This is a genomic window from Elioraea rosea (assembly GCF_007644105.1).
In the GTDB taxonomy this organism is placed as follows: domain Bacteria; phylum Pseudomonadota; class Alphaproteobacteria; order Acetobacterales; family Acetobacteraceae; genus Elioraea_A; species Elioraea_A rosea.
In genome coordinates, this window is sequence record NZ_VFAC01000001.1 from 220,269 (window position 1) to 275,386 (window position 55,118).

At 70.8% G+C, this 55,118-nt stretch carries 54 protein-coding genes (2 of these 54 cut by a window edge); 23 read left to right on the forward strand and 31 right to left on the reverse strand.

Features of this window, described 5'->3' with window-relative positions; all coding sequences use genetic code 11:
• The 5 genes in view from FIF60_RS01075 to FIF60_RS01095 are tightly spaced (at most 2 nt apart) and all read left to right on the forward strand, a layout consistent with a single transcriptional unit that may run on beyond the window.
• Positions 1–1,000 carry the 3' portion of an SAM-dependent methyltransferase gene (locus FIF60_RS01075; protein WP_144182899.1) on the forward strand. The gene continues 218 nt to the left of window position 1, outside the view, so the window shows 1,000 of its 1,218 coding nt (coding positions 219–1,218); its start codon lies beyond the left edge, outside the window; the stop codon is at positions 998–1,000.
• A gap of 2 nt (positions 1,001–1,002) precedes the next feature.
• Positions 1,003–2,325 (forward strand): MFS transporter, encoded by a 1,323-nt coding sequence (locus FIF60_RS01080; protein ID WP_239451431.1) that lies wholly within the window; start codon positions 1,003–1,005, stop codon positions 2,323–2,325.
• Positions 2,322–3,056, forward strand: a complete 735-nt coding sequence (locus FIF60_RS01085; protein WP_144182901.1) for a metallophosphoesterase — start codon at positions 2,322–2,324, stop codon at positions 3,054–3,056. The genes FIF60_RS01080 and FIF60_RS01085 overlap by 4 nt, the downstream gene beginning before the upstream one ends.
• Positions 3,053–3,613, forward strand: a complete 561-nt coding sequence (locus FIF60_RS01090; RefSeq protein WP_239451432.1) for a DUF3833 domain-containing protein — start codon at positions 3,053–3,055, stop codon at positions 3,611–3,613. Before FIF60_RS01085 ends, FIF60_RS01090 begins: the two co-directional genes overlap by 4 nt.
• Positions 3,613–4,077, forward strand: a complete 465-nt coding sequence (locus FIF60_RS01095; protein WP_144182903.1) for a GNAT family N-acetyltransferase — start codon at positions 3,613–3,615, stop codon at positions 4,075–4,077. The genes FIF60_RS01090 and FIF60_RS01095 overlap by 1 nt, the downstream gene beginning before the upstream one ends.
• Here FIF60_RS01095 and FIF60_RS01100 read toward each other — a convergent pair.
• Positions 4,028–4,564 carry an RrF2 family transcriptional regulator gene (locus FIF60_RS01100; protein WP_456305137.1) on the reverse strand — a complete coding sequence of 179 codons (537 nt, stop codon included), beginning with the start codon at positions 4,562–4,564 and terminating at the stop codon, positions 4,028–4,030. The two genes, FIF60_RS01095 and FIF60_RS01100, sit on opposite strands and share 50 nt — an antisense overlap.
• Positions 4,565–4,594: 30 nt before the next feature.
• Here FIF60_RS01100 and FIF60_RS01105 point away from each other — a divergent pair, with 30 nt between their 5' ends.
• The 3 genes from FIF60_RS01105 to FIF60_RS21455 all read left to right on the forward strand — a co-directional run bounded on the left by FIF60_RS01105 (position 4,595) and on the right by FIF60_RS21455 (position 7,296).
• On the forward strand, positions 4,595–5,140 hold the full coding sequence (locus tag FIF60_RS01105; RefSeq protein ID WP_144182907.1) for a hemerythrin domain-containing protein: 546 nt from the start codon (positions 4,595–4,597) through the stop codon (positions 5,138–5,140).
• A 13-nt stretch (positions 5,141–5,153) separates the two neighbouring features.
• Positions 5,154–6,365, forward strand: coding sequence for an NnrS family protein (locus FIF60_RS01110; protein ID WP_144182909.1), 1,212 nt, complete (start codon positions 5,154–5,156; stop codon positions 6,363–6,365).
• Between the two features lie 307 nt (positions 6,366–6,672).
• Positions 6,673–7,296, forward strand: coding sequence for a PEP-CTERM sorting domain-containing protein (locus FIF60_RS21455; protein ID WP_158639013.1), 624 nt, complete (start codon positions 6,673–6,675; stop codon positions 7,294–7,296).
• A gap of 311 nt (positions 7,297–7,607) precedes the next feature.
• Here the strand turns inward: FIF60_RS21455 and FIF60_RS01120 are convergent, their stop codons facing one another.
• The 5 genes from FIF60_RS01120 to FIF60_RS01140 are packed head-to-tail and all read right to left on the reverse strand — an operon-like array spanning position 7,608 to position 11,787.
• Complete coding sequence (locus FIF60_RS01120) at positions 7,608–8,054, reverse strand: nuclear transport factor 2 family protein (protein WP_144182913.1); 447 nt, start codon at positions 8,052–8,054, stop codon at positions 7,608–7,610.
• Between the two features lie 4 nt (positions 8,055–8,058).
• Complete coding sequence (locus tag FIF60_RS01125) at positions 8,059–8,838, reverse strand: SDR family NAD(P)-dependent oxidoreductase (RefSeq protein ID WP_144182915.1); 780 nt, start codon at positions 8,836–8,838, stop codon at positions 8,059–8,061.
• Entirely contained in the window at positions 8,835–10,388 is a 1,554-nt protein-coding gene (locus tag FIF60_RS01130; RefSeq protein ID WP_144182917.1) for a cryptochrome/photolyase family protein, read from the reverse strand. Before FIF60_RS01130 ends, FIF60_RS01125 begins: the two co-directional genes overlap by 4 nt.
• Before the next feature lie 5 nt (positions 10,389–10,393).
• A complete protein-coding gene (locus tag FIF60_RS01135) occupies positions 10,394–11,038 on the reverse strand; it encodes a DUF6134 family protein (RefSeq protein WP_144182919.1) in 645 nt (214 codons plus the stop codon).
• A 14-nt stretch (positions 11,039–11,052) separates the two neighbouring features.
• Positions 11,053–11,787 (reverse strand): SDR family NAD(P)-dependent oxidoreductase, encoded by a 735-nt coding sequence (locus tag FIF60_RS01140; protein WP_144182921.1) that lies wholly within the window; start codon positions 11,785–11,787, stop codon positions 11,053–11,055.
• A 149-nt stretch (positions 11,788–11,936) separates the two neighbouring features.
• Between FIF60_RS01140 and FIF60_RS01145 the strand changes: the two genes are divergently transcribed.
• A complete protein-coding gene (locus tag FIF60_RS01145) occupies positions 11,937–12,482 on the forward strand; it encodes a SixA phosphatase family protein (protein WP_239451434.1) in 546 nt (181 codons plus the stop codon).
• On the forward strand, positions 12,475–13,935 hold the full coding sequence (locus FIF60_RS01150) for a CHAD domain-containing protein (RefSeq protein WP_144182923.1): 1,461 nt from the start codon (positions 12,475–12,477) through the stop codon (positions 13,933–13,935). The genes FIF60_RS01145 and FIF60_RS01150 overlap by 8 nt, the downstream gene beginning before the upstream one ends.
• Before the next feature lie 7 nt (positions 13,936–13,942).
• Here the strand turns inward: FIF60_RS01150 and FIF60_RS01155 are convergent, their stop codons facing one another.
• Entirely contained in the window at positions 13,943–14,755 is an 813-nt protein-coding gene (locus FIF60_RS01155; protein WP_144182925.1) for a sulfite exporter TauE/SafE family protein, read from the reverse strand.
• 131 nt (positions 14,756–14,886) lie between these two features.
• Here FIF60_RS01155 and FIF60_RS01160 point away from each other — a divergent pair, with 131 nt between their 5' ends.
• Complete coding sequence (locus FIF60_RS01160) at positions 14,887–15,717, forward strand: sulfite exporter TauE/SafE family protein (protein ID WP_144182927.1); 831 nt, start codon at positions 14,887–14,889, stop codon at positions 15,715–15,717.
• Positions 15,718–15,724: 7 nt separating this feature from the next.
• On the opposite strand, the gene FIF60_RS01165 is transcribed toward FIF60_RS01160, so the two are convergent.
• Both FIF60_RS01165 and FIF60_RS01170 read right to left on the reverse strand, forming a co-directional pair.
• Positions 15,725–17,401, reverse strand: coding sequence for an ABC transporter permease (locus FIF60_RS01165; RefSeq protein ID WP_144182929.1), 1,677 nt, complete (start codon positions 17,399–17,401; stop codon positions 15,725–15,727).
• A 12-nt stretch (positions 17,402–17,413) separates the two neighbouring features.
• On the reverse strand, positions 17,414–18,409 hold the full coding sequence (locus FIF60_RS01170; RefSeq protein WP_144182931.1) for an ABC transporter substrate-binding protein: 996 nt from the start codon (positions 18,407–18,409) through the stop codon (positions 17,414–17,416).
• Positions 18,410–18,496: 87 nt separating this feature from the next.
• Between FIF60_RS01170 and FIF60_RS01175 the strand changes: the two genes are divergently transcribed.
• On the forward strand, positions 18,497–19,510 hold the full coding sequence (locus FIF60_RS01175) for a glycerophosphodiester phosphodiesterase (RefSeq protein WP_239451435.1): 1,014 nt from the start codon (positions 18,497–18,499) through the stop codon (positions 19,508–19,510).
• A gap of 16 nt (positions 19,511–19,526) precedes the next feature.
• Here the strand turns inward: FIF60_RS01175 and FIF60_RS01180 are convergent, their stop codons facing one another.
• From FIF60_RS01180 to FIF60_RS01190, 3 genes are all read right to left on the reverse strand, one after another.
• Positions 19,527–20,162 carry a hypothetical protein gene (locus FIF60_RS01180; protein WP_144182933.1) on the reverse strand — a complete coding sequence of 212 codons (636 nt, stop codon included), beginning with the start codon at positions 20,160–20,162 and terminating at the stop codon, positions 19,527–19,529.
• 439 nt (positions 20,163–20,601) lie between these two features.
• Positions 20,602–21,945 carry a citrate synthase gene (gene gltA / locus FIF60_RS01185; RefSeq protein WP_144182935.1) on the reverse strand — a complete coding sequence of 448 codons (1,344 nt, stop codon included), beginning with the start codon at positions 21,943–21,945 and terminating at the stop codon, positions 20,602–20,604.
• Positions 21,946–22,130: 185 nt separating this feature from the next.
• Entirely contained in the window at positions 22,131–22,649 is a 519-nt protein-coding gene (locus FIF60_RS01190; RefSeq protein WP_144182937.1) for a thermonuclease family protein, read from the reverse strand.
• A gap of 202 nt (positions 22,650–22,851) precedes the next feature.
• Between FIF60_RS01190 and FIF60_RS01195 the strand changes: the two genes are divergently transcribed.
• Together FIF60_RS01195 and cuyB are read left to right on the forward strand one after the other, a co-directional pair.
• On the forward strand, positions 22,852–23,811 hold the full coding sequence (locus FIF60_RS01195; RefSeq protein WP_144182939.1) for a 3-hydroxyacyl-CoA dehydrogenase NAD-binding domain-containing protein: 960 nt from the start codon (positions 22,852–22,854) through the stop codon (positions 23,809–23,811).
• Positions 23,804–24,535: a cysteate racemase gene (cuyB, locus tag FIF60_RS01200; RefSeq protein WP_144182941.1), complete on the forward strand. Its 732-nt coding sequence runs from the start codon at positions 23,804–23,806 to the stop codon at positions 24,533–24,535. Before FIF60_RS01195 ends, cuyB begins: the two co-directional genes overlap by 8 nt.
• Before the next feature lie 18 nt (positions 24,536–24,553).
• Here the strand turns inward: cuyB and FIF60_RS01205 are convergent, their stop codons facing one another.
• The 7 genes from FIF60_RS01205 to FIF60_RS01235 all read right to left on the reverse strand — a co-directional run bounded on the left by FIF60_RS01205 (position 24,554) and on the right by FIF60_RS01235 (position 30,049).
• Complete coding sequence (locus tag FIF60_RS01205) at positions 24,554–25,069, reverse strand: GNAT family N-acetyltransferase (protein ID WP_144182943.1); 516 nt, start codon at positions 25,067–25,069, stop codon at positions 24,554–24,556.
• Between the two features lie 40 nt (positions 25,070–25,109).
• Complete coding sequence (locus tag FIF60_RS01210) at positions 25,110–25,358, reverse strand: hypothetical protein (protein WP_144182945.1); 249 nt, start codon at positions 25,356–25,358, stop codon at positions 25,110–25,112.
• Positions 25,359–25,477: 119 nt separating this feature from the next.
• Positions 25,478–25,717, reverse strand: coding sequence for a hypothetical protein (locus FIF60_RS01215; RefSeq protein ID WP_144182947.1), 240 nt, complete (start codon positions 25,715–25,717; stop codon positions 25,478–25,480).
• A 174-nt stretch (positions 25,718–25,891) separates the two neighbouring features.
• Positions 25,892–26,962, reverse strand: coding sequence for a tartrate dehydrogenase (locus FIF60_RS01220; RefSeq protein WP_144182949.1), 1,071 nt, complete (start codon positions 26,960–26,962; stop codon positions 25,892–25,894).
• Positions 26,963–27,083: 121 nt separating this feature from the next.
• The gene (locus tag FIF60_RS01225) at positions 27,084–27,491 is read right to left on the reverse strand and encodes a hypothetical protein (protein ID WP_158639014.1); all 408 of its coding nucleotides are present in this window, start codon (positions 27,489–27,491) and stop codon (positions 27,084–27,086) included.
• A gap of 81 nt (positions 27,492–27,572) precedes the next feature.
• Positions 27,573–29,003 carry an amidase gene (locus FIF60_RS01230; protein ID WP_144182953.1) on the reverse strand — a complete coding sequence of 477 codons (1,431 nt, stop codon included), beginning with the start codon at positions 29,001–29,003 and terminating at the stop codon, positions 27,573–27,575.
• Positions 29,004–29,053: 50 nt separating this feature from the next.
• Positions 29,054–30,049 carry a mitochondrial fission ELM1 family protein gene (locus tag FIF60_RS01235; RefSeq protein ID WP_144182955.1) on the reverse strand — a complete coding sequence of 332 codons (996 nt, stop codon included), beginning with the start codon at positions 30,047–30,049 and terminating at the stop codon, positions 29,054–29,056.
• A gap of 42 nt (positions 30,050–30,091) precedes the next feature.
• On the opposite strand from FIF60_RS01235, the gene FIF60_RS01240 reads away from it, so the two are divergent.
• The 5 genes from FIF60_RS01240 (at position 30,092) to FIF60_RS01260 (ending at position 36,551) form a co-directional block, all read left to right on the forward strand.
• Positions 30,092–30,805, forward strand: a complete 714-nt coding sequence (locus FIF60_RS01240) for an orotate phosphoribosyltransferase (protein ID WP_144182957.1) — start codon at positions 30,092–30,094, stop codon at positions 30,803–30,805.
• Positions 30,802–32,484 carry a peptide ABC transporter substrate-binding protein gene (locus FIF60_RS01245; RefSeq protein WP_239451436.1) on the forward strand — a complete coding sequence of 561 codons (1,683 nt, stop codon included), beginning with the start codon at positions 30,802–30,804 and terminating at the stop codon, positions 32,482–32,484. Before FIF60_RS01240 ends, FIF60_RS01245 begins: the two co-directional genes overlap by 4 nt.
• Before the next feature lie 70 nt (positions 32,485–32,554).
• Entirely contained in the window at positions 32,555–33,499 is a 945-nt protein-coding gene (locus tag FIF60_RS01250; protein WP_144182959.1) for an ABC transporter permease, read from the forward strand.
• A 10-nt stretch (positions 33,500–33,509) separates the two neighbouring features.
• Positions 33,510–34,394, forward strand: coding sequence for an ABC transporter permease (locus tag FIF60_RS01255; protein WP_144182961.1), 885 nt, complete (start codon positions 33,510–33,512; stop codon positions 34,392–34,394).
• 105 nt (positions 34,395–34,499) lie between these two features.
• Positions 34,500–36,551: a PhoX family protein gene (locus FIF60_RS01260; protein ID WP_144182964.1), complete on the forward strand. Its 2,052-nt coding sequence runs from the start codon at positions 34,500–34,502 to the stop codon at positions 36,549–36,551.
• 69 nt (positions 36,552–36,620) lie between these two features.
• Here FIF60_RS01260 and FIF60_RS01265 read toward each other — a convergent pair whose 3' ends face one another.
• Positions 36,621–38,288, reverse strand: coding sequence for a PhoX family protein (locus FIF60_RS01265; protein WP_239451450.1), 1,668 nt, complete (start codon positions 38,286–38,288; stop codon positions 36,621–36,623).
• Positions 38,288–40,594, reverse strand: coding sequence for a molybdopterin-dependent oxidoreductase (locus FIF60_RS01270; protein ID WP_144182968.1), 2,307 nt, complete (start codon positions 40,592–40,594; stop codon positions 38,288–38,290). Before FIF60_RS01270 ends, FIF60_RS01265 begins: the two co-directional genes overlap by 1 nt.
• A 177-nt stretch (positions 40,595–40,771) precedes the next feature.
• Between FIF60_RS01270 and FIF60_RS01275 the strand changes: the two genes are divergently transcribed.
• Positions 40,772–42,187: an aspartate aminotransferase family protein gene (locus FIF60_RS01275; RefSeq protein ID WP_144182970.1), complete on the forward strand. Its 1,416-nt coding sequence runs from the start codon at positions 40,772–40,774 to the stop codon at positions 42,185–42,187.
• A 52-nt stretch (positions 42,188–42,239) separates the two neighbouring features.
• Here the strand turns inward: FIF60_RS01275 and FIF60_RS01280 are convergent, their stop codons facing one another.
• From FIF60_RS01280 to FIF60_RS01290, 3 genes are read right to left on the reverse strand one after another with little or no spacing between them, the layout of a single operon-like run.
• A complete protein-coding gene (locus FIF60_RS01280; protein WP_144182972.1) occupies positions 42,240–43,175 on the reverse strand; it encodes a DUF697 domain-containing protein in 936 nt (311 codons plus the stop codon).
• Positions 43,172–44,575 carry a YcjX family protein gene (locus tag FIF60_RS01285; RefSeq protein WP_239451437.1) on the reverse strand — a complete coding sequence of 468 codons (1,404 nt, stop codon included), beginning with the start codon at positions 44,573–44,575 and terminating at the stop codon, positions 43,172–43,174. The genes FIF60_RS01280 and FIF60_RS01285 overlap by 4 nt, the downstream gene beginning before the upstream one ends.
• A gap of 5 nt (positions 44,576–44,580) precedes the next feature.
• The gene (locus tag FIF60_RS01290; protein ID WP_239451438.1) at positions 44,581–45,594 is read right to left on the reverse strand and encodes a polyprenyl synthetase family protein; all 1,014 of its coding nucleotides are present in this window, start codon (positions 45,592–45,594) and stop codon (positions 44,581–44,583) included.
• Between the two features lie 110 nt (positions 45,595–45,704).
• Between FIF60_RS01290 and FIF60_RS01295 the strand changes: the two genes are divergently transcribed.
• The 3 genes from FIF60_RS01295 to FIF60_RS01305 all read left to right on the forward strand — a co-directional run bounded on the left by FIF60_RS01295 (position 45,705) and on the right by FIF60_RS01305 (position 47,114).
• The gene (locus FIF60_RS01295) at positions 45,705–45,926 is read left to right on the forward strand and encodes a putative signal transducing protein (protein WP_144182975.1); all 222 of its coding nucleotides are present in this window, start codon (positions 45,705–45,707) and stop codon (positions 45,924–45,926) included.
• The gene (locus FIF60_RS01300; protein ID WP_144182977.1) at positions 45,923–46,666 is read left to right on the forward strand and encodes a tRNA1(Val) (adenine(37)-N6)-methyltransferase; all 744 of its coding nucleotides are present in this window, start codon (positions 45,923–45,925) and stop codon (positions 46,664–46,666) included. Before FIF60_RS01295 ends, FIF60_RS01300 begins: the two co-directional genes overlap by 4 nt.
• Before the next feature lie 121 nt (positions 46,667–46,787).
• Entirely contained in the window at positions 46,788–47,114 is a 327-nt protein-coding gene (locus tag FIF60_RS01305) for a hypothetical protein (RefSeq protein WP_144182979.1), read from the forward strand.
• A gap of 39 nt (positions 47,115–47,153) precedes the next feature.
• Here the strand turns inward: FIF60_RS01305 and FIF60_RS01310 are convergent, their stop codons facing one another.
• From FIF60_RS01310 to FIF60_RS01340, 7 genes are all read right to left on the reverse strand, one after another.
• Positions 47,154–47,435: a hypothetical protein gene (locus FIF60_RS01310; protein ID WP_144182981.1), complete on the reverse strand. Its 282-nt coding sequence runs from the start codon at positions 47,433–47,435 to the stop codon at positions 47,154–47,156.
• A gap of 174 nt (positions 47,436–47,609) precedes the next feature.
• Entirely contained in the window at positions 47,610–48,692 is a 1,083-nt protein-coding gene (locus tag FIF60_RS01315) for a ribonucleotide-diphosphate reductase subunit beta (RefSeq protein WP_239451439.1), read from the reverse strand.
• Positions 48,693–48,773: 81 nt separating this feature from the next.
• Positions 48,774–50,648 carry a ribonucleoside-diphosphate reductase subunit alpha gene (locus FIF60_RS01320; RefSeq protein ID WP_144182983.1) on the reverse strand — a complete coding sequence of 625 codons (1,875 nt, stop codon included), beginning with the start codon at positions 50,646–50,648 and terminating at the stop codon, positions 48,774–48,776.
• A gap of 310 nt (positions 50,649–50,958) precedes the next feature.
• Complete coding sequence (locus tag FIF60_RS01325; RefSeq protein ID WP_144182985.1) at positions 50,959–51,927, reverse strand: D-2-hydroxyacid dehydrogenase; 969 nt, start codon at positions 51,925–51,927, stop codon at positions 50,959–50,961.
• Positions 51,924–53,150 (reverse strand): M24 family metallopeptidase, encoded by a 1,227-nt coding sequence (locus tag FIF60_RS01330; RefSeq protein WP_144182987.1) that lies wholly within the window; start codon positions 53,148–53,150, stop codon positions 51,924–51,926. The genes FIF60_RS01325 and FIF60_RS01330 overlap by 4 nt, the downstream gene beginning before the upstream one ends.
• Before the next feature lie 90 nt (positions 53,151–53,240).
• A complete protein-coding gene (hemN, locus tag FIF60_RS01335) occupies positions 53,241–54,605 on the reverse strand; it encodes an oxygen-independent coproporphyrinogen III oxidase (RefSeq protein WP_144182989.1) in 1,365 nt (454 codons plus the stop codon).
• Between the two features lie 58 nt (positions 54,606–54,663).
• Positions 54,664–55,118: the final stretch of a LysR substrate-binding domain-containing protein gene (locus tag FIF60_RS01340; RefSeq protein WP_144182990.1), read on the reverse strand. 490 nt of this gene lie beyond the right edge of the window; only the last 455 of its 945 coding nucleotides appear in the window; its start codon lies off the right edge, out of view; its stop codon occupies positions 54,664–54,666.

A 55,118-nucleotide genomic window follows, 5' to 3' on the forward strand; every position in this document is an offset into this window, starting at 1 on the left:
CAGCCTCGGCTGGGCCGAGGCCTATCTCGACGGCGACTGGTCGAGCCCCGACATCCGCGCGGTGATGGCGCTCGCCGCGGCGAACGAAGCGGAATGGGACGAGGTGCTGCGCGGCAGCGTCCTGGTCCGCACGCTGTCGCGGCTCTACCACGCCTTCCGGCCGAACACGCGGCGTGGCGCGCGGCGCAACATCGCCGCCCATTACGACCTCGGCAACGAGTTCTACGCCGCCTGGCTCGACCCGACGATGACCTACTCCTCGGCTGAGTTCGCCGAAGCGGGTGAGACGCTCGAGGCCGCGCAGGCGCGCAAGGTGCGAAATCTCCTCGCCGCGATCGACCTTCGTCCGGGACAGACACTCCTCGAGATCGGCTGCGGCTGGGGTTACCTCGCGGAAACAGCGGCGCGCGACTTCGGCGCGCGCGTCGTCGCGCTGACGCTCTCGCGCGAGCAGCACGCCTTCGCCTCCGCCCGGATCGCGACGGCGGGATTGTCCGACCGTGTCGAGATCCGGCTGCAGGACTATCGCGACGTCCCCGAGCGGTTCGACCGCATCGCGTCGGTCGAGATGTTCGAGGCGGTTGGCGAGGCCTACTGGCCGGCATTCTTCGCCGCCGTGCACGGAAGGCTGGTGCCCGGTGGGCTTGCGGGGCTGCAGATCATCACGATCGCTGACCGATTCTTTCCCGCCTATCGGACCAGCGCCGACTTCATCCAGCGCTACGTCTTTCCCGGCGGGATGCTTCCCTCGCCTTCACGGCTGCGCGAGGAGGTGGCCCGCGCCGGGCTCGCCTGGGCAAGGGAGGAATGGTTCGGAAATTCCTATGCCGAAACGCTGCGGATCTGGAACGACCACTTCCAGCGTGCCTGGCCCGGGATCACGCCGCTCGGCTACGATGACCGCTTCAAGCGCCTGTGGGAGTACTACCTCGCCTATTGCGAGACCGGGTTCCGCGCGGGCTGGACCGATGTCGGGCGCATCGTGCTCGCCCGGCCCTGACGGTGCCGAGCGCGCGCCGAGGCGCCCTGCCGGCGGGGCTGCTAGCCTGCTACGCCGCGCCCGCCTTTCCGCTCGCCATCCTTGGCCTGCCACTGAACGTCTACCTCCCGACCTTCTGGGGTGAGACGCTCGGGCTCGGGCTGACCACGGTCGGCCTCGTGCTCCTCGCGACACGGCTTCTCGACGTGGTGACGGACCCGCTCATCGGCCTGCTGTCGGATCGCTCGCGCGGCCGGCTCGGACGCCGCCGCCCCTGGGTCGCGGCAGCGCTTCCGGTCGCCGCGCCTGCCGTGTGGCTTCTGTTCGTTCCGCCCGAAGGCGCAGGTGCGGGGCACCTCTTCGTGACAGCGAGCCTCGTCTATCTCGGCTGGACGATGCTCAACATCGCCCACACGGCCTGGGGCGCGGAGCTGTCGGGCGAGTATCACCAGCGCACGCGCGTCACCGCCTGGCGCGAGGCGGCGACGCTCGGCGGCATCATCGCCTCCGCGCTCGTGCCTGCACTGATGCCCGGCGGGATCGCTGCCGACCTGCGCGCGCTCGCGTTCGCCACGCTCGCGCTTGCGATCCCGGCCTTCGCGATGCTGTTCCTCGCGGTGCCCGACACAGCGGCCGCGCCGGCGCCACTGCAAAGGCAGAGCCTCGGCGCCCTGTTCGCGCCGCTTCTCGCTAACCGCGCGTTCCGGCGGCTGATCTCCGCCTGGGTGGTGAACGGCATCGCCAACGGTCTGCCGGCGGCGCTGTTCCTTCTGGTGGTGACGCATCTCCTCGTGGCGGAGGACAAGGCGGGACTGCTGCTGCTTGCCTATTTCCTTGCCGCCATCCTCGCCGTTCCCGGCTGGACGGCGGTCGCCGCGCGTATGGGCAAGCACCGCACCTGGTGCACGGCGATGCTGTGGGCGTCGGTCGTGTTCGGCTTCGTGCCGCTTCTCGGGGCGGGAGACTGGCTTGCCTTCCTCGTCATCTCCATCCTTTCCGGCGCAGCACTCGGGGCCGATCTCGCGCTGCCGCCGGCGATCCAGGCCGATGTGGTCGATCTCGATCGGCTCGAGACGGGCGAGGGTCGGGCGGGCCTGCTGTTCGCGCTCGCCTCGATGGCGCAGAAGCTTGGAAACGCCCTCGCGGTCGGGCTCGGCCTGCCGCTTCTCGAGCTTTTGGGCTTCCGCACCGACGGCGGCGTGCAGGGGCTCGGCGCGCTGGTCGCCCTCTACTGCGGCGCGCCGATCCTGCTGAAGCTCATTGCCGTCGCCATCATGTGGCACTTCCCGATCGACCGGGCGGAACAGGAGAGACTGCGCGCGCGCATCGAGGCGGCGGCGCAATGAGGCTTTCGCTTCCCGGGGGATACCGCGGCGTTCGCGTGATCGGCGACGTCCACGGCGAGGCCGTGCCGTTCCGCGCCGCGCTCGTTGGCGCGGCGGCGGAGCGGCTCTTCGTCGTCCAGCTCGGCGACCTGACCGACCATGGGCCAGACAGCCCCGGCGCGCTCGCTGCCATGTTCGACACGCTCGATCGCGGCGCCGGGCTGTTCCTTCTCGGCAACCATGACCACAAGCTCCGCCGCGCGCTGCTCGGCAATGCCGTGTCGGCCGAACCCGACGGGCTCGGCGCGACGCTCGCGCAGCTTGCCGCGCACCCGGACGGGCAAGCCCTCTCTTCCCGCGCCATCGCCGAGATCGCCGCAGCCCCCGCCTGGGTCGCGTGGGGGCGCACGCGGCTCTTCGTCCATGGCGGGTTCCACCCCGCGATGCTCGCCGCACCGCCACCGGCCGAGGCCGGCGCGCGCAAGCCGGACCCGGTGCTCGCGCGCGCGCTCTACGGCCAGGCTGTGCGCGGCGCGGTCACCGCGACCGGCTACCCCGTGCGCGTGCTGGAGTGGGTCGATGCGATCCCGCGCGGGCTCACGGTCTATTGCGGGCACGACATCCGCACGACCGACGGCCGCCCCCATGTGAGGGCGGGGCGCGGCGGCGGCAGCGCCGTGTTCATGGATACGGGCGCCGGCAAAGGTGGGCACCTCTCGTGGTGCGACCTCGAGCCGGAGAAGGAGGGATGACCGGACAGATGATGCGCAAGGCCTGGAGCCGCATGGCCGTCGCCATGCTTGCTGTGCTCGTTCTCGCTGGATGCGGAGGGGGAATGAAGATCGAGGATTTCGCCGGGCGCACGCCCGAGCTCCGTCTCGAGGAGTACTTCGCCGGGCGCACCCGCGCCGCCGGCCTGTTCGAGGACCGGTTCGGCACGGTGCGCCGCACCTTCGTCGTCGACATCGACGGCACCTGGGACGGCACGACGCTGACGCTCGACGAGGACTTCACCTACAACGACGGCGAGAAGCAGCGCCGCATCTGGCGGCTGACGCGCACCGGCGACCGCATGTGGGAAGGCCGGGCGGACGACGTGATCGGCGTTGCGCAGGGGCGCGAGGCGGGCAACGCCTTCCAGTTCGGCTACCGGATCAACCTGAAGGTCGGCGACAGCACCTGGGAGGTGCGCTTCGACGACTGGATGTTCCGCATCGACGAGGAGACGGTGTTGAATACGGCGAAGGTCTACCGCTGGGGCATCTGGATCGGGACGGTTCAGCTCGCCTTCCGCAGGACGCCAGCCTGATGGCACTCGCACTCGCGACGATCGCCGAGCGGCCGGAGCTCGCGCCGGTCGTCGCGCCCTGGCTCTGGGAGGAATGGGGCCGCGGCAAGGGCCGCACGCTCGATCAGGTTCTCGCGCGCATCGCGTCGCGCACTGCGCGGGTTGGGCTCGAGCAGACCGTCGTGGCGCTCGAGGACGGCGTTGCGGTGGCCACCGCGAGCCTCACCGCCGCCGATGCCGACAGCCGCCCCGAACTCACGCCTTGGCTCGCCTCCGTGTTCGTCGCACCCGAGGCACGCGGGCGGGGCTATGCGCGCGTCGTCGTCACCGCGGTCGAGAGCGCGGCGCGGCGCGGCGGGTTCGAGACGCTCTGGCTCTTCACCAACTCCGCGCCAGCGCTCTACGCCGGGCTCGGCTGGCAGGACGCGGGCACGATCACCGAGGGCGGGAAGCCCTATGCACTGATGCGGCGCCGGCTGGGTTGAGTACGGCGGCGTCGCCGAGGCAGTCGGCGAGCGTCACCGCATCGAGGGTCGTGAGGAAGGCATCGCGGGCGCGCGCCAGCGCATTGCGAAGCCGGCAGCCGGGCATGAGGCGGCACGCGCCGCCGTCCTCGCGAAAGCACTCGACGAGCGCCTGGCCGGCCTCAAGCTGCCGCACCACGCCACCGATGCTGATCCTCTCCGCCGGACGGCCGAGCTGAACCCCGCCGCGCGCCCCACGCACCGTGCGAACGAGACCAAGCGCTGCGAGCGCCTGGACGAGCTTGTGCACATGGTTGCGCGGCACGCCGATCTCGGTCGCGAGCGCCTCGGTGCTGCGGATCTCCCCCGGCTCGGCGCCGAGGCAGAGCAGCACGCGGAGAGCGAAATCGGTGGACGCGAGAAGTCGCAGGACCTGCCTCCCGGCTGTTGCTGGAAACTGGTATTGACAATACCAGATTTCGGCGCAAGAGTAATTGGTATCACAAATACCAGTTCGTGACCGGCCAGGAACCCAGCCATGTCAGACGCCTCCCTCCACCACCACTCCCCCGGCTGCGGCTGCAACACCCGCACGGCGGCGACCGCCGATGACGGCGAGATCAGTCCGTTGCCTGAGGAGACCGGCGCGCTCATCGAGCATGTGCTGGCCCGCTACCACGCCGCGCACCGGCGCGAGCTGCCCGAACTCATTGCGCTGGCGAGGCGCGTCGAGCGTGTGCACGCCGATGTCGATGACGCCCCGCTCGGCCTCGCGACGCTGCTCGAAGCAATTGCCCAGGACCTGACCGACCACATGGCCAAGGAGGAGGCGGTCCTCTTCCCGATGATGCGAAGAGGAGGGCACGCGATTATCGACGGGCCGATCGCGGTGATGCGCCACGAGCACGCAGGGCATGGCGAGGCGCTGCGCGCACTTGCCCAGCTGACCAACGGGCATGTTCCGCCCGACGGGGCCTGCGGCTCCTGGCGGGCGCTCTATGCCGGAACGCGCAAGCTCGCGGAGGATCTCGAGACACACATGCACATCGAGAACGACATCCTCTTCCCCCGTTTCAGGACATGAGGGAGGCCACTCGATGAATGCGATCACGGGGGTGGGCGCGGCTGGGGAGCGCAGGGGCTTCGCCCTGTTCGCGCATGGGTTCCGGCCGTTCTTCCTGATGGCCGGGCTCGTCGCGCCCGCCTCCGTGGCGGCCTGGCTTCTGGTGGTCGCCGGTGTGGCGGTGCCGGAGGGCCCGCTGCCGATGCTGCGCTGGCATGCGCACGAGCTGCTTGGGGGTTTCGTGGCTGCGGCGATGATCGGCTTCGTGATGACGGCCGTGCCGAACTGGACGGGGCGGCGCGGCTATTCCGGCCCGCCGCTCATCCTGATCGCCACGCTGTTCCTCGCGGCACGGCTGGCCCTCCTGCCCGGATCGCCCGTGCCGATCGGCCTTGCCGCGCCGCTCGCGCTGCTGCCCATTCCGGCGACCGTGCTTCTGGTCCTGCCGGCGCTCGTCCAGTCGAAGGCGCCGAAGCTGTTCCTGCCCCCCGCCATCATCCTCGCGTTCTGGTCCGGCCAGGTGCTGATGCTCGGCGAGGCGGCGTCATGGTGGGAAGCCGACACCTGGGCCACCGGCCAGATGCTGATGGCGAATGTCGCGCTGCTTCTCGTCGGGCTGATCGGCGGACGGATCGTTCCGGCCTTCACGCTCAACGCACTCCGCCGCGAGGGGATGCCGCGCGAGGCGCGCCCGATCCGCGGCCTCGACCAGGCGGCGATGCTGTCTCTCGCCGCCGTTGTGGCGTCCGACCTCGCCGCCCCCGGCTCGACGACCGCCGGCGCGGTCGCCGCGGTCGCTGCCGCGCTCGTGCTGCTTCGCCTCTCGCTCTGGCATGGCCTCGCGACCTGGCGCTGGCCGATCCTCTGGGTGCTGCACCTCGCCTATGCCTTCGTCCCGGCCGCGCTCGCGCTCAAGGCCGCAGCACTTCTGCTCGATGCCGGATGGGCGTCTGCCTGGCTGCACCTGCAGACGATCGGCGCGCTCGGGCTGATGATCCTCGCGGTGATGACGCGCGCCACGCTCGGCCATACCGGGCGCGATCTCGTCGCCGCGCCGGCGACCGTCGGGGCCTATCTCTGCATCGCCTCGGCAGCGCTTCTGCGGTGCTTCGGCGGCCTCGTCGCGGATGACAGGATGGTGGCGACTGCCGCGGCCGGCGCGCTCTGGATCCTAGGTTTCGCGCTGTTCCTCGCCGTGCATGCGCCGATGCTCATCGGGTCGCGGGCGGACGGAAAACCCGGCTGAAGCGCTCAGCCGCCGCCGACGCGGCGCGCGAGAAGCCGCATCACAGGTGGGCGGTGACGGGATGCGTCGTCAGTGCCGGGAAGCGCCTGCGCGTGCCGGCGTCAAACGACACGGTCGCGCAGGCGCATTCGGGCGGGCGGCGGGCTGGCGCGCATGGTCGGTGAGCTGCCCGGGCGAGCGCGCATGGCGACAGGCATCGCTGGTTGCGCTGCCGGTCGGCAGATGTGTTCGCGCTCCGTTGCGCCCCCCCCTCCCCCGTGCAACGGTGCTGGAGCAACGCCGAGGGCGGCGTGACGAAGGGGACCACATGCGCGAGAGACGTACGACTTATCTTCTGCGTGCAACCGCCATCGCCGCCGGCTTGGCGCTGGCTGCGCCCGCCGAGGCAGCGGTGATCACCTATGTCGAGGGGACGGATATCGCCAACAGCCTCCCCGGAACGCTGCTCGGCGCGCTGGATGTCGGCCTGAACACCGTCACCGGCAGCATTGCATGCAGCGGCGCCTTCTGTTCTCGCGACGATGACCTCGACGTCTTCAACGTGACCCTGGCGTCCACGCTCCGCATCACCGGCATCACGATCGCGGTCAGCAACTACGTCACGGACGGGAATGGGGTCGGCGGTGGCTTTCTCGGAGCGCTTGACGGAACGCTGCGCGGGCAGGTCAATTTCGCCCGGTCGTTCGTGGGCGATCTGCCAACGACCAGCGTGTTCAGCGGGGCAACTGTCGGGGCGGGCGACCTGACGCTCACCATGCAGTCATTCTTCCTGGACGGCGTAGGCTCCCGGAGCTGGGACTACGTCGTCGCGATCACGGTCGAGGCGATTCCGACAGCGCCTGTGCCGGTGCCGGAGCCGGCAAGCCTCGCGCTGCTCGGCGCCGGCCTGCTGGGCCTGCGCGTGGCGCGCCGCAGCCCCCGCGCGGGCTGAGATCCGATCCGGAAAGAGGTCGGGTTGGCGCAAATCGTATGCGAGTCACTGCCCCTGCCGACGATTCCCACGCAGCGGGCGATCGTATCGTCTTACGAACATCTCGACTGGCGAACATCGGCGTGCGGCGAACCGATGCGGTCGATGCGCGCGAGATGGTGAACCGGTGATCCACGCGCTGTCCACCGGCTGCCGCAGGCATGCGCTGCAGCGGGTCCTGCGGCCTTCGTCCGAATTGCCATGATCCGCACACTCATTCGAAGCCTCGCGGCAAAGCCGTCAAGCTGGGTCGGATCCTTCCGGATCGGCTCTCAGCCGCCGCCGACGCGGCGGGCGAGAAGCCGCATCATCCCGCCGAGCACGGGAAGCCGGGCGTAGAGCTGGCTAGCGCTGTCCCAATGGTCGAGATGGGCGGTGACCAGCCCGTCCGCGCCGAGATGGACCTCGCTCAACCCCTCGATGCGCCCGCCCTTCTCTCCCTCGCCCCAGGCGAAGCTCCAGCGGATGTAGCCGGCCTCGATGCCGAAGGCGCGGTCGGTCACGGCGAAGCGGGGGTTCGGCACACGCTCGAGCATGCGCGAGAGGATACGCCGGAGTGCTTCGCGGCCGCGCACGTCATGGAACGGGTCACGAAAATGGATGTCGGCCGCGGCGAGCGACAGCAGACGCTCGATCGTTCCGGGTCGAAGCTCCTCCCACGCCGCCCCCCAGGCAGCGAGCGCTGCAGCGCGGGGGTTGAGCGTGGTGGTCGCCGCCATCGCTTCAGCGCGCGCCGGTCGAACGGCCCACGAGGGGGAAGTAGAGGGCGTAGGGAAGGATGCGCATGACCTTGAGGATATACGCGAAGCGGCGCGGGAAGCACACCTCGAACCGCCCGCGTGACAGTCCCGTGACGATGCGGCGGGATGCCTCCTCGACGCTCATCAGGAACGGCATGGGGAACTCGTTCCGGTCGGTCAGCGGCGTCTTCACGAAGCCGGGATTCACGAGGTTGACCATCACGCCGGCGCGGTCGAGGTCGAACTTCAGGCTCTCCGCCATCGCGATCAGCCCGGCCTTGGTCGTCGAATAGGCGATGGCCCGGGGCAGTCCGCGATAGCCGGCGACGGACGAGACAATCGCGATCTGGCCGGAGCGGCGCGCGATCATCGCCGGCATCACGGCATTCACCGCATTGGCGGTGCCGATCACGTTGACGTTCACCTGGTTGGTGAAGGCGGCGAGGTCGAAGCGCTGCGCGCTGTCGGTGACATAGGTGCCGGCGGACAGGATGGCGAGCGCAATCGGCCGCCCAGCGGTCACCTCGGCCGCCTTCGCCGCCTTCGCCACCGCGTCTGCGTCCGTCACGTCCGCCGCGGCGACGAGGATCGTGTTCGGGGGGGCCTCCGCCGCGAGCTTCGCGAGCTCCTCCTCGCGGCGGGCGGTGACGGCGACGGTCCAGCCCGCGCGGGCGAGGTCGAGCGCGACCTGCCTGCCGATGCCGCTCGAGGCGCCGGTGACCCAGGCAAGCCCGTCCTGCGGCGTGGCGGGGCGCGGGCTCATGCGGCCCTCCCGGCCCGGCGCGGCGCGACGCGGTCGAGGAAGGCCTCGGCCTGCCTCCGCATCGCCGCGACCTTGCCTGCATCCATCCGGTCCATCGTCCGGTACATCTGCGCCATGCGTGGATTACCCTCGAAACGGTCGCGGTGCCGCGCCAGGAAGTTCCAGTAGAGTGCGTTGAACGGGCAGGCTTGCGGGCCGGTTGCCTGGCGCACATCGTGGCGGCAGGAGCGGCAGTGGTCGCTCATCCGGTCGATGTACTTACCCGAGGCCGCGTAGGGCTTCGAGGCCATGATGCCGCCATCGGCGTGGATGGCCATGCCGTGCGTGTTCGGCAGTTCGACCCATTCGAACGCATCGGCGTAGACGGCGAGATACCAGGCGTTGATCTCGTCCGGGTCGATGCCCGCGAGCAGGGCGAAATTGCCCGTCACCATCAGGCGCTGGATGTGATGGGCGTAGGCATGGTCACGTGTCTGGGAGACGACCGCGTCGATGCACGCCATGCCGCTGTCCGCCGTCCAGTAGAACCCGGGAAGCGCACGATCCGCCCCGAGGGCGTTGAGCGTGGCGTAGCGCGGCATCAGGTGCCAGTAGAGGCCGCGCACGTATTCGCGCCAGCCGATGATCTGGCGGATGAAGCCCTCGACGGCGTTGAGCGGCGCCCGCCCCTCGCGCCACGCCGCTTCGGCCGCGCGGCAGACCTCAAGCGGATCGAGCAGGCCGAGATTGAGGCTCGTCGAGAGAAGCGAGTGGAAGAGGAACGCCTCTCCTTCGGCCATCGCGTCCTGGTAGTCACCGAATGAGGGAAGGCGGTCGCGGATGAACGCGTCGCGTGCCGCCTGCGCCTCTCCGATGGACACGGGAAAGTTGAACGCCTCCAGCGCGCCGAAGTTGCCGCCGAAGCGTTCGGAAACGAGCGCGATCACATTGCGCGTGATCGCGTCGGGTTCGAATCGCGGCGGGGCGGGAACGCGCAGCCCTTTCGGCAGGGGCTTGCGGTTCTCCGCATCGAAGTTCCAGGCGCCGCCCGCCGGCTCGCCATCGACCATCAGGAGCCCGGTGCGGCGCCGCATCTCGCGGTAGAAGAATTCCATCCTGAGGCTCTTCCGCCCCTTGGCCCAGGAGGCGAAGTCCTCCCGGGAGGCGATGAAGCGCCGGTCGGGGCGGATCTCGACGGCGGTCCCCGTCTCACATTCCCAGCCGCGCATTGCCTCGAGCACGCGCCACTCGCCGGGCTCTGTCGCGACGATCCGATCCGGACGGTGCCCGCGCACGGCACGCGCGACCTCGCCGGAGAGCGAGCCGGAATTTGCGGGATCGTCGAGCCGAACGTAGTCGACCCGCACGCCCTCCGCCTCGAGAGCGGCGGCATGATGGCGCATCGCCGAGAGGACGAGCGCGATCTTGGCCTTGTGGTGCGGCACGTAGGTGCACTCGCCCATCACCTCGGCCATCAGTACCGTGTCGGAAGCCGGGTCGAGGCCGTCGAGCGCGGAGAGGCCGCGCGTGAGCTGGTCGCCGAGGACGACGCGGAGGGTGCCCCCGGCCATGCGCCTCAGGCGGTGCGCGTGTAGGAGATGACCGAGCCGTCGCTGCGCGTGAAGCGGAGCGCGCACCAGCTTCCCGCGCGGTCGTACCAGATGTCGAGGGAGAGATCCCCGCTGATGCGCCAGCGCGTCGTCTGCGTCGGCCGGCCGGCGACCGGCACCTCCTCCTCGCCGAGGCGCTCGATCGTCGTCGCGAGAAGCTTGCCGCCCTGGGTGTCGATCTTCTGCTCGCGCAGGAAGGCGGCATGCCAGTAGCTCGTCGAAATCGCCTCGCGCGGCGCGACATAGGCACCCGACTGCGTTCCCTCGACGGCGATGCCGCGCCCGTCGGCCACCGCCTTCACCGCCAAGGGGGTGCCGTTGTTGTCGGTCGTGCTCTCGATCGACATCAGCCTGTCGCCGCGCCACAGCTCGGCGTTGCGGTGCACGTAGCGGAACGCGGTGATGCCGAGGAACCGCACGGCGAAGTCGATCGCGATCGAGACGCGCACATCGCCGCCGTCGCGCGCGAAGTTCAGCACATGCGTGCCGATCGGGCTGTCGTTGCGAAACACGTCGAACGCGATGCGGTTGCCGGACGGGACCGCCGCGAGAAGCGCGCGCGGTGCGAGAAGGGCGGGCGCGGCAAGCAGAAGCGACCGACGGGCGGGCATCGTTCCTCCTTATCCTATCCCTTGGTGCGCAGGCTCGACCGCCCGCCATCGACGGCGAAGACCTGGCCGGTGATCCACCCCGCCTCGGGGCCGAGCAGGAACCGCGCGAGCGCTGCGGCATCCTCCGCCTCGCCGAGCCGCGGAATGGGGTGCTGCGCGGCGATCGCCTTGGCCATCGCCTCGTTGCCTGTCAGCGGCGTGGCGATCCCTGTGCGGGTCAGGCTCGGCGCGATGCAGTTGACGCGAATGGCCGGCGCAAGCTCGGCCGCGAGCGCGACGGCGAGGCCCTCGACCGCCGCCTTGGCAGGGCCGATCACCGAGTGGTTGGCAAAGCCCGATCGCGCGGCGACGGAGGAGAACAGCACCACCGAGCCCTGCCCCGCCTTCAGCGCGCCTTCCGCAGCGGCGATCGCCTCGGCGGCGGCCACGACATTCAGGCGGTAGGCGGAGAGATGGTCCTCCGCCGTCGCGCGCTTGAGCGGCTTGAGGACGATCGAGCCGACCGCGAAAACGAGCCCGCTCAGGGCGCCGCCATGCGGGATCGCGGCTTCGGCCACCGTGCGTGCGATGGCACCCGGCTCGAGAACGTCGCAGACGCTCGCGGGCGCGCCGAGCCGGCGGCTCAGCTCGCCAAGGCGATCCTGGTCGCGCCCGGCGAGGTGCACCGCGCGGCCGGACGCAGCAAGGCCCGAGGCGATGGCCCCGCCGATCCCACCCGTCGCACCGAAAACCAGAACCGCGCCCTGCATCACCGCTCCCTGTCGCAATCCGCAACAGATGGTGGGGTCGAGCGAGGCCACATCAACCGTTGACGTGAGCGTGAAACCCAGCCCCGCCGGGGATGGGCGCGGGGCGGCGTCCGTGGCATGGTCGCGCGCAAGCCAACCGACGGAGCCCCGTGCCCGCCGCCATGCGACAGCTTCTGTTGCTGCGCCACGCAAAATCCGCCTGGGACGATGCCAGGCTGCCGGACCATGACCGACCGCTCGATGCGCGCGGCCAGCGCGACGCGGCGGCGATGGGCGAGGCGATGCGGAAACTCGGCCTCTCGCCCGACATCGTGCTCGTCTCCTCCGCGCGAAGGACGCGCGAAACGCTCGCTGCCATCGAGCCGTTCGACGCCTCGCCGCTGGTCGACGAGGACGAGGGCCTCTACCTCGCCCCGGCCGAGCGTATGCTCGAGATGCTGCACGCGGTGCCGGAAACCGCGCGCTCGGTGCTCCTGATCGGCCACAACCCCGGCATGCACAACCTGGCGCTGACCCTGGCGGGGCCGGGCGGGCTCGCCCGCGGCGGGCGGGAGGCCGAGAAGCTGGGCGAGCGCTATCCGACGGGCGGGCTCGCCGAGTTCGCCGTCGCGAGCCCCTGGTGGGGTCTCGAGGCTGGCGGCGGGCGGCTCGTACGCTTCCTCTGCCCGCGCGATCTCCTGCCGAAGGATGGTTGAGCACGCGGCGCCGTTCGCGCTGGAGCTCACGCTTGAGCCCGGCGCGGCCGCCAAGGCATTCCGGCGCCCGGCGATCGCGTCGCGGGTACGGGGCAGCGGCGTCTCCCTCGTCTGGTACTGCGCCGCCGACGGTTCGCTCGGCGAGGAAGGGCTCGCGCTTGTGGTCGAGGCACGCCGGCGCGGTGCGGTCCAACGTCTGGTGCGCTGCCGACCCGAGGCGGGCGAGACCTGGCTCCCGGGCCGGCCCATGCCGGTACTCGCCGAAGCCCCGCTTCCCGATCGCCAGCCACGCCCGGGGCTGATCGCTGCGCTGGCGGAGCACCTCGTGCCGCAGAGCCTCGCCGCCTTCGAGGGCCGTCGGTCGGTCGCTCAGGCGGCTGGGGTTACGGTCACCCTTCTCGCCGGAACGCTTCGCGCCGTCACGGCGGAGCGGCCGGTCGCCCGCCTCACCCTCGAGGGCGAGCGCGAGGCGGTGTTCGCCCTCGCCGCTTCGCTGGCGGCCGATCTTCCCCTAGCCATCCCGGCGACGACCATCGCCGAGGAGGCGCGCGCGCTCGCGCGCGGGGCGCCCCCGCGCCCGCTCCGGCTCGGCGCCCCCGCCATCGCGCGCGGGGCGACCACGGAACAGGCCTTCTCGGCGATCGTCGCGCATCTTTGCCTCGCGATCCTCGCCAACGCCCCGGCCGCGGACGCGGGAGAGACGCCAGAGGGCGTGCATCAGACCAGGGTGGCGCTTCGCCGGCTCCGCTCGGCGCTGTCACTGTTCCGCGATGTCGGCGGCGCCGAGGGCGAACGCGCCTCGGCCGGGCTGAAGGGGCTCGCCGCGACGCTCGGCCCCGCGCGGGACTGGGACGTGTTCATCACCGGCAGGCTCGCCGCCGTGCGCGCGGCCTTTCCCGAGGAGGAGCGCATCGCCGCGCTCGCGAGGCGGGCCGAGGCGGTGCGCGAGGCGGCCTATGCCGCGCTGCGCGCATCGCTTGACAGCCCGGGCTTCCGGCTGCTCGGCCTCGCACTCGCCGAGCTCGCGGCAGCGCCAGGCGCCGCGCCCGAGCCCGTCGAAGGCTTCGCCGCACGCGCACTCAACAAGCGGCTCAAGCGCGTGCTGCGCCATGGCGAGGACCTCTCCGGCCTGCCGATCGCCGAGCTTCACCGCCTCCGCCTCGACTGCAAGCGCCTGCGCTATGCGGGCGAGATGTTCGCGCCGCTGTTCGGGCAGAAGAAGGCGCGCCGGTTCCTGAAGTCGCTCGCCGCGGTGCAGGAGGAGCTTGGCCACCTGAACGACGCGGAGGTGGGCGCGGTGCTTCTCGAGGAGGTGGGCGAGCCGGGAGAGGCGTCGGCCTTCGCCTCGGGCGTGGTCGAGGGCTGGATCGCCGCCAAGGCGGATGGTGCGCGCGAGGCAGCCTTCGAGGCCTGGGAGGAGTTCCTCGGCCGCGACGTCTTCTGGGACGGGTGAGCCGGGCTCAGCCGGCGAGGCCGTCGTAGAGGAGCTTGAGGCCGGTCGCGAACAGGAGCGCGAAGACGATCCTGTAGAACAGCGCGTCCGGCACGCGGCGCGAGAGCCATAAGCCGAGCAGCACGCCAGCCGGCGCGGTCGGAAGCAGCACCGCCGAGGTCGAGAGGTTGGTGACGTTGAGCTGCCCCAGCATCGCGTAGGGCACGAGCTTCACGTAGTTCACGAAGGCGAAGAACATCACCGTCGTCGCGTTGAGCAGCGCGCGCGGATAGCGTCGTGGCAGCAGGTACACGGCAAGCGGCGGCCCGCCCGCATGCGCGAGCGTGGAGGTGAAGCCGGAGGCGAGGCTCGCGGCGAAGGCCGCGGGGCGGTTCTCGCCCGGCGGCTCGCTTCGCTGACCGCGCGCGAGCCACGCCTTGCCCCAGGCATGCAGGGTGAACAGGACCGCGACCGCGCCGATCAGCGTCTTCACCGCCCTGTCGGAGAGCTCGCCGAACGCGAGCGCGCCGAGCACGATTCCCGCGATCGCCCCGGGCAGCAGGATCAGCATCAGGCGCCTGTCCCACGACCGCCGGTAGGCCCAGATGCCGACGATGTCCATCACGCAGAGGATGGGCAGCACGATGCCGGCTGCCTGCGCTGCGGGGATGGTCAGCGCCATCGCCGGCACGGCGAGGTTGCCGCCGCCCGAGGCGAAGCCGCCCTTGCTGATGCCCGTGACCAGGAGCGTCGGAATCGCGACCGCGTAGAACCAGGGCTCGGAGATCGGCGCGGCGAGTAGCGCAGGCAGGGCTTCGGTCAAGCGCGCGAGGGACGGCATCTGCCTTGCTCGGAGGGTGACGGACGGGGCGCTGACGGGCCGGCCCCGGCGCTGTATGCCACGACACGTCCCACGCGTCGTGCCCCTGCCCGCACCGCCTGCCATGAGCCCGTTGCGATGAGTTTGCGCCAATGAACGTCGTTCTGCCCGATCCGTCCTGGCTCCTCGTGCTCATCCCCGCCATGGCGCTGACGGGGATCGCGGCCGGCTTCCTCGCGGGCCTGTTCGGTGTCGGCGGCGGCATCGTCATCGTGCCGGTTCTCTCCTACGTGCTGCCGCTTCTGGGCGTCGAGGAGGTGGTGCGGCAGAAGCTCGCCGTCGCGACCTCCCTCGCGACGATGATCCCGACCTCCTGGATCAGCGCGCGACGGCACTACGCCAAGGGCGCCCTCGACCTCGCGCTGGTGAAGTCGCTCGCGCCGGGGATGATCCTCGGCACGCTCGTCGGTGCGGCGCTGGTCGTGGCGCTGCGCGGCGAGGCGCTCAGCCTCGTCTTCGCCGCCGTGGCCCTTCTCGTCGCCATCAATCTCGGCTTCACCGGGGTGGACTGGCGGTTGCGCGACACGTTCCCCGCCGGCGCAGCCAGACAGGCGATCGGCGCAGGGCTCGGCCTCGTCTCGGCGCTGATGGGCATCGGCGGCGGCACGGTCGGCGTGCCGGTGCTGACGATGCTCGGGATGCCAATGATCCGCGCCGTCGCCACCGCCTCCGCCTTCGGGCTGCTGATCGCGATCCCTGCGACCATCCTCGTGCTGTTCGCGCCAGGGCACCCGGCGATGCCGCCCTTCTCGGTCGGCTATATCAGCCTGATCGGCGTGGCGCTGATCGCGCCGTTCTCGATGCTGGCCACCCCTTATGGCGTTAAGGTCGCGCACGGCATCCCGCAGATCGTGCTCAAGCGGGCCTTCGCGATCTTCCTCGCCATCACCGCTGCGCGGATGTTCCACACCTCCCTGACGTGACCAACGCTCACGCGCTCCAGGGAAGCGTTCCGGGCGGCAGGCGGCGGGCAAGCTGGCCGGCCGCTACCATGAGCGCGAGCACGAGCAGAAGCCCCACGAGCGAAACGGCTGCCGCCTGGCCCGTCGCCCCGGCATCGTGCAGCCCGAACACGACGACGCCGAGCGTCTGGCTCCCCGCCGCGTAGAGCAGGATCGACAGCGTGATCTCGTTCAGCGCCATCAGGGCGACGAGTATCCCTCCCGCGGCGGCCGACGGCGCGAGAAGCGGCAGGGCGATGCCGGCAAGCCGCTTCAGCGGCCCGGCACCCGCCATGCGCGCTGCTTCCTCGAGCGCGGGGTCGAGCCGCGCCGCGGCACCCGCGACGGGGCGGAGCGCAAGCGCCTGGAACCGCGCGAGATAGGCGATGAGGATCAGCCCGAGCCCGCCATAGAGCGAGACGCCGAGAAGCGGCAGCGGGCGGAGATGGACGAGGATCACCGCAACCGCGACGCAGACGCCCGGCAGCGCATAGGGAAGCTCGATCGCAAGCCGGAACGCTGGCGGAAGCCGCACGCGCACGATGAGAAGCGCGAGGCAGACGAGGATCGCCGCCGCAGCGACGGAGAGGAAGAGGCTGTTGCGGAAGGCGAGCGCGGTGTTCTGCTGCACGAACAGCACCGCCTCGAGATGCCGAAGCGTCGCCGTCTCCGCCGTGAGCGGCACGCCGATCGCCGGCGTCAGCGCCGTCGCGACAAGCGAGGCGAGCGGCAGGGCGAGGACGACGACCAGATAGGCAACAAGTGCCGCAAGCACGGTATGGCGCCACGGCCCGAGCGCCATCGGCGGCGCCTGGCGCGTCGCTCCGCCCGCGATGAAGCGCCGCCCGCGCCGCGACGCCAGCGCCTCGATGCCGAGCGCGAGCGCGGCGAGCGCGCCGAGCAGCAGCGACATCAGCGCCGCCTCGGACAGGCCCGCGGGGCCGAGGCCGACGAGGCGCTGCCAGATCAGCACCGTCAGGACCGTGTAGTTCGCCGGGATGCCCAGCAGCGCCGGGATCCCGAAATTGCCGATCGCCGCGACGAACGCGAGCGCGACGGCGCCGGCGAAGGGCGGGGTGAGCATCGGCAGCACGACGCCCCGAAGCACCTCCGCCCGCCCAGCCCCGGCAAGCCGCGCCGCCTCGACCAGCCCCGCCGGAAAGCGCCGAAGGGCGGCCATCAGCGGCAGGAACACGAGCGGCGCGTTCTGCACCCCGAGGACCAGCGCGATCCCCGTGCCCGAGTAGAGCGGGTGCGCCGTGCCGAGCGGCGGGGCGAGCCCGAGCGCCGCGAGAAACGCAGAGGACGGCCCGAGCGCGCCGATCCACGCGAGGGCCGCGATCTGCGGCGGGATCAGCATCGGAAGGACGAACAGGAAGGCGAGCACCCGCCTGGCCGGCAGGGCGCAGAGACCGATCGCGAAGGCCGCCGCCGTGCCGATCGCGGCCGAAAGCACAGTCGCCGCAAGGGAGACGGAGATGGTGCGCGCGAGCGCGCGCCAAACGCGCGCATCGGCCAGAACCTGGGCTGCGAGGTCCTGCGGCGCGCCGGGAAGCGATGGTGCCACCCCTTCGAGCGCGAGCCTCAACATCGGCAGCGCCGACACCCCAGCCACCCAGAGACAGAGGAGTGGCAGGAGAAGCCGCTCGAACGAGGCCCTGCGCATGAGGCGCGTGTGCTACTGCCCGAGCAGGCCGATGAAGCGCCGCTGCACGGCCTCTGCCTCGGCGAGCGCGCGCTTCGGGTCGAGCGGCATCACCCGGATCGCGCCGGGCTCGGGAAAGCCTGGCGGCGGCGCGACCCCCGGGTCTGCCGGCAGGAAGCCCTGGCGGGAGGCGAGTTCCTGCCCCTCGCGAGAGAGAAGGAAGGCGACGAAGGCCTTCGCAGCCACCTCGTTCTGCGTGCCGGCGAGAATCGCCACCGGCTCGGTGATCGCCGAGACGCCTTCCGTGGGGAACACGAACTCCACCGGCGCGCCCTTCGCGGCCTCGCGGATCGGCAGGTAGTCGATGATCATGCCGAAGGCCCGCTCGCCGCCGGCGACGGCCTGCATCACCTGGCCGTTGCCGCCGCGCACCGAAAGCCCGTTGCGCGCGAGGCGCTCGAGATAGGGCCAGCCGAGCGCGGGGTTCTGCACGATGGCGTAGAGATGGACGAGCGCCGCGCCCGAGACGGCGGGCGAAGGCATGGTGGCGAGGTTGCGCGCCCGCGCATCGGCGAGGTCGTTCCACGAGGCGACCGGCATCGGCGCCCGCCGGTTCCTGACGATGCCGGTGGTGATGAGCTTGGTGCCCCAGTAATGGCCTTCCGGGTCGACATGGGCGGCCGGCACGCCGCCGCGCGGCGCGTCGGGCCAGCGCAGGAGGCGCCCTTCCGCCTTCATCGTCTCCATCGTCAGGCTGTCGGCGATCAGGAGCAGGTCGGCCCGCGGCGCTCCGGCGGCGAACTCGGCGCGCAGGCGGGGGATCAGCGTGTTCGTCCCGCCCCTCACCCACTCGACGTCGGTGCCGGGATGGCGGACCTTGAAGGCATCGACGGTCGCCTGCGCATCGGCGTCGAGCTGGCTCGTGTAGAGGACGAGGCGCCCCGAGGCGGGCTGCGCCCCGGCCGCGGGGGCAAGACCAAGAAGGGAGGCGGCAAGGGCGGCGGCAAGTGGGCGGCGCGGGTGGAGCATGGGGGGCGTTTCTCCGGAACGGGTGGGCGCTTCGCGGCGCCTCTGTAGCCGTGCGAGGGATAGCCGGGCAGGACGGAAGCGTGAAGAATGGATGACAGGAGACGGCTTCGCCTTCGTGCGGCTGCGGCCGTGGCGGCGATGACGATGGTGGCGATGACGGGGGGAACCTCCATGGCGTTCGACGTCCAGGGCCATCGCGGCGCGCGGGGGCTCGCGCCGGAGAACACGCTCGAGGGCTTCTCACGCGCCCTGTCCCTCGGCGTCACCACGCTCGAGATGGACACGGGCATGACGGCTGACGGCGTGGTCGTCGTCATGCACGACCCGGCGCTGAACCCCGACATCACCCGCGGCCCCGATGGCGGCTGGATCGCGCCACCCGGCCCCGCGGTCCGCTCCCTCGACCTTGCCGGGCTGCAGCGCTTCGATGTCGGCCGCATCCGCCCCGGAACACGCTACGCCGCGCTCTACCCCGACCAGGTGCCGCATGACGGCGCGCGGGTGCCGACGCTCGAGGCCGTGCTCCGCCTCGCGGCAGCAGCGAGCCCGACGGTGCGCTTCAACATCGAGACCAAGGTCTTCCCGGACCGCCCTCACCTCACCGTCGCGCCGGAAGTGCTTGCCGCCGGTGTGGCCGACGCGCTCGCCCGCGCGGGGCTGACCGATCGCGCGGTGATCCAGAGCTTCGACTGGCGGAGCCTCGCCTGGCTGAAGGCGAACCGTCCCGAGGTGGCGCGCAGCTACCTGACCTCGCAGTCGGGCGGCCACGACACCGTCTCCTCGCGCGAGGGACGCCCCTCGCCCTGGCTCGCCGGGCTCGACGCCACGGCGCACGGCAATTCCGCGCCACGCCTGGTCGCCGCGGCTGGCGGGTCGATCTGGTCGCCGAACCATCGCGACCTGACGGAGGAGAGCCTGGCGGAGGCGCGGCGCCTCGGGCTGACGGTGCTTCCTTGGACGGTGAACGACGCGCCGACCATGGCGCGGCTGATCGGCTGGGGGGTGGACGGCATCATCACCGACCGTCCCGACATCCTCCGGGGGGTGCTCGCCTCGCGGGGGCTGCCGCTGCCCGAGCCTGCGGCGGTCCCCGCGAAGTGATCACGCCCTCGGGGCGTCAGGTTGGGCCGTCGAAGAAGTTGTTCGCCGAGGTCAGGCGCGACATCAACGCCCGCATCCGCGGCGCGTCGTAGCCCTTCTCCGCCGTCAGCGCCGCGATCGGGCAGAAGAACTCGTGCGCGTGCGGGATCTGGCCCGAGGCGAAATGGTCGTAGTGCCGGTCGCGAAGCCCGTAGAGAACCCGCATGTCGCGCACCGGAAGCGTGAGCGGGGCCGTCGGTTCAACGGAGAGGATGCCGGTCAGGCGCCAGCGTGAGGTCGTGTCCTCCGGCGAGACGGGGCCGGTGAGCCACGGCAGAGGGCAGATCGCGAGAAGCGAGTGCGTCGAGGGGGCGAAGCGGGAGCGCTTGTCGAGCAGGTTCTGGAAGGAGCTGCACGCCTCGATCGCGACCACGTCGCACCATGGCTCCTGCTCGGTCCCGCCGAACTGGAGCCACATCCCGTCTGGCAGCGTGCGCAGCCTGTCGGTTCCGGGGATCTTCAGGAACGGCGAAGCGGGGGATTGCTGCTCGGAGGGGCGGGCGCGCAAGGTCGGCGCCGGGCCGCTGCTTCGTCCGCCGAGACCCGGCAGGGCCTGCGGCCACTTGCGGAGTTGCTGACGCACCAACGCATCGAGCGAAGCGTGTCGCTCCATGAGTCAAGGCTCCTTCGCTGCGACGCATGCCATGATGTGACTCCTGGGGACAACCGTGTGGAAAAGCCAACCGGAAACTCAACCTGGAATAGACTTGATGGCCTGCGCTTCGTTTGGTGAGTCACGTCGGAAGTGATGGGACATTCACGCGGGCGCAGGCGCCTGGGCTGGCATTTGTTGAGCACCCGCCTCGACGGAGTTTACTTTTTGATTCATCCAGAGGCTGTTAGCGGTCGATCCTGATTCACGCCGAGAGCACTACCATAGGCTGCATCTCGCCTTTGGTTCAGGCGCAGCACTCTGCCCTGTGACAACCAGTGCGATCATCGGGAAACGCGCAGATGACGCACCCACCCCACTTGGTCTGTGGACAAAACGAAACGCCGGCGCCGCCTGTCGGGCAGCGCCGGCGCCTGGCCGGACGTCGGGGAGAGAGGGGTCAGCCGCGTTCGGCGGCCGTCGGCACGTCGCGCAGCGGTGCGCCCGTGTACACCTGCCGCGGGCGGCCGATGCGCTGGGAGGGGTCCTCCATCATCTCCTTCCACTGGCTGATCCAGCCCGTGGTACGGGCGACGGCGAAGAGCACGGTGAACATGCTCGTCGGGATGCCCATCGCCTTCAGGATGATGCCCGAATAGAAGTCGACGTTCGGGTAGAGCTTGCGGCTGACGAAGTACTCGTCGTGCGTGGCGATCTTCTCGAGCTCCATTGCAAGGTCGAGAAGCGGTTCGTCCTTGATGCCGAGCTCGGTCAGAACCTCGTGGCAGGTCTCCTGCAGGATCTTCGCGCGCGGGTCGAAGTTCTTGTACACGCGATGCCCGAAGCCCATCAGCCGGACATTGCTGTTCTTGTCCTTCACCTTCGCGATGAAGTCGGGGATGTTCTTCGGGTGGCCGATCTCGGCCAGCATCTTCAGAACCGCCTCGTTGGCGCCGCCATGCGCGGGACCCCAGAGGCTTGCGATGCCCGCCGCGATGCAGGCGAAGGGGTTGGCACCCGTCGAGCCCGCGAGGCGCACCGTCGAGGTCGAGGCGTTCTGCTCGTGGTCGGCGTGCAGGATGAGGATGCGGTCCATCGCGCGCGCCAGCACGGGGCTGACGTTGTACGGCTCGGCCGGCACGGCGTTCATCATGTAGAGGAAGTTCTCGGCGTAGCTGAGATCGTTCCGCGGATACATGAAGGGCTGGCCGATCGAGTACTTGTAGGCCCACGCAGCGATCGTCGGCACCTTGGCGATCAGGCGGAAGGCGCTGATGCGGCGGTGCTCGGGGTCGTTGATGTCGAGGCTGTCGTGGTAGAAGGCGCTCATCGCGCCGACCACGCCCGTCATCACCGCCATCGGGTGCGCGTCGCGGCGGAACCCGTCATAGAAGCGGCGAAGCTGCTCGTGGATCATCGTGTGGCGGGTCACGCCCGTGTCGAACTCGGCCATCTGGGCCTTGTTCGGCAGCTCCCCGTTCAACAGCAGGTAGGCGACCTCGAGGAACGAGCACTTCTCGGCCAGCTGCTCGATCGGGTAGCCGCGGTGCAGAAGGATGCCGGCATCGCCGTCGATGTAGGTGATCTTGCTCTCTGTCGCCGCCGTGCCGCCGTAGCCCGGGTCGAAGGTGAAGATGCCGAGCTCCGGATACACCTTGCGGATGTCCGCGACCGCGGGCCCGATCGTGCCCGGGACGAGCGGCAGCGTCACCGACTTGCCGGTGCCGTCGAGCGTCAGCGTGGCGCTGCCTGGCGCGTTGTGGCCGGACTTCGCCTCCGCGCCGGGCTTGGACATCTCGTTCATGGCCTTTCTCCCCTGCCCCGCGGGCATTGCCGATGCCGCCGGCGCACCATCCGGCGCGGCATGACGGCGGCGATCGCGAAACCGGGCGCACCATACGCCCGGCCCGGCTTGGGGCGCAACGTGCGGCAGTGCAGCATAGACCTGCCCTGGGCTGAACCCAACGGGGCGCCAGGGAGCCGCGGGCCTCAGTTCTCTCGACGCCAGCTGTTCGGCGTCTCGAACCGGCCCGCCCAGAGACCGTGCCTTTGCGACCGGGCCTGCGCCTCGGCCACGCCATAGCGCGCCTGGCCGCGCCGTCCGTCATCGAGCGCGATCGCCCAGCCCGATGACACCATCGCCTCGGCGAGATCGATGCCCTCCGCGTGGCAGATGCCGAGCGCGCGGCCGTACCGGTCACGCCCCGCGACGTCGCAGCGGACACCGCGACGCTGCACGAGCGAGGCCATCTGCCGCGCTGCCGCCTCGCCGCAATCGAAGGTTGTGCCGTCCGCCCTCTGGCAGGGCTGGCCGCGCTCGGGCGCGTCGAGGCCGAGCATCCGCACCGTCACGTCGCCGAGGCGAAGCGTGTCGCCGTCGACCACGCGCACCTCCGCCGCAGGGGCTGCGATGACGGGCGGCATCGGCGCGCCCTGGGGCGCAGGCGGCGCGGGGCGGTCCGGAACGAGGCCGAGCCACGCGGCGAGCGCGCCCGCGCCGAACGTCACGAGCGCGAGCAGGAGCCCCCGCGGCGTGCGCGCAGTTGATCGGCGCGTTGTGCGCCGCCCTGAGAACAATCGCCTTGCCACCTGTCGACCGTCCGACCGTGTCCCGGTTTCTTCCCTCGTCGCACCCCCGTGCCGGCTTGGCCGCCGGCTCAACCGGTGCTAGCCCGCTCCGCACGGCAGGGCAAGACGAAGGACCGGTGGCATGGAGCAACCGCGAGGCGAGGCGGCCGCACCGGGCATCACGGTGGCGGTGATCGGAACCGGCCTGATCGGGGTGGGCTGGGCCGCGCTGATGCTTGCAAGGGGGCTGTCGGTGAGCGCGTGGGACCCTTCGCCCGGCTTCGCCGAAAGGCTCGCTTCCCAGGTGGAGGCGCGGCGCGCGGCCCTCGCCCCGCTCGGCCTGGTGCCGAACCTCTCGCGCCTCACCGCTGCCGCCACGCTCGAGGAGGCCGTCTACGGCGCAGGCTTCGTTCAGGAGAACGCGCCCGACACCGATGCCGCCAAGCGCCCGCTGCTTGCCACGCTCGATGCGGCGACCGCCCAGGGCGTGCCGATCGCCTCCTCCACCTCCGCGCTGCTTCTCTCCCCGCTCGTCGCCGACCTGCCCGGAGCGGAGCGCTTCCTGCTCGGCCACCCGATCAACCCGGCCGACCTGATGCCACTCGTCGAGATCTCCGGCGGGGAGAGGACCTCGCGCGCGACGATCGACCGGGCGGTCGCCTTCTACCGAAGCCTCGGCAAGCGCCCCGTCGTCCTGAACCGCGAGGTGGCGGGCCACATCGCCGGCCGTCTCGCCGCGGCGCTCTACCGCGAAGCCGTCGCGCTGGTCGAGGACGGCATCGCCGATGCCGCGACCGTCGACGAGGCGCTGTCCGCCTCGATGGGGCTGCGCTGGGCGGCGACGGGCGTTCACCTCTCCTATCATCTCGGCGGGGGCCCGGGCGGGCTCGCCCACTACCTCGACCATCTCGGCCCGGCGCAGGAGCGTCGCTGGGCCTCGATGCGCACGCCGGCGCTCACGCCGGACCTGAAGGCAAGGCTCGTCTCCGAAGTCGAGGCGATCGCCGCTGGCCGCTCCGTCGCCGAGCTCGAGGCTGAGCGGGACGCGCGGCTTGCCGCCCTTCTCCGCGCCCTTGGTGCTGCGGAGGCGCGGCATGGCTGAGCCGATTATTGGCGTGCTCGGCGGCATGGGGCCGCTCGCGGGTGCCGATTTCGTCGCCCGCCTGACGCTCGACACCCCTGCCGCGCGCGACCAGGAGCATCTCCGCTGCGTGCTCTGGTCCGACCCCACCGTGCCTGACCGGACCGAAGCGGCGCTCGCCGGCGGGCCCTCGCCGCTTCCCGCGATCCTCGCGGGCGTCCGCGTGCTCGAGGCGGCGGGGGCGTCCTGCCTCGCCATCCCCTGCAACACGGCGCATCTCTGGGCGGACGAGATCGCCGCGGCCACGCGCCTGCCGCTCCTGCACATCGTCGATGCCGCCGCCGCGGCGCTCGCCGCCGCCGGGGTTTCAGGCGGTACGATCGGGCTGATGGGAACGGCGGCGACGCTTCGCCTCGGCCTCTACCAGAAGCGGCTGGCCGAGCGCGGCTTTGCGTGCCTCGTTCCGGAGGAGGCGGAGATGCGCGAGGTCGTCACGCCCGCCATCGCGCGCATCAAGGCGAACGACCTCGACGGCGCGACCGAGCCTCTGCTCGGCATGGCGCGGCGTCTCGCCGATCGCGGCGCGGCGGCCGTCGTGCTCGGCTGCACCGAGATCCCCCTCGCCCTTCGTGGTCCGGAGGCGCGGCGCTCCGGCCTCGTGCTGATCGACACGATCGACGCGCTCGCCCGCGCCGCGATCGCCTTCGCGCGGCCTCGCCAGACCCGGAGTTGCGTGCGCGGATGATGGGCGCCCCGTAGGCGATCAGACGGTGGCCTCGGGCTGAGCATGCCGATAGACGAGATCACCCGGGTCCTGCGGGCGCGCATGCGCGTCGAGCGTCGCGCCGAGCCGCTCGGCAAGGCGGATCGAGCGCACATTCTCCGGGCCGATGTAGCTCACCAGCGTCTCCAGCCCGCGCACACGACAGGCCCAGTCGCGCATCGCGACGGCGGCCTCGAATGCATAGCCCCTGCCTTCGGCAGCGCTGTCGAGCTGCCAGCCGAGCTCAGGCTCCGGGAAGCGAGGGCCTTGGTTGATTTCGACCTGCCCGATGCATCGCCCTGACTCCCGCAGCACGATCGAAAGATTGCCGACGCCGAAGAGCCTCCACAGCGCGATCCCGTGGCAGAAGACGCCCCACGCGTTCGCGATCGAGTAGGGCCCGCCCATGTGCGCGGCGCGATCCGATGTCATGAGCTGTGCAAATCCCGGCCAGTCGGCGAGAACGGGCTCCCGCAGCAGAAGGCGATCGGTCTCGATCATCGGGGCGATCGTCATGCGCCGGCCGACTGCGGACACGTGCGCCTGTTCAAGGCCGCTAGACCAGCAGCAGGATCAGCAGCGCCGCGGCGAGCGAGACGAAGGCGAGCACGTTCAGCACGCCGACGGCACGATCAGAGAGCGACGCCGAGAGACGGTCGAGCAGGGCGCGGGAGCGGCTTGCCCGGAGCACGACGCGGCGCGACGGCGCGGCCCGGCCGGCGCCAGGCGGACGCGGCGAATCGCGGCCGACGCCCTGCGCATGACGGCGCTCGCGGCCGGCGCCGCTGGCTGCTGGGTTCTGCATCCTCGGTCCCCTCGTTCTCGGCCGCGGCGGTCGTGCCTGGCCGTTGGCGGGAGCATCGCCTGCAGGGACGTCGGATTCGGACGCGGGTCGTGTCTGGGAAGGCCGGTCGCCGGGAGGCGTCAGTCGCACGCGCAGCCCGGTGTCGGGGCGGAGTCGCGCCGGACGATGTGATGGTCGATCCATTCGGCGACGAGGCGACGCGCCTCGTTTACCGACGCCTCGGGATGGTGGATCCGGTAGAGCGTGGTGCAGGCTCCGAAGGCGGCGAAATCGTCGCTGCCATGGGCGCGCAGGTCACGATAGGCGGTGACGACCGCCCGTTCGCAGCGTCGCGTGATCGTGCTGAACTCACGTCCCATCAGGCAACCCCGCTCGGCGTCATGCGCCCATTTCGCCCCGGCCGCCGCGCCCGTAGACGCGACTCAGTTGCGAATCACTCGCAACTGTGAGGTTCAGTTATAGGCACGATCCAACGCCTGTTCAATCGTCAATGCCGCGCGAGGGCGTGCGGCAGGGCCTCCCGCCCCGCCTGATCAGCCCTGGGAGACAACCTCGGCGATGGCGCGGCCGACATCCTCCGTGCCGGCCTGGCCACCCATGTCGCGGGTCCGCGGGCCGCGCTCGAGAACGGTCTCGATGGCCGCGACGATGGCATCCGCCGCCGCCTTCTCCCCGAGGTGCTCGAGCATCATCGCTCCTGACCAGATCTGGCCGATCGGGTTGGCGATCATCTTGCCCGCGATGTCGGGCGCCGAGCCGTGCACCGGCTCGAACATCGAGGGGTGCGCCTTCTCCGGGTTGATGTTGGCCGAGGGCGCGATGCCGATCGAGCCCGCCACGGCCGGCCCGAGGTCGGACAGGATGTCGCCGAAGAGGTTGGAGCCGACGACGACGTCGAACCAGTCCGGGTGCTGCACGAAATGGGCGCACAGGATGTCGATGTGGAACTGGTCGGTCTTCACGCCGGGGTAGCGGAGCGAGATCTCGGCGAAGCGCTCGTCCCAGAACGGCATGGTGAAGGTGATGCCGTTCGACTTGGTCGCCGACGTCACATGCCGGCGCGGCCGAGTCTCCGCGAGGCGGAACGCGTAGTCGATGATCCTGTCGACGCCGATGCGGGTGAACACGCTCTGCTGGCTCACGAACTCCCGCTCGGTGCCCGTGAACATGCGCCCGCCCGAGGAGGAGTATTCGCCCTCGGTGTTCTCGCGCACGACGATGAAGTCGATATCGGCAGGACCGCGATTGGCGAGCGGGGTGCGTGCGCCAGGCATCAGCCGGCAGGGGCGCACGTTCGCGTACTGGTCGAAGCCGCGGCGGATGGGGATGAGCAGCCCCCAGAGAGAGACATGGTCGGGCACGCCGGGCCAGCCGACGGCACCGAGGAAGATGCTGTCGCTCGCCGCGAGACGGTCGAGCCCGTCCTCCGGCATCATCGCGCCCGTCTTCTGGTAGCGGTCGCACGACCAGTCATACTCGGTGCAGGCGAGAGAGAAGCCGAAGCGCCGACCGGCCGCCTCGAGCACGCGCAGGCCCTCCGGCACAACCTCGCGGCCGATGCCATCACCCGGGATCACCGCGATCTTGTGCGTGCGTTCGGCCATCGAAGCGTCCTCCCCCTGTTGACGGGGGCGGACCATAGGCAGCGCGGGCGCCGCGTCAATCCGCGCTGGTCAGCCCCAGGGGGGACTGACCGTCACGACGGGCGATGCGAGCGACGCGAGATCAGCGGCGGCCGGACTTCCGCTTGGCCGAGGCCGACTGACGCGTTGTCCGCTTGGCCGCCACCGGCTTGGCCCGCGGCGTCACCTTGAGCGTGGGGAGTTCCACACTGGCGGGCATCGCGCGGCCCGCCAGCTGCGCGGCCGCGCCCGCGGTTTCCATGGCGGCGGCGGCGCGCTCCGGCATCCGCGCGGCCTCGGTGGGGAACATCGTCCAGGCGCTGCTCCAGAACCGCATCGTCTCGCGACTCATCGCGGCGATCGCGGCGCTCTGCTGGCGGGAGAACTCCGCCGCCCAGAAGCCTCGTGCGGTCCCCGCCATCGTGTTGGCGATGCTGAGCCACTGGCTCATGAAGGGGTTCTTCATGAAGAGGCTCTGCGTGAACTTCGGGTCGATTGCTGTGTATGTCATGCAGTGGATATGGTGCGGTGCAGCATAAATTGCGAGCGGTCATGATGCCTGCTGCTCGAGGCGTGATGGGCGGGGCGTCGCTCAGCCGTTCGCCTCGACCGGAGGCACCTCTGCCGCCATCCACCGCGCGATCGCGGCGATCGCGGCATCGTCGTGCTGCTGGCCCATGACCTGGACCCCGACGGGCAGGCCGCCGACCGCCATCAGCGGCACGGTGACGACCGGCGCGCCGAGGATCGAGCTCATCGCGTTGTAAGAGGGGTCCCCGGTCGTGTGCACGATGGTGCCGCGCGTTCCGGCCTCGGTGCCGAGCTTCGGCGCCGGGCCAATCGCCGCGGGAGCGACGAAGCCGTCGACGAGCGGGGCGAGAGCGGCAAGCCGGGTCCGCGCCTCGGTGCGCCGGCGAAGCAGGTCGCGATAGTCGTCGGTGCTCATCGCGCGGCCGAGCTCGAGCCGGGCCCGAAGCGAGGCGCTAATCCCGTCCTTGTGCTGCGCGATCATGTTCTCGACCGACCAGCGCATCTCGAAGGCGCACATCTCGGTCGAGAGCGACATCGCATCGGCGACCGAGGCCTCGAGCGCGTCGAGAAGCTTGTTCTCGCCGGGCAGCAGAAGCGCCACGCCACGGCCGCCGAGCGCTGCCAGCACACGCTCGAAGGCCGCCCTCGTGGCAGGCTCGGTGAGCGGCCAGCCCTCGCCATGCAGCACGGCGAGGCGCGCGGGCTTGCGCGGATCGGGCGGTGCTGCGGGTCCGAACAGGCCGGGATAGCCGGGGTCGCCGCCCGCCCGCTTGGCGATCTCGGCAGCGACCAGCCACATGTCCTCCGCCATCCCGGCATGGACGCCGACCGTGGAGTGCGACAGCCCCTGGCGTTCGCCGCGGTTCAGCGCGCCCTGCGTCGGCTTCAGCGCCCAGTTTCCGCAGAAGCTCGCCGGGCGGATCACCGAGCCGACCACCTGCGTGCCGATCGCCGCCGGAACCATCCGCGCACCCACCACGGCCGCCGAGCCGGAGGAGGAACCGCCAGGCGTGCGCGAGGCATCGAACGGGTTGGTCGTCGGCCCCGGGTGGCTCATGCCGAGCTCGGTCGTCACCGTCTTGCCGAGCACCACCGCACCCGCCTGCCGCAGTGCCTGGACGAGCGCGCTGTCGCGCTTGGGGTGATTGTCCTTGAAGAGAGGCGAGCCCATGCGCGTCGGCATGTCGCGCGTCTCGAGAAGGTCCTTGATGCCGATGGGCATGCCGTCGATCGGCGAGAGCGGCGTGCCGGATTTCCAGCGGGCCGAGGAGGCATCCGCCGCCTCGCGCGCGCCCGCCTCGTTCATGCACACCCAGCCCTGCACCACGGGCTCGCGCGACGCGATCGTCGCGAGGCACCGCTCGAGATAGTCGCGGGGCGTGTCGGTGCCCTTGGAGAAACCCTCCGTCGCGTCGTGGAACGTCAGCGGGCAAAAGCCGCCCGGAGAATACGTTTCCTGAGTGGAGGTCTCGCGGCTCGGTGCATCGGTCATTCCATTCCTCCCCGGATCGTGCGGCGGGGAGTGTGCACCGGCGCGAGCCGTCAGATAAGCCCGCGCGCCCGGATCGCCTCCGCGACACGCCGTGCCTCGTCGAGCGGGGCCCGCTCCTCGCCCTCCAGCGTCGCGCCGAGCGGTGCGGCGAGCCCGGCGGCGACCAGGCTCGCGTGGAACCGCGCATGGCGCGGTCCGGCGAGCCCCGGGAGAGACCAGAAGAACACCGGCGCGCGGGTCGCGCACGCCTCGGACAGCATCGAGACGCTGTCTCCCGTCACCACGATGACGTCGGCGAGGCCGAGGAAGCCGCGATAGGGGTTCTCCCCTCCGACCGCCCAGCGATGCAGGAGATGCGGCACCGCGTCGAGCCCTTCCGCGAGCGCCCCCTCCGCGGGACGCCCTGTGCGCCGGCTCGTCGTCGCCAGCACCGACCCGCCGGCCTCGACCGCGAGCGCTGCGACGCGCGTGGCGAGGTCGCGCGCGAGCGCGGGCTCGAGCCCCTCTGCGCGCACCGGGCCGCCGACGAGAAGCGCGACGCGGGGACGCGGCAGATGCGCCACGCGCTGTGCCCAGGAGGCGGCCGCCTCCTCAAGCCCCACCCGCGTGATCCTGTGCGGCGCCCCGACCACCTCGATCACGTTCGGCGCCGCCTGAGGCCGGTCATGCACCGGAAGCACGAGCAGGTCGAACCGCGACGGCGCCACGCCCGGCCGCATGACCTGCACGAGCCGCGCGCCCGACCGGCGCTTCAGCCAGAGCGCGACAGGCGCCGCACGCCGTCCGGCAGCGATGACGAGCCTCGGCCAGGGCGGAACGAGCCGCGCCCGCGCCTCCGCTGCGAGCCCGATGAGCGAGCCGCCAGGCAGCAGGTTCGGCAGGCGGGAGAGCCCGGTCCAGGCAAGCGGCTTGATGACGAATGGCTCGCCCAGTGCCTCCGCGATGCCGAGCGCCTGCGCCGCGGTGCCGGCGCGCGGGTCGGCCAGCACCCATACGGGCGGGGTCGCGGCCTCGGTTGCGGTGGCGTTGGTTGCGCGGGGGCTCACGCGAAGCTAGGGAAAGAGAGCAAGAAGGGGAGCCTCCGCCGCATGTCCGACCGTCACGCTACCGTCTGGGACCGCGATGCGGCACTGATCGCCGCGCGAATCCTGCTCGACATCAAGGCGGTGAACTTCAGGCCCGAGGAGCCCTACACCTTCACCTCGGGCTGGAAATCGCCCGTCTACATCGACTGCCGCAAGATCATCTACTTTCCCCGCGCGCGGGCCAAGATCTGCGACCTCGCGGTGGAGAAGATCGGCCGGCATGTCGGCTACGAGACCTTCGACGTGGTGGCGGGCGGCGAGACCGCCGGCATCCCCTTCGCCGCCTGGATCGCCGACCGGATGCTCACGCCGATGGTCTACGTCCGGAAGAAGCCGAAGGGCTTCGGCCGCAACGCGCTGATCGAGGGCGACGCGCCGGAAGGCCAGCGCACCCTTCTGGTCGAGGACCTGACGACGGACGGGCAGAGCAAGATCCGCTTCTGCCAGGCGCTGCGCGACGCAGGCGCGATCGTGAACCACACCTTCGTCGTGTTCTACTACGGTGTCTTCCCCGGCTCGTTCGAAACCCTGAAGGCGATGGACATCGGCCTGCACCATCTCTGCACCTGGTGGGACGTGCTCGAGGTCTGCCGCACCAACCCCTATTTCAGCGACGAGGCGCTCGCCGAGGTGCGAAAGTTCCTCGACGACCCGGTGACGTGGTCGACCTCGCGCGGCGGCATCGGCTCGACGGCTGAGGCGAAGGCAGAGGCGTGAGGGTCGCGGGCGCCGTCGCACTCGCTGCTGCGCTGGCCACGGCGCCGGCAGCGGCGCAGCCGCGCGAGGCGCCCGCGTCAGCGACGCGGGAACAGCTCACCATCGGCATCACGCAGTTCCCCTCGACCTTCCATCCCGCCATCGAGAACATGGCGGCGAAAAGCTACATCCTCGGCCTCGCGCGCCGGCCGATGACCACCTACGACGCGGAGTGGGCCCTCACCTGCCTGCTCTGCGCGCGCCTGCCGACCATCGAGAACGGCGACGCGGTGCCGGAGACGGCGCCGAACGGCAACCCGGGCATCCGCGTCACCTACCGCATCCGGGACGACGCCACATGGGGCGACGGATCGCCCGTCACGGCCGAGGATCTCGTCTTTTCCTGGACGGCGGGGCGCGAGGCGGCGACGGGGATGGGCCCGGCAGAGCTATACCGCTCGCTGCATCGCATCGTGGTGGTCGACGAGCGGACGATCACGCTGCATTTCGACAAGCTCACCTTCGCCTACAACGCGATCAACGATTTCCAGCCCCTCCCCGCGCGGCTCGAGAAGCCGGTATGGGAGGCCGATCCACGCGGCTACCGCACCCGCACGCTGTATGACCGGGAGACGACCAATCCCGGTCTCTGGAATGGTCCCTACCGCATCACGGCCGTGCAGGCGGGTGCCTCGGTGACGCTCGAGCGCAACGAGGCGTGGAAGGGTCCCGCCCCCGCCTTCCGCCGCATCACCGTGCGCACGATCGAGAATACGACCGCGCTCGAGGCGGCGCTGCTCGCTGGGCAGATCGACATGATCGGCGGCGAGCTCGGCCTCTCGCTCGACCAGGCGCTCGCGCTCGAGAAGCGCGCGGCGAGCCGCTTCCGCTTCCACTTCCAGCCCGGCCTCGTCTATGAGCATCTCGATGTCAATCTCGACATCCCCACGCTCAAGGACGCGCGCGTGCGCCGCGCGCTCCTTGCCGCGATCGACCGGCAGCAGATCGTCGACCGGCTGTTCGAGGGGCGGCAGCCGGTGGCACGCACCTTCGTCAACCCGCTCGACTGGATGGCCGATGACAGCATCCCCGCGACGGGATTCGACCCCGCGCTCGCGCGGCGGCTTCTCGAGGAGGCAGGCTGGCGGCCGGGACCCGACGGCATACGCCGCAACGACGCTGGCGAGCGCCTCTCGCTCGAGCTGATGACGACGGCTGGAAACCGATCGCGCGAGCTCGTGCAGCAGGTGCTGCAGGGTATGTGGCGGCAGGCAGGCATCGAGGTGCGGATCCGCAACGAGCCGCCGCGCGTGTTCTTCGGCGAGACCGTCTCGCGTCGCCGCTTCCAGGGGCTGGCGCTGTTCGCCTGGATCTCCTCGCCGGAGAACGTTCCGCGCACGATCCTGCATTCGAGCGAGATCCCGCGCGAGGAGACGAACTGGTCGGGCCAGAACTACACCGGCTTCCGCAACGCGGAGATGGACGAGCTGATCGAGCGCATCCCCGTCACGCTCGACAAGGACGAGCGTCGGCCGATGTGGCGGCGGGTGCAGGAAATCTACGCGGAAGAGTTGCCGGTGCTGCCGCTCTTCTTCCGATCCGATGCGCATATCTGGCCGCGCTGGCTCGAGGGCGTGCGGCCGACGGGACATCTCGCGCCCTCGACGCTCTGGGTCGAGCAGTGGCGGGTCGCGCGGTAGAGCCGATCCTGGCGAGCATCGTCACGCATGCGGCCGATTCTAGCCGTATGCGCTCTGCTCGTGGCGCCGCGTGCTGAGGCTCATCGGCGGGCGGCTCGCGCAGGCCGCGATCACGCTCGCCCTCCTCTCCTTCGCGACCTTCCTTCTGATCGGGCTGATGCCCGGCGACCCGATCGACCTCGCCATCGCGGGCGACCCACGCCTCGGCGCCGAGGACGCCGCGCGGCTGCGGGCCCTGCACGGGCTCGACCAGCCGCTGCTGGCCCGCTACTGGGCGTGGGCCACCGGCGCGCTCCAGGGCCAGTTCGGCTTCTCGCGCCTGTTCGCCAGGCCCGCAGCGGAGGTGCTCGGCGATGCGCTCCTCGCCTCGCTCGCGCTCCTGCTTCCGGCGACGATCCTCTCCGCCGCGATCGGCGTCACGCTCGGCATCCTCGCCGCGCGCCGGCCGCGTTCGGGGCTAGACTACACGGTGAACTTCATCGCCTTCGCCGGCGTGTCGCTTCCTTCGTTCTGGCTCGGCATCCTTCTCGTCATCCTCTTCGCCGTCACGCTCGGCTGGCTTCCCGCGGGCGGGCCACCCGATGCGCCCGGGATCGTGCCGTGGCTGCGGCATCTCGCGCTGCCCATGGCGACGCTGACCGTGCTCGGCCTCGCCTCCTACGCGCGGCAGACGCGCGCGGCGATGATGGAAGCGCTGCGCGACCCATGGATCCGCACCGCACGCGCCAAGGGTGCGGGCGAGCGCGCGGTGGTGCTGCGCCACGCCCTGCCGAACGCCGCGGTGCCGATCATCACCGTCGCCGCGCTCGATTTCGCGACCCTCGTCTCCGGCGCGCTGGTGACGGAGGCCGTGTTCGCCTGGCCGGGCATGGGCAAGACGATTTACGACGCGATCCTCGGCAACGACTACAACCTCGCACTTCTCGCGCTGCTTCTCTCCGCAGCCGTGACGTTGGCCGCCTCGCTTGCCGCCGACATCGCGCAGATCGCGATCGACCCGCGGGTGCGGACGTGAGGGCCGGGGCATGACGGGGCGCGCCTGGCAGCGCTTCCTTGGCCACCACGCCGCCGTCGCCTCGGTCTTCCTGCTCGCGCTGATCGCGGCTTCGGCGCTCGCGGCACCACTGATCGCCGCCGCGCTCGGCCATGACCCGTTCACGCCCGATCTCTTCAAGCGGTTCGAGGCGGCCTCCCCTGCGCACCCGCTCGGGACCGACGAGCTCGGCCGCGACCTTCTCCTTCGCCTGCTCTACGGCGCGCGCGTCTCGCTTGCCGTCGGGCTCGTCGCAGCACTCGTCTCCGCGGTGATCGGAACCGCCGTCGGGCTCACCGCCGCCTGGTTCGGCGGCGCGGTCGATGCCGCGCTGATGCGGCTGGCGGACGGGCTGATCGCGCTTCCCTCCCTGCCGCTGCTGATCGTTCTCGCCGCAGTCGATCCTGCAAGGCTCGGCCTGCCGCGCGGGGCGATGTGGTTCGACCTCGCGCGCATCGTGCTGATCATCGCGGTGTTCGGCTGGGTGAAGGTCGCGCGCATCGCCCGCGCCTCCGCACTGTCGATCCTGAGGCGGGACTATGCACGCGCGGCCGTCGCGCTAGGCGCCTCGGGGGGGCGGGTTCTGTGGCGGCACGTCGCGCCGAACCTCGCCGCGCACGTGACGGTCGCGAGCACGCAGACCGTGGGCGCGGTGATCCTGCTCGAGAGCGTGCTCTCCTTCCTCGGCCTCGGCATCCAACCGCCGCTGCCCTCCTGGGGCAACATGCTCGCCTCGGCGCAGGAGCTCGTTTTCGCAGCGCCGATGGCCGCCGTATGGCCGGGGATGATGATCTTCCTGACGGTGGTCGCGACCAATTTCATCGGCGATGGGCTGGCCGACGCGCTCGACCCCCGGGCCGACATCGTCAAGGCGTGAGCCCCAGCGCTGTCACGAAAGCTTCCCCGACGCGACCGGCGGGCGACGCTAGAACACCGACACAAGGCAGCGGCCAACGCGCCTGGTCGAGACAAGGAGCGATCGATGACCGACACCCCCGTCGTGCTGCATGACGCAGGCGAGGGCGACGAGCCCCTGTGCAACACCTCCGCCAACGCCTCGTTTGGCGAGATCGTCGAGGCGCGGCTGTCGCGCCGCGGCACGCTTCTCGGGGGGCTCACCGCCGCGCTGGGTGCGATGTTCGTCAGGCCCGCGCCCGCCGCCGCACAGGGCGCGACGCAGGGGGCCGCGCAGGCCGGCTCCGAGCCGATGCTCGGCTTCACCGCCGTTCCGACGAGCGCGGCCGACCGCATCGCCGTGCCGCAGGGCTACACCGCCCGCGTCCTCACCCCCTGGGGCACGCCGATCACCGGGTCGTTGCCGCAGTTCAGCACGCGCAACAGCGGCGCCGACCAGGCGATGCAGATCGGCCAGCACCACGACGGGATGCACTTCTTCCCGATCGAGGGGCGCGACCCGTACCAGGGCAGCTCGACCGACGGGCTGCTCGTGATGAACCACGAGTACGTCGAGCCGCGCTTCCTGCACGGCGCGCGCTATGCCGGGCAGAAGCTGAGCGGCTCGGCCGTCGTCGTCACCGACGGCAAGCGCGACGACGACGAGGTGGCGAAGGAGATCAACGCCCACGGCGTCTCCGTCGTGCGGATCGCCCGGCAGGCAGACGGCACCTGGGCGGTGCAGCGCGACCAGCGCAACCGCCGCATCACTGGCCAGACGCCGATGGAGATCGCCGGCCCGGTGCGCGGCTCTGCCCTCGTGCGGACGAAGTACAGCCCCGACGGCACTCGTACGCGCGGCACGCTGAACAACTGCGCGCACGGCGTGACGCCCTGGAACACCTACCTCACCTGCGAGGAGAACTGGGCAGGCTACTTCCGCAACGGCGCAACCTCGGGCGACCGCCCTGCCCTGCCGCGCGAGCAGGCGCGCTACGGCGTCTCGACGCGCCGCGGCCGCTACGGCTGGGAGCTCGCCGCCTCGGCTGCGGACGAGTTCGTGCGCTTCGACGCGACGCCGAGCGGCGCGGACGCGACGGCCGACTACCGCAACGAGCCGAACACCTTCGGCTGGGTGGTCGAGGTCGATCCGTTCGATCCCGAGAGCGTGCCCGTCAAGCGCACCCATCTCGGCCGCTTCGCGCATGAGGGCGTGGTGTTCGGCCCGGCCCGCGAGGGCCGCCCCGTCGTCGCCTATTCGGGCGACGATGCGATGTTCGAGTACATCTACAAGTTCGTCTCCGCCCGGCCGTACAGCGCCGCCACCGCGAATGGCAGCCTGCTCGACGAGGGCACGCTCTATGTCGCGAAGTTCAACGACGACGGCTCGGGCGAGTGGCTCGCGCTGGCGCCCGGCCAGAACGGCCTGACGGAGGCGGACGGGTTCGGCACGCTCGCCGAGATCCTCGTCAACACCCGGGCCGCGGCGGACAAGGTGGGTGCCACGAAGATGGACCGGCCGGAGTGGGGCGCGGTCGATCCCCGCACGGGCGAGGTGTACTTCACGCTCACCAACAACACCCGCCGCGCCGAGAACCAGGTCGATCGTGCCAACCCGCGGGCGAAGAGCCAGTTCGGCCACATCATCCGCTGGCGCGAGGCGAATGACGACCACGCCGCGACGCGCTTCAGCTGGGACATCTTCGTGTTCGCCGGTCCGGAACGCGACAGCCGCGACAAGGCAGGCCGTGCACTTACCGCCGACAGCATCTTCGCCTGCCCCGACGGGCTCTGGTTCGATGCGGCCGGCAGGCTCTGGATCCAGACCGACATCGGCGAGAGAGAGCAGAACAAGGGCGACCTCGAGGTCTTCGGCAACAACCAGATGCTCGCTGCCGACCCGACGACCGGCGAGATCCGCCGCTTCCTCACCGGCCCGTTCGGCCAGGAGATCACCGGCGTCGTCACCACGCCGGATCGCCGGACCATGTTCATCAATGTCCAACACCCCGGCGCGACGACCTCCGCGGACGACTTCGCCGCAGGCAAGCCGGTGAGCCTCTGGCCGGATGGAGAGGGCGTGCCGCGCTCGGCAACCGTCGTCATCACCAAGGACGACGGCGGCATCATCGGCACCTGAGCCGGGTCACGGCCGAAACGACGAGGGCTCCGCCGCGAGGCGGAGCCCTTCTTCGTTCGCACGGCGAACTCAGCCGCCGAACTGGCCGCCCCCCTCTCGGGCGAGGGCAATGACCGTTGAGCGCGGCGGCGTGCCCGGCTGCATCTCGGGCCAGCGCGTCGCGGGGCGGGTGAAATCGGCTCCCTGCTCGAAGCCTGGCGTCCGCACGGCGGTCACGAGCGTCGTGCCTTCTGGCGAGAACGCGAGCCCGCCGATGCGCGCCGCACGTGGCGCGGCATAGACCTGGCGCACCACGCCGCGCTGCGCGCCGGCAGCCGTGCCGCAGACGAACACGCCATCGGCGATGTTGGTCGCGCGCTGCAGGCCGGGAACGCCGTTGCCCTGCGCGGTGCCGATCCAGAGGCGACCGCGCGCATCGACGGCGAGTGCCTCGGGGGCGGCGAGCCACACCCGCGTTCCGGTGCCGTAGCGCGCGCCGGTCGCCGGTTGGCCGGGGTCGCCCCCGAGAACGAGCACCGCACCGTCCGCGTCGTCGGCCGCATGGTCGCGGTTCGGCGGGATGATCTCCACGACATGGCCCCAGGTGTTCACGCCGCGCGGGGAGAGCAGGTTGAGCGTCGCGGGCCCGCGCGAGGGGTTGCCGCGGCAGGCGAGGAACACGCGCCCGTCGGGGTGCACGGCGATGCCGGCGGGGCTGTCGAAGGGGGTCGCCCCGACGCTGCGCGCCGCGGCGCGAAGGTCGATCAGCGCATCCGGCGACGATGGCAGCCGCGCCCAGTCGAGCCGGGAGGGGCCGACCACCGCGACCGACAGCGTGCCTTCGTCGAGCAGGTCGGCATTGGCGGCGCGGTCGGTCGCGTCCACGGGGCGGGCGGAGACGAAGCGATAGAGGTGCCCGTCCTGGCGGTTCTCGCTCATGTAGACGACGAGGCGGCCGTCGGAGGCGAGGGCCGGCGCGATGCCGGCGCGCGGAAAGCGGCCCAGAGCCGTGCGCTTCACGGGAACGGAGGTCGGCTCGAGCGGGTCGAACTCGACGACCCAGCCGAAGCGGAGCGCCTCGTTCGGTTCGGCGAAGCGCGTGCCGAGCGAGCGCCAGGCGGCGATCTCGGCCGACGCATCCGCCTCGCCGAGAAGCGTGCTTCCCCAGGGCGTCGTCGAGCCGCATTCGGGCGCGATGATGCCGCGCACCGCCGCGCCCGAGGGATCCTCGGTCGTGCGCTTGCGGACGTCGCCAGCGAGCGGGCCGCCGACGCGGCAGAGCGTGGTTGCCGTCAGTCGCCGCGCCTGGAAGCCGCCATCGGCGATCACCCAGCGATCGGCCTGCCAGACGAGGTTGATCACGGACGCGCCAACCGACGCGGCCTCGACCTCCGGCAGCGACCGGAGCGCGGGGAACATCATCGCCGGGTTGGCGCGCGGATGCGCCACGACGAGGACGAGCCGGCGCACCCCGTCTGCCGCGGGCGGCGGCTGGACCAGGCCGACCACCACGGCATCCCAGGCGAACTGCGCGGCGGCAGCGCGGGCCTCGGGCGCGTTCGGGCTCCAGGGCGGGGCATCGTAGGTCACGCGGTCGCCCCAGCGGATCAGCACGTCACGCCGGTAGCCGCGCGCGACGCGGTCATCGAGCGCCACCGGCTGGGCGACATCGGCGATGTCGGTCAGCGCACCCTGGGCGCGGGCGGCAACGGGCAGCAGCGCCGCGCCCGCGAGAAGCGATCGTCTGGCGACAAGCATCACGCGTCCTCCGTCTCCGGGGCCTCGTGCACGCGGACGGGCGGCAGCGGCGCTGCCCAGCGCTCGATCTCGACGAGGCAGGACTGCGCTACCGGCCCCTGCCCGAGGCGGGAGGTGCCTTCGTCGCGCGTCAGGATGTTCGGGTTTCCGTGCACGCAGAGTGCTCCTGGTTCGCCTGGCGTGGCAGGGTCCATCCACGCGCCCGTCGCCATCGCGACGACGCCGGGAAGGATACCCTCGCTCACGACGACGCCGGCGAGGCAGGCGCCGCGTTCGTTGAACACGCGAACGACGTCGCCGGTTGCGAGACCGCGCGCGGCGGCATCCTCCTTCCCGATCAGGATCGGCTCGCGGCCCGCCACCTTCGAGGCGAGGCTGACCCGCCCCTGGTCCAGCTGGCTGTGCAGCCGCGTGGCCGGCTGGAACGAGAGAAGATGCAGCGGGAAGCGCTTGGCCTCCTCGGCGCCGAGCCACTCCTTCGGCTCGAACCACACCGGGTGGGCGGGGCAATCGTCATAGCCGAAGCCGGCGATCGTTTCGCTCACGAGCTCGACCTTGCCCGACGGCGTGTTGAGCGGGTTCGCTGCGGGATCGGCCCGGAACTCCTCGAACAGCACGAAGGGCTTCTCGGGTGCGGGGAACTCGAGATACCCCTGCGCCCAGAACGCATCGAAATCCGGCGTCTCGAGCCCTGCGCGCGTCCAGCCCGCACGGGCCTGGTCGTAGAGGTGGCGGAGCCAGGCGCTCTCGTCGCGCTGTTCGGTGAAGGCGGGGCGGCAGCCGAGCGCCTCAGCGATGTCGCCGCAGATCGCGAAATCGTCCCGCGCCTGCCCCTGCGCCGGCACGGCCTTCTTCATCGCCAGCACATGGCGGTCACGCGAGGAGGCGCCGATGTCGTTCCGCTCGAGCGTCGTGGTCGCGGGCAGGACGATGTCCGCATGCCTGGCAAGCGTGGTCCACCACGGCTCGTGCACGACGATGGTCTCGGCCCGTGCCCAGGCACGCAGCAGGCGGTTGAGGTCCTGGTGGTGGTGGAACGGGTTGCCGCCTGCCCAGTAGATCAGCCTGGTGTCGGGATAGGTGATGCGCCGTCCGTTGTACTCGCACACCCCGCCGGGGTTCTCGAGCATGTCGGTGATGCGCGCCACGGGGATGAACAGCCCCGTCGGGTTCCGCCCGGCATTGAGCTGCGGCACCGGCAGGTCCATCCGCGGGTTGCCCACGCCGTTGATCGAACCGTAGCCGAAGGTGAATCCGGTACCGGGGCGGCCGATGCCGCCCGTGATCGCTGCGAGCGCGACCGTCATCCAGTAGGGCTGCTCGCCACGGTCCTGCCGCTGGATCGACCAGGCGGCGGTGATCATCGTCGGATTCGCGGCCATCTCCGCCGCCAGCTCGGCGATCGTTCCGGCGGCGATGCCGGTGATCGGCGCGGCCCAGGCGGGGGACTTCGCCACGCCGTCGCTCTCGCCGAGGATGTAGGCGCGAAGCCTGTCCCACCCGACGCAGTGGCTCGCGAGGAAGGCCCGGTCCTCCTGCCCCGTCGTGACGATGGCATGGGCGAGGGCGAGCATCAACGCGGTGTCGGTGCCCGGGCGGACCGGCAGCCACTCGGCGCCGAGCCAGTCGGGCGTGTCCTGCCTCAGAGGCGAGACGTTGACGATGCGAAGCCCGGAGGCGGCGGCCTCGCGGAGCCAGCGGCGGTACTGCCCCTCGCCCGCCCCGCCGGCGCACACCTCGCCGTTCTTGAGCGGCAGCCCGCCGAAGCAGACCATCAGTTTCGCGTTGGCGATGATCGATGGCCAGTCGGTCGCCGGGCCCTGGATGCAGTCGTTCGAGCCGACCACGTGCGGCATCAGCGTCATGCCCGCCGCGTAGGAGTAGTTCGTCACCTGCCCGGTGAAGCCGCCGGCGGCGCCGAGCATGCGGTGAAGCTGGGTGCGCGCATGGTGGAACCGCCCTGCGGAGGACCAGCCGTAGCTGCCGCCGAAGATCGAGGCGTTGCCGTGCTCCTTCCTGACCCGGTCGATCTCGCCGGCGACGAGGCGGATGGCGTGATCCCACTCGAGCGGCACGAAGGCATCGCCGCCGCGCAGGCTTCCCGCCCGCTCGCCTCGCAGCCAGCCGGCGCGGACATAGGGCCGGTCGATCCGCGTTCGGGAATGGACGATGTCGGGAACGCTCTCGATCAGCATGCCGGGGTGGCGGTCCCCCGCGAAGGGCCGGACGGCGGCGACCCGCCCGTCCTCGACGAGCGCATCGAAGGCGCCCCAATGGCTGGAGTGGGGAACGGCTGTGAGGGTCATGACGGTCCTCGAGGTGTGACCTGAGGTGTTACAACGGCCTCGTTCCGGGGCCAACCCGGCGAGCCCTGACGGTCACGCGAGGCAGGCGGGCGCCGCAGGGGTCAGCCAGGGGGCTCGGCGGGGTTCCGGGCGGCCGCGCGAGGGCCTAGGATGGCCCGACCGAGGAAGGAGAATGCCATGACCCCCCCGCCCGCCGGCAACAGCGCCGCTGCCCGCGACATCGCCTCCGTGCTCCACCCCTATACCGACCTGAAAGCGCACCTGGAGAACGGCCCGCTCGTGATTGCGCGCGGCAAGGGCGTGCGCGTCTATGACGAGGCGGGCAAGGAATACATCGAGACGGTGGCGGGCCTCTGGTGCGCCGCCCTCGGCTTCGACAACGAGCGGCTGGTGCAGGCCGCCGTGAAGCAGATGCGCGAGCTTCCCTTCTACCACGCCTTCACGGGCCGCTCGCACGAGCCGATGATCCGGCTCGCCGAGATGCTGCTCGAGCGTGCGCCGGCAGCGAATGGCGGGCGGATGAGCAAGGTGTTCTTCGCCAATTCCGGTTCGGAAGCGAACGATACCGCGATCAAGATGATCTGGTACGCCAACAATGCCTGGGGGCGGCCACAGAAGAAGAAGATCATCGGCCGCGTGCGCGGCTATCACGGCATCACCATCGCCTCGGCCTCCGTCACCGGCCAGGTGGCGAACCACAAGGCGTTCGACGTGCCGCTGCCGGGCTTCATCCACACGATGTGCCCGACCTACTACCACAACGGGCTTCCGGGCGAGACCGAGGAGGCGTTCAGCCAGCGCTGCGCGGACGAGCTCGAGAAGCTGATCCTCGCCGAGGGGCCCGACACGATCGCGGCGATGTTCGCAGAGCCCATCCAGGGCGCGGGCGGCGTCGTCGTGCCGCCGCGCGGCTACTTCCCCGCCATCCAGAAGGTGCTCCGCAAGTACGACATCCTTCTCGTCGCCGACGAGGTGATCTGCGGCTTCGCGCGCACCGGCAACTACTGGGGCTCGCAGACCTACGACATGGAGCCCGACATCCTCGTCTGTGCCAAGGCGCTGTCCTCCTCCTACCTGCCGATCAGCGCGGTGATGGTGAACCAGCGCGTGTTCGACGCGCTCGCGGCGAAGAGCCACGAGATCGGCACGTTCGGTCACGGCTTCACCTATTCCGGCCACCCGGTTCCGGCCGCGGTCGCGATCGAGACGCTGACGATCTATGACGAGATCGACATCGTCGGGCACGTGCGCGAGGTCGGCGCGCATTTCCAGGCCGAGCTCCGCCGCCGCTTCCAGGACCATCCGCTGATCGGCGAGGTGCGCGGCATCGGGCTGATCGGCGCGGTCGAGCTCGTCGAGGACAAGGAGGCGCGCAAGAACTTCGACCCGTCCCGCAAGGCCGGCGCGAAGCTCGTGAAGATCGCCGAGGGCCATGGGCTGATCTGCCGCGCGATGGTGCTCGACAGCATCGGGTTCAGCCCGCCGCTGATCATCACCAAGGCAGAGATCGACGAGATGCTCGACCGGTTCGAGAGGACGCTCGACGACCTCGCCGTGCAGCTCCGCCGCGAGGCGATCGCGCCGGTTTCGTAACCGCGAGGGGCCTGTACCGCGCCGGCATCGGCAAAGCCGCGCGAGGTGCGCTTTACCTAGGCGGCAGCGGCGAGCAGGCCGCTGCCGTCGCGATGGCGAGGCGGTAGAGCCTGAAGGCGGCGATGCCGGCTCCGGGGACGGAGGCGGCAAGCTGCCGGACCACGGGCGTCGCGCCGACGAGGCTCTCGGCCGTCGTCTGCGCCAGCAGGTCCGCCCCCGCCGTCGTCGCCGCGATCGACACCGTGCGGCGCAAGAGCTTGGCGGTGGCGGCGAGGCCCGGCCGGAACCCGTGCAGCGCTGCCACCTCCCGCACCACCCGAAGCCCGCGCCAGCCCGCGACCACCGCATCGAGCGACGGCGACGGCACGAGCGCCACGACCGCGCCACCCTCCACCGCCGCGCGCCGGCCAAGCCTGGCGGATTCGGCCGCAAGCGCCAGCGACACCCCACCCGCAAGATGCGCCGCGATCTCGCTGACCGACCCCGCAGCCTCGATGGCCGGGATGATGCGGCCCGCCTCAGACACGCGTGCGGCGACGCCGCGCACCCAGGCAAGTGCCTCCGACCGCGTCTGGTCCAGGGGCGAGGCAGGGTCGGCGAGCAGGGCGCGAAGCCGATCGACCCGCTTCAGCGATGCGAGCCCCCGCCATTCCCGCCAGAACGCGGCGGCGACGAGCCCAGCGCCCGCGCCGACCACGCCGAGCGAAAGCCAGCCGAGAACGGCCGAGGCAGCGAACTGCGCCGCGACCAGGCCGGCGAGCCCGAAGCCTGCCCAGGCGCCGAGCAGCACCGCGGCACCTGCCGCGGCGAGGCTGAGCGTGCCCCACCCTGCGCCTGGAACAGAGAGCTCCGCCGGTGCCCAGGCGGGTGCGACCGGCCCACCCCGGCCTTCCTCCTCGAGCAGGCCCGGCAGGCGTGGCGCGGCCTCGCGCTCGGCCACCGGCCGCGCGGCCGGCTCGTCGGTGAAGCCGGGGCGTCGATCGGTCATGCGAGCGCGTCTCCGAGCACGTCGGCGAGCAGGGTATCGAGGCCGATATGGGGAATGCCGTTGCGCGCGTGGAGGTCGATCAGCGGCGGGCGGAAGCCCTCGAACAGGAAGGGCGGCGCGGCCCAGTAGGACGCGCCGGGCCGCGTGGCCGGCACATGGCCCGGATCGAAGCTGCGGCGCTTCTCCGCCCCGAGGGGGATTCCGGAGACCGCCTCGACGCTGCGCCCGTCGCGCATCACCCGCACGTCCTCCGTCGCGCGAAGCGAGGCGACGGCATGCACGCTCCTCCCCTCCCCCTTGGCGGCATCGCCGAGAAGGTCGCGCAACAGCGAGGCGAGCGCGGGGCGCATCGTCGCGGGCACGTGATCGGCCTTCGTCGCGGCGAAGCCGAGATGCGTCGGCTGCGCCTGGCCGAGTAGCCGCGCGAGCAGGCCGTCCCGCCTGAGCGCGCGCGCGATCGCGCCGATCGCCCGTGCGGTGTCGTCGAACGCCGCCTCGCCCGCATGCAGGGCGCCGAGCACGTCGACGAGAACGATCTGCCGGTCGAACCGGTCGAGCCGGCCGCGGAACGCTTCCCGGCGCATGTCGTCGAGATAGGCGGCGTGGCGGTCTGCCAGGAGAGCGGCGAGGGTTCCGGGAAGGGCACGATCGCTCGCGTCGGGGAGCGGGAAGAAGAACAGCACCGGCGCCTCGCCGCGCGGCCCAGGATTGAGCGCGCGGCCAGGCTGCAGCCAGCGAAGCCCGTGCTCGCGAAGCCGGTGCAGCGCCTCGCGGTAGAGCGTGTAGCCGCGGCGCGCGACCGATTCGTCGCCTGGGTCGGAGCCGCGCACGCCCGAGAGCCAGGTGAGGAAGGGCGCGGCCTCCGCCGCACGGAGCGGGTGCGACAGCGAGGCCATGGTCTCGCGCGACCAGTCGGCATAGTCCTGGCCGAGCATCGGCAGGTCGAGCAGCCATTCTCCAGGATAGTCGAGCACCTCGAGCGTCACGCGCCGAGGGCCTGCGAGGCGGCCGAGCGCGTGCGAGCGGTCGAGCGTCAGCGTCAGCGCGATGCGGGAGAGATCGGCCGTGCGGTCAGGCCAGGAAGGTTCGCGCCCGGCAAGCGCCTCGAGCTTCGCGTCGAGATCGAAATGCGGAACGGTCGAGCTTCCCGAAGGTGCGCGCGTGACAGAGCGGAGCCGCGCTCCGTCGCCGATCCGCCGCGCCAGGGCCGGCAGCGTGTCGACGCGCCGGCCCATCGCGAGGAGATTGGCGAGCATCGAGACGATGAAGACGGTCTTGCCCGCGCGCGACAGGCCTGTGACCGCGAGGCGGATCACCGTCTCGTTCAGCGTGTCGTCGGCGGTGCGGATACCCGTTTCGAGAAGGGAACGGAGCCAGGCGACGGGATCGGTGGGCAGCAACGCTCCTACCGCACCCGGGCGATGCAGAAATCCACGATGCCTAGAAGCGCCCGGCGCTCCGCCCCGTCGGGGAACCGGGCGAGCGCCGCGCGGGCACGGTCTCCATAGGCCTCGGCACGACGGACGCTCTCGGCAAGCGTGCCGTGCCGCGCCATCAGCCGCATCGCGGTGGCGAGATCGTCCTCACGCTGCTCCTGCGCCTCGATGGTGCGCCGCCAGAAGCCGCGCTCCTCCTCGTCGCCCGCCGCGTAGGCGAGCAGAACGGGGAGCGTCACCTTGCCCTCGCGAAAATCGTCGCCCACCGTCTTGCCGAGGCGCTCCTGCTCTGCGGCATAGTCGAGCACGTCGTCGACCACCTGGAAGGCGATGCCGAGATTGAGCCCGTAGGCCTCGAGCGCGAGCTCGTCCTCGAGATCGCGCTCGGCCACCACGGCGCCGATGCGCGTGGCCGCAGCGAACAGGGCGGCCGTCTTGCAGCGGATCACCTCGAGGTAGCGCGCCTCGTCGGTCCCCAGATCGTTCTGGGTGACGAGCTGCAGCACCTCGCCCTCCGCGATGGTGCTCGAGGCGGAGGACAGGATGCCGAGCACGGCGAGCGAGCCGTCCTCCACCATCAGCTCGAAGCTGCGGCTGAACAGGAAATCGCCCACCAGCACGCTCGCCTTGTTGCCGAACACGGCATTTGCCGAGGCAAGGCCGCGGCGAAGCTGGCTCTCGTCGACCACGTCATCGTGCAGGAGCGTCGCGGTGTGGATGAACTCGACGCAGGCGGCGAGGTTCACGTGCCGCTGGCCGCGATAGCCCGCGAGCCGCGCGGCCGCGAGCGTGAGCATCGGGCGCAGCCGCTTGCCGCCCGCGGCGACGAGATGGGCGGCGAGCCGGGGAATGAGCTCCACCGGGCTGTCCATCCGCGCGACGATGACGCGATTGCACGCCTCGAGGTCATCCGCCACCAGGGCGGCGAGGACCGACAGCGCGTCCTCAGCCTGCGCGGAAACGCCTGCGTGCCTGTCGTCCACCGTTCTCTGCTCGGCCAAGGCCCGCACGCGGTTCTCCGGATTGCTTGACCACCCCCTGGTCCCTGTCAGGATATTGGCCGGGAGAAAAGCGGGTCAAGGCAAGCGGGCGCATGCTGGAACTGCTCAGGGCCAACGACATTGTCAGGCTGAGCTTCCTGCAGTCGATCCTGGCGGAGGCCGGAATCGAGACCGTGGTGCTGGACCAGCACATGAGCATCCTCGAAGGCAGCGCCGCGGCAATCCCGCGGCGGCTGATGGTCGCGGCGGAGGACGAGCGCGAGGCGCGTGCGCTGCTCGCGGCGGTCGAGCCAGGGGCGGCCGGCGGCGGGTGAGCCGGATCGAGGCGCTGCTGGGCGGAAAGGTGCTGATCGACCAGGGCGGGGCCGGCCTCCGCGCGACGATCGAGCCCGTGCTACTTGCCGCCTCCGTCGCAGCAGAGCCCGGGGAGGTGGTGCTGGAGGCGGGAGCCGGGGTCGGCACCGCCGCGCTCTGCCTGCTCGCACGCTGCCCCGACGTGCGGGTGGTCGGCGTCGAGCGCGAGGCGGACCAAGCTATGGCGGCGGAAGCGAATGCTGCGCGGAACGGCTGGGGCGCCCGATTCGTGGCGATCGCGGGCGATATCGCCGACAGGGCGACGGCGCGTGCGGCAGCGTCCCTCGGACCGTTCCAGCATGCCATGGCAAACCCGCCCTGGTTCGCGGCCGGCACGAGGCCGGAGGACGCAGCGAGGCGCGTCGCCAAGCATGCGCCGGACGAGGGCTCGGTCGCGCCCTGGGTTGCCTTCCTCGCACGACGGATTGCCCCGCGCGGCACGCTAACGCTCGTCCTGCCGCCTGCGCTCCTTCCCGAGGCGCTCACTGCCTTCGCCCGCTCGGGGCTCGGGGCGCCGCTCCTCTTTCCTCTCTGGCCGCGCCAGGGCGAAGCGGCCAAGCGGCTGATCCTCGCCGGGCGGAAGGGCGCGCGCGGGGGCTGCCGCATCCTCCCCGGCCTCGTCCTGCATTGGGAGGATGGCCGGTACACGGACGCGGCAGAGTCGGCGCTGCGGCACGGCGAGGCCGTCACGCTCGCGTGAACGGGGGGCGGAAGGCAGAAACATGGCGCGCGATGACACGGAGCCGCCATCGGGCCGGTCAAGACTCGCCGACATCGAAGCGGGCCGGACCTGAAAGGGCGGCCACGAACGGGAGCGGACGATGCCGGAGCGTCGCGTCACCATCACCCTGGCCGCCGGGCTGATCGGCCTCGGCCTCGGGCTGTTTCCGTCTGCCGCCGAGGCCGACCGCGGCGGCCGCCACCGCGGCTGGGGTGGCCACCACCATGGCCATCATCACTGGCATGGCGGGCATGGATGGCGGCACCGCGGCCCGCCGGTCGTCGTCGTGCCGCCGCCCATCTACCGGCCGCCGCCTGTGGTCGTCATTCCGGGTTACGCGGTGCCATACGGCTACGGGCATGGCGGGGGCTGGGGCTATGCGCCCTATGGCGAGGCGGAATTCAGGCTTCGCCTGCCCTTCCGCTGAGGCGCCCCTGCGTCGAGCCGCTCCGCAGGCGGAGGCGCCTCAGGTGTCGCGCGCCTCGGGATGGCGGAGGTGCCACAGCCGCTCATGCGCGGCGACCAGGCTTTCCATGTTCTTCCGCCGGTTCGTGTCGGGCGAGAGCGGCCGGCGCGTCAGCATCATCTCGAGGATGTGCAGAAGCTGCTCGCCGACCTCGAAATCCCCCTGATCGCACGCGTGATGGAACGCAATCAGGATCTTGTCCGAAAGCCGCCTGCTGTAGCGCGGAACCGCCTTGGACGATTCCCGTGCAGGCGGCTCGAGTTCGGTGTCATCAAAAGCCATCGCGCACCTCTCCGGCAACGAGCGCTTCCACGCCTCGCTCCCCCAACCGCCTTGTCCGTTGCCGTGGAGGATAGCGCGGAAGCGAGTCGCTGAAAAACCCCCGAACGCAGCATGGCACGCAGGCGCCATGCCGCAGCGCAGCATTTCCCGCCCGTGCCGCCGGGCTGCCTGCCCTCACCCGAGCGCGATCGCGCCGGTCGGCTGGCGGTCGGAGAAGGTCGCGTCCGCGAAGGCCTCCTCCCATGTGCCGCGTGTCGAGGCCTTGGAATACTCGGTGGCGCGGTTCTCGAAGAAGTTCGTGTGCTCGATCCCGTTCAGCATCTCGTCGAGCCACGGCAGCGGGTTCTTGGCGACGTGGTACATCGCCTCGAGGCCGAGCTGCACCAGGCGCCGGTCGGCGATGAACCGGATGTACTGCTTCACCGACGGCGCATCGAGCCCCTCCACGCCGCCGAGCTCGAAGGCGAGGTCGATGAACGCATCCTCGTGCTCGACGATCGTTGCGCAGATGAGATAGATCTCCCGGCGCAGCTCCTCCGTCCAGATCTCTGGGTTCTCCTGCACGAAGGTGCGGAACAGGCGGATGACGCTGAGGCAGTGCAGCGTCTCGTCCCGCACCGACCAGGAGACGATCTGGCCCATCCCCTTCATCTTGTTGAAGCGGGGGAAGTTCATGAGGATAGCGAAGGAGGCGAAGAGCTGCAGCCCCTCGGTGAACGCGCCGAAGGCGGCGAGCGTCTTGGCGATCTCGGGCCGGCTGTCGACCCGGAAGGTCTGCATGTAGTCGTACTTGTCCTTCATCTCCTTGTAGCGGAGGAAGGCCTGGTACTCGAGTTCCGGCATGCCGATCGTGTCGAGCAGGTGGCTGTAGGCGGCGATGTGCACCGTCTCGATGTTGCTGAACGCCGAGAGCATCATCAGCACTTCGGTGGGTTTGAACACCTGGCTGTAGTGCTTCATGTAGCAGTTGTTCACCTCGACATCCGCCTGGGTGAAGAACCGGAAGATCTGGCTGAGCAAATTTCGCTCGGCGGGGGTGAGGGTCTTGTGCCAGTCCTTCACGTCATCCGCGAGCGGCACCTCCTCGGGCAGCCAGTGGATTCGCTGCTGCGTCAGCCACGCATCGTAGGCCCAGGGGTAGCGGAACGGCTTGTAGACGGGGTTCTCGGTGAGCAGGTCGAACCGCACGGGCAGCTCGTCGGGAGCATGGGCCTCGTTGCGCCCGCCGCTCGTTCCCTTCGCGATCCCATCAGACATCGTCTTCCTCCATCCCGGCAGCAGAGGTGAAATGGGGGCCCGCACGGCCCCCGTCGTGTGATCGAGGCGCGCCGCCTGCGCTCACTGGCAGGCGAGGCATTCCTCGTAGTCCGTTCCTTCGCCCGGCTTCGCCGCGACCATCGGCAGCGGCGCGGCGGCATCGTTCGCCGGCGCCCGCACGGTGCCGATCGACATCTCCGCCTTCTCGCTCACCGTGTCGGCACGCTGGATGGAGAGCGAGCGGCAGTAGTAGAGGCTCTTCACGCCCCTCTTCCACGCCTGGAAATGGATCTGGTGCAGGTCGCGCTTGTGCACGTTGGCGGGCAGGAACACGTTCACGCTCTGGCTCTGGCAGATGAAGGGCGTGCGATCCGCCGCGTGCTCGATCACCCAGCGCTGGTCGAGCTCGTAGGCCGTTCGGAACACGGCCTTCTCGTGCTCGCTGAGGAAATCGAGATGCTGCACCGAGCCCTTGTTGACGGTGATCGAGGTCCAGGTGTCCTCGTCGTCGCGCCCCTTCTCGGCGAGCAGCTTCGCGAGGTCGCGGTTGCGCACGGCGAAGCTTCCCGAAAGCGTCTTCTGGACGAACACGTTTGCCGCGATCGGCTCGATGCCGGGCGAGGCGTTGCCAGCGATCACCGAGATCGAGGCCGTCGGCGCGATTGCGATCTTGTTTGAGAACCGCTCCATGATGCCGTAGTCGGCCGCGTCGGGGCAGGGCCCGCGCTCCTCGGCGAGCTTGCTCGAGGCGGCGTCGCACTGCGCCTTGATGTGGCGGAAGATGCGCTTGTTCCACACCTTCGCGATTACGCCCTCGAACGGCACCATCTTCTGCTGCAAGAAGGAGTGGAAGCCCATCACGCCGAGGCCCACGCTTCGTTCGCGCATCGCGGAGTAGCGCGCGCGCTCCATCCCCTCGGGGGCACGGTCGATGAAGTCCTGCAGCACGTTGTCCAGGAAGCGCATCACGTCCTCGATGAAGCGCGGCTCGTTCTCCCACGCATCCCAGGTCTCGAGGTTGAGCGAGGAGAGGCAGCACACCGCCGTGCGCTGCTGGCCGTACTTGTCGAGGCCGGTGGGCAGGGTGATCTCGCTGCAGAGATTGGAGGTCTTCACCTCGAGCCCGGCGAGCTTTTGGTGCTCGGGCCGGGCGTTGTTCACGTGGTCGGAGAAGACGAGGTAGGGCTCGCCCGTCTCGATCCGCGCGGTGAGGATGCGGATCCAGAGCGCGCGGGCCGAGACAGTGCGCACCACCGATCCGTCCTTCGGGCTCAGGAGCGCCCAGGGCTCGTCGGCCTCGACCGCGCGCATGAAGGCGTCGGACACGAGCACGCCGTGGTGCAGGTTCAGCGCCTTGCGGTTCGGATCCCCGCCCGTCGGCCGGCGGATCTCCACGAACTCCTCGATCTCGGGATGGGAGAGCGGCAGGTACACCGCCGCCGATCCGCGCCGGAGCGAGCCCTGGCTGATTGCGAGCGTGAGGCTGTCCATCACCCGGATGAAGGGGATGACGCCCGAGGTCTTGCCGTTCTGGCCGACCTTCTCGCCGATCGAACGCAGGTTGCCCCAGTAGCTGCCAATGCCGCCGCCCTTCGAGGCGAGCCAGACATTCTCGTTCCACAGCCCGAGGATTCCTTCGAGGCTGTCAGTGGCCTCGTTGAGGAAGCAGGAGATCGGCAGGCCACGCGTCGTGCCGCCATTCGAGAGCACCGGCGTGGCCGGCATGAACCAGAGGCGCGAGATGTAGTCGTAGAGCCGCTGGGCGTGCCCGGCATCGTCGGCGTAGTAGGAGGCGACGCGCGCGAACAGGTCCTGGTAGCTCTCGCCAGGCATCAGGTAGCGGTCATCAAGCGTTGCGCGGCCGAAATCGGTCAGCAGCCCGTCGCGCGACCGGTCGACACGCACGGGATGGCGGCCGGCAAGTTGCACGGTATCGAGGTTCACCACATCCAGCACGCCACCCTCCCGAAACGAACCGCCGACCCGACCGGCAGGCCAGAGCATGCAGAGCCTGACTCGCCACATCAAGATCTTGCGGCAAACGACCGCAGGGAACACGAAATGTGGTAGTTCTCCTGTCACCCGCCTGCCACAGCCCGCAGCAGAAGCCACGTTCAGTTCATGATATGTTCTCATTCCTCCACGCCGCGCGCCAGCCCGACCGCGGGGTTATCCCCATGATCCACGCAGTTCGCCGCAGGTCACGCGGGTTATCCCCGCTTTGAACGCGATTCGCCCGCCCTGGTCCGCCGAGGCGACGTCGCGATCAGACGATCTGGTTCCTGAGCACGCTTTCGCCGCGCTGCAGCCTGCCGAGATTGTCCATCAGCAGGTCGAGCACGTTGTCCTCGTAGCAACGGGTCTCGCCGCCGGTATGCGGCGTGATCAGCACGTTTGGCATCGACCAGAGCTTGCTGTCGGCCGGAAGGGGCTCGGGCTCCGTCACGTCGAGCGCGGCGCCGGCGATCTTCCCGGCCTCGAGCGCGGCGATCAGCGCCGGGGTATCGACCACCTTGCCGCGCGCGGCGTTGACGAGAATGGCCGACGGCTTCATCCGCCCGAGCGCATCGGCGCCGATCAACCCCGTCGTCTCCGGCGTCAGCGGGCAGGTGAGCGCGACGACATCCGCCTGCGGCAAGAGCGAGGCGAGCGCGTCGAGCCCGTGCACTTCGTCGGCCCCTTCCGCGCCGGCGGCAGGGTTGCCGCGGATGCCGACGACCTTCATGTCGAACGCCTTGGCGAGCCGCGCGAGCCGGCCGCCGATGCGGCCCAGGCCCACCACCAGCATCGTCTTGCCGCCGAGCTCGTCCTCGCGCTGCGCGAGGTCGCCGATCATGCCGCGCCAGAAGGGCTTGGCCTGGTTGTCGCGTGCCTCGGGGATGCGACGGAACATCGCGAGCACCAGCGCCATCGCATGGTCAGATACGGCGCGTGCATTGGCGCCCTGCGCAGAGGCAAGCCTGATGCCGTGCTCGCCGAGCACCTTCCTGTCGTACTGGTCAACGCCGGCGCTGATCGACTGGATGAAGCGAAGCCGCTTGGCGAGCGGCGCGAGGTCGTTCTTCCAGAGGCCGGAGACGACGAGCACATCGAGATCGGCGATGCGCGCGAGAAGCTCCTCGCGCGACTTCAGCGCGACGAAAGGCAGCCCCGTGTCGCGCAGCGGGAACCGTTCCTCGAAGCGGTAGGCGACGTGCGCGAAGCCGATCAGGGGCTTGTCGGGAAAGTCGCTCATCGCTTCGCCTCCAATCCGAACGGATCGTCCACCGAGTGGGCAGGCGTGGTGAACCAGGCCGCGCCCTTCTCCGTGATGTGGATGTGGTCCTCGAGCCGGATGCCGCACTCGCCATAGACAGCGAGCGTCGGCTCGATCGACCCGCACATGCCGACATCGAGCGGCAGCGCGTTGCCCTTCACGAAGTAGGGCTCCTCGTGCCCATCCATGCCCACGCCGTGGCCGACGCGGTGCGGCAGGCCGGGCGTCTTGTAGCCAGGCCCGAAGCCTGCGGCGACGATCACGCCGCGCGCGGCATCGTCGAGCGCGCCGCAGGGAACGCCGGGGCGCGCGGCGGCAAAGCCGGCGGCCTGGCTCTCCTTCACCGTGTTCCAGAGGAAGCGCTGGCGCTCCGTCGGCTCGCCGAACACGTAGGCGCGGGTGATGTCGGAGCGATAGTTGTGCAGCGAGGCGCCGCAATCGATCAGCACCATGTCGCCCTCGCGCAGCGTCTGCGCATAGGGCACGCCATGCGGGTAGGCGGAAGCATCGCCGAACAGGACGATGTTGAACGGGCAGCCGCCGTCGAAGCCGGCCTTGCGGTGCGCGGCATCGACGAAAGCCTGCACCGCCGTCGTCGCGATGCCCTCGTGCAAGATGCGCGCGGCGGCGGCGTGGATCTCGACCGTCGTCTTCATCGCCTGGGTGATCAGCGCGATCTCATGCTCGGTCTTGCGCTGGCGCAGGAAGGATGCGATCGGCGCAGAACGGCCGTAGCGGTAGTCGCCCCCGCCGCCCTCGCGGATGCCGTGCGCGATGAAGGCATGCGCGAGGTCATCGATCGCGATGCCGCCCGACGTGATCTGGAGCGATCGCAGCGTGTCGTAGAACAGGGCGAAGGGATCCTCGTCCTCCTCCCAGCCGCGAACCGGCGCGGGGATCGCCTGCATCGCGCGGATGCGCTCGGCCTCGAACTCTGGGCAGATGAAGGTGATCTCGCCGCGGCGCGGCAGGATCGCGCCGACCATGCGCTCGCTCTGCCCGTGGCGGAGGCCGGTGAAGTAGGCGAGGTTCGTCGTTCCGTCGAGCCACATCGCCTCGACGCCCTGCTCCTCCATCAGGGCCCGCGCAGCGGCGACGCGGCGGGCGATCTCGTCGGCGCCGATCGGCGGCACGGCATCGCGCATGCTGGTGATGGCGGCGAGTTCCGCCTCGGCGGTGCTGCCGCCGACGCCGATCGTCATGTCTCGGTATCCCCGGGCTATGGACCTGTCAGAGCGGGCGCAGGCTGCAACAGGAGCGCCCCGCGGTCCAGACCCCAACGGAGGCCCGCTTCAAACGGCCCGGGCGTGGCGGCCTTCGGTGATCTCGAGGCGGCCGTCGAACACCGCGGCGATCGAGCGCAGGAAGACGCGCCCGACAGGCGTGACGCGAAGCCGCCAGCCCTCCCGCACGAGCAGCCCATCGGCTGCCATCGCGTCGAGGCGCGCGAGCGAAGGCGCGAAGCGGGCGGGATGGACGCCATGCTCGCGGCAGACCGCGCCGATATCGAGCGACATCTCGCACATCAGCCGCTCGATCAGCGCGCCGCGCAGCCGGTCCTCCGCCGTCGGCGCGATGCCGCGCACGGCCGGAAGGCGGCCGGCGAAGACGGCGGCGCGCCAGTCCGGCACCGCGGCGGCGTTCTGCGCGAAGCCCTGCGGCAAGGCGCTGATCGCCGAGGCGCCGAGGCCGAGGAGCACCGGCGCGGAATCGTCCGTGTAGCCCTGGAAATTGCGCCTGAGCCGGCCTTCGCTCGCGGCCACGGCAAGCCTGTCACCGGGCCGCGCGAAATGGTCGAGGCCGATGACTGCATAGCCGGCGGCCGCGAACACGCTGCTTGCCGCCTGGAACTGCGCGAGGCGCGAGACGGCATCGGGAAGATCGCGCTCCTCGATCAGCCGCTGGTGGCGCTTCATCCACGGCACATGCGCGTAGCCGAAGAGCGCGATCCTGTCGGGTGCGAGCGAGAGCGCCTCGCGTGCCGTGCGCGCCACCGAGAGCTCGTCCTGATGCGGCAGTCCGTACATCAGGTCGAGATTGAGCGCCTCGATCCCCGCGCCGCGAAGCCGGGCGACCGCGTCGGCCACCATGGCGAAGGGCTGGATCCGGTTCACCGCCTCCTGCACACGCGCATCGAAATCCTGCACGCCGAGCGAGGCGCGCGTCACGCCGGTCTCGGCGAGCGCTGCGACCAGCTTCGGCGTCATCGTGCGCGGGTCGAGCTCCACGGCGATCTCTGCGTCCTCGGCGACATCGAACAGCGCGCGGATCGCTGCATCGACACGGCGCCAAGCATCGGGGCCGAGGATCGAGGGCGTGCCGCCGCCCCAGTGGACATGCGCAAGCCGCATCCTCCCCGGCAGCCGCGCGGCAAGCAGCCCCGCCTCGCTGATCAGGTCGCGCGCATAGGCCTCGACGGGCGCGGCCGTGTTGGCAACGACGGTGTGGCAGCCGCAGTACCAGCACATGCGCCGGCAGAACGGCACGTGCAGATAGAGCGACACTGGAACGGACGGGTCGAGCTCGGCGAGCCAGCCATCGACCGTTGCGGCATCGATATCGGAATGGAAGGCCACCGCCGTCGGGTAGCTCGTGTAGCGCGGGATCCGTCCGTCCCAGCGCGCGATCAGCTCGGTCCAGGGAACGGTCGCGTCCATGCGCGCAAGGATGCGGCGCGGCGGAGGCGCCGTCCTTGCGCCAGATCAAGCAGCGACATCAAGCCGCAGGCACGACCACCCCGTCCGCCGCCGCCTCGGCCCGGAAGCTCGCAGCGATGTGCCGCGCCAGCGCATCGGCGAGCGGCTGGCGCGCCGACGGCGAGACGGCGAGCGCGATCGAGAATCCCGGCAGCGCCGGCAGCCCCTCGGCGGCACCGAGAACGCGCAGCCCCGGCGGCAGCGTGCAGGGCGTGTTGACGGAGATCGCGAGGCCGGCGAGCACCGCGGCGTGCTGGCCCGTCTGGCTGTTCGAGAGATAGGCCACGCGATAACGCCGACCGGCATCGTCGAGCGCGCGCTCTGCGCTGCGCCGCCAGGTGCAGGCGCCATGGCCGAGCGCGAGCGGCAGCGGGTCGCGCTTGTACACATCGGGGTGGTCGCGCGAGCCGACCCAGAGAAGCGGCCCCTGCCACACGACCTCCGAGCGCGGCGGCGCGCAGCCGACCGAGACGA

Excerpts from the sequence above, each read along its gene's own strand:
- FIF60_RS01085 (WP_144182901.1), top strand. The coding sequence starts at position 2,322 with ATGAGGCTTTCGCTTCCCGGGGGATACCGCGGCGTTCGCGTGATCGGC.
- FIF60_RS01090 (WP_239451432.1), top strand. The coding sequence starts at position 3,053 with ATGACCGGACAGATGATGCGCAAGGCCTGGAGCCGCATGGCCGTCGCC.
- FIF60_RS01095 (WP_144182903.1), top strand. The coding sequence starts at position 3,613 with ATGGCACTCGCACTCGCGACGATCGCCGAGCGGCCGGAGCTCGCGCCG.
- FIF60_RS01105 (WP_144182907.1), top strand. The coding sequence starts at position 4,595 with ATGTCAGACGCCTCCCTCCACCACCACTCCCCCGGCTGCGGCTGCAAC.
- FIF60_RS01110 (WP_144182909.1), top strand. The coding sequence starts at position 5,154 with ATGAATGCGATCACGGGGGTGGGCGCGGCTGGGGAGCGCAGGGGCTTC.
- FIF60_RS21455 (WP_158639013.1), top strand. The coding sequence starts at position 6,673 with ATGCGCGAGAGACGTACGACTTATCTTCTGCGTGCAACCGCCATCGCC.
- FIF60_RS01120 (WP_144182913.1), bottom strand. The coding sequence starts at position 8,054 with ATGGCGGCGACCACCACGCTCAACCCCCGCGCTGCAGCGCTCGCTGCC.
- FIF60_RS01125 (WP_144182915.1), bottom strand. The coding sequence starts at position 8,838 with ATGAGCCCGCGCCCCGCCACGCCGCAGGACGGGCTTGCCTGGGTCACC.
- FIF60_RS01130 (WP_144182917.1), bottom strand. The coding sequence starts at position 10,388 with ATGGCCGGGGGCACCCTCCGCGTCGTCCTCGGCGACCAGCTCACGCGC.
- FIF60_RS01135 (WP_144182919.1), bottom strand. The coding sequence starts at position 11,038 with ATGCCCGCCCGTCGGTCGCTTCTGCTTGCCGCGCCCGCCCTTCTCGCA.
- FIF60_RS01140 (WP_144182921.1), bottom strand. The coding sequence starts at position 11,787 with ATGCAGGGCGCGGTTCTGGTTTTCGGTGCGACGGGTGGGATCGGCGGG.
- FIF60_RS01150 (WP_144182923.1), top strand. The coding sequence starts at position 12,475 with ATGGTTGAGCACGCGGCGCCGTTCGCGCTGGAGCTCACGCTTGAGCCC.
- FIF60_RS01155 (WP_144182925.1), bottom strand. The coding sequence starts at position 14,755 with ATGCCGTCCCTCGCGCGCTTGACCGAAGCCCTGCCTGCGCTACTCGCC.
- FIF60_RS01160 (WP_144182927.1), top strand. The coding sequence starts at position 14,887 with ATGAACGTCGTTCTGCCCGATCCGTCCTGGCTCCTCGTGCTCATCCCC.
- FIF60_RS01165 (WP_144182929.1), bottom strand. The coding sequence starts at position 17,401 with ATGCGCAGGGCCTCGTTCGAGCGGCTTCTCCTGCCACTCCTCTGTCTC.
- FIF60_RS01170 (WP_144182931.1), bottom strand. The coding sequence starts at position 18,409 with ATGCTCCACCCGCGCCGCCCACTTGCCGCCGCCCTTGCCGCCTCCCTT.
- FIF60_RS01175 (WP_239451435.1), top strand. The coding sequence starts at position 18,497 with ATGGATGACAGGAGACGGCTTCGCCTTCGTGCGGCTGCGGCCGTGGCG.
- FIF60_RS01180 (WP_144182933.1), bottom strand. The coding sequence starts at position 20,162 with ATGGAGCGACACGCTTCGCTCGATGCGTTGGTGCGTCAGCAACTCCGC.
- gltA (WP_144182935.1), bottom strand. The coding sequence starts at position 21,945 with ATGAACGAGATGTCCAAGCCCGGCGCGGAGGCGAAGTCCGGCCACAAC.
- FIF60_RS01195 (WP_144182939.1), top strand. The coding sequence starts at position 22,852 with ATGGAGCAACCGCGAGGCGAGGCGGCCGCACCGGGCATCACGGTGGCG.
- cuyB (WP_144182941.1), top strand. The coding sequence starts at position 23,804 with ATGGCTGAGCCGATTATTGGCGTGCTCGGCGGCATGGGGCCGCTCGCG.
- FIF60_RS01205 (WP_144182943.1), bottom strand. The coding sequence starts at position 25,069 with ATGACGATCGCCCCGATGATCGAGACCGATCGCCTTCTGCTGCGGGAG.
- FIF60_RS01210 (WP_144182945.1), bottom strand. The coding sequence starts at position 25,358 with ATGCAGAACCCAGCAGCCAGCGGCGCCGGCCGCGAGCGCCGTCATGCG.
- FIF60_RS01215 (WP_144182947.1), bottom strand. The coding sequence starts at position 25,717 with ATGGGACGTGAGTTCAGCACGATCACGCGACGCTGCGAACGGGCGGTC.
- FIF60_RS01220 (WP_144182949.1), bottom strand. The coding sequence starts at position 26,962 with ATGGCCGAACGCACGCACAAGATCGCGGTGATCCCGGGTGATGGCATC.
- FIF60_RS01225 (WP_158639014.1), bottom strand. The coding sequence starts at position 27,491 with ATGACATACACAGCAATCGACCCGAAGTTCACGCAGAGCCTCTTCATG.
- FIF60_RS01230 (WP_144182953.1), bottom strand. The coding sequence starts at position 29,003 with ATGACCGATGCACCGAGCCGCGAGACCTCCACTCAGGAAACGTATTCT.
- FIF60_RS01240 (WP_144182957.1), top strand. The coding sequence starts at position 30,092 with ATGTCCGACCGTCACGCTACCGTCTGGGACCGCGATGCGGCACTGATC.
- FIF60_RS01255 (WP_144182961.1), top strand. The coding sequence starts at position 33,510 with ATGACGGGGCGCGCCTGGCAGCGCTTCCTTGGCCACCACGCCGCCGTC.
- FIF60_RS01260 (WP_144182964.1), top strand. The coding sequence starts at position 34,500 with ATGACCGACACCCCCGTCGTGCTGCATGACGCAGGCGAGGGCGACGAG.
- FIF60_RS01265 (WP_239451450.1), bottom strand. The coding sequence starts at position 38,288 with ATGCTTGTCGCCAGACGATCGCTTCTCGCGGGCGCGGCGCTGCTGCCC.
- FIF60_RS01270 (WP_144182968.1), bottom strand. The coding sequence starts at position 40,594 with ATGACCCTCACAGCCGTTCCCCACTCCAGCCATTGGGGCGCCTTCGAT.
- FIF60_RS01275 (WP_144182970.1), top strand. The coding sequence starts at position 40,772 with ATGACCCCCCCGCCCGCCGGCAACAGCGCCGCTGCCCGCGACATCGCC.
- FIF60_RS01280 (WP_144182972.1), bottom strand. The coding sequence starts at position 43,175 with ATGACCGATCGACGCCCCGGCTTCACCGACGAGCCGGCCGCGCGGCCG.
- FIF60_RS01295 (WP_144182975.1), top strand. The coding sequence starts at position 45,705 with ATGCTGGAACTGCTCAGGGCCAACGACATTGTCAGGCTGAGCTTCCTG.
- FIF60_RS01305 (WP_144182979.1), top strand. The coding sequence starts at position 46,788 with ATGCCGGAGCGTCGCGTCACCATCACCCTGGCCGCCGGGCTGATCGGC.
- FIF60_RS01310 (WP_144182981.1), bottom strand. The coding sequence starts at position 47,435 with ATGGCTTTTGATGACACCGAACTCGAGCCGCCTGCACGGGAATCGTCC.
- FIF60_RS01315 (WP_239451439.1), bottom strand. The coding sequence starts at position 48,692 with ATGTCTGATGGGATCGCGAAGGGAACGAGCGGCGGGCGCAACGAGGCC.
- FIF60_RS01325 (WP_144182985.1), bottom strand. The coding sequence starts at position 51,927 with ATGAGCGACTTTCCCGACAAGCCCCTGATCGGCTTCGCGCACGTCGCC.
- FIF60_RS01330 (WP_144182987.1), bottom strand. The coding sequence starts at position 53,150 with ATGACGATCGGCGTCGGCGGCAGCACCGCCGAGGCGGAACTCGCCGCC.
- hemN (WP_144182989.1), bottom strand. The coding sequence starts at position 54,605 with ATGGACGCGACCGTTCCCTGGACCGAGCTGATCGCGCGCTGGGACGGA.